Source organism: Ruegeria sp. CDSB113 (assembly GCF_059611045.1).
Genome location: NZ_JBXWOU010000011.1, coordinates 1 through 56,159, shown reverse-complemented (window position 1 = coordinate 56,159; position 56,159 = coordinate 1). Strand labels below are relative to the sequence as shown.

At 58.3% G+C, this 56,159-nt stretch carries 56 protein-coding genes; 30 read left to right on the top strand and 26 right to left on the bottom strand.

The features are described from left to right. The first annotated feature begins 40 nt into the window (after positions 1-40). The 4 genes from fabA to AC2FIS_RS17415 are packed head-to-tail and all read left to right on the top strand — an operon-like array spanning position 41 to position 2,856. Positions 41-550 carry a bifunctional 3-hydroxydecanoyl-ACP dehydratase/trans-2-decenoyl-ACP isomerase gene (gene fabA / locus AC2FIS_RS17430; RefSeq protein WP_282152633.1) on the top strand — a complete coding sequence of 170 codons (510 nt, stop codon included), beginning with the start codon at positions 41-43 and terminating at the stop codon, positions 548-550. Positions 551-581: 31 nt separating this feature from the next. Next, the gene (fabB, locus tag AC2FIS_RS17425; RefSeq protein ID WP_109312551.1) at positions 582-1,811 is read left to right on the top strand and encodes a beta-ketoacyl-ACP synthase I; all 1,230 of its coding nucleotides are present in this window, start codon (positions 582-584) and stop codon (positions 1,809-1,811) included. Positions 1,812-1,816: 5 nt separating this feature from the next. Beyond that, positions 1,817-2,608 (top strand): enoyl-ACP reductase FabI, encoded by a 792-nt coding sequence (locus AC2FIS_RS17420; RefSeq protein ID WP_282120727.1) that lies wholly within the window; start codon positions 1,817-1,819, stop codon positions 2,606-2,608. A gap of 59 nt (positions 2,609-2,667) precedes the next feature. Beyond that, a complete protein-coding gene (locus AC2FIS_RS17415; protein ID WP_496774628.1) occupies positions 2,668-2,856 on the top strand; it encodes a hypothetical protein in 189 nt (62 codons plus the stop codon). A gap of 18 nt (positions 2,857-2,874) precedes the next feature. Here AC2FIS_RS17415 and AC2FIS_RS17410 read toward each other — a convergent pair whose 3' ends face one another. Beyond that, the gene (locus AC2FIS_RS17410) at positions 2,875-3,303 is read right to left on the bottom strand and encodes an FKBP-type peptidyl-prolyl cis-trans isomerase (protein WP_058273150.1); all 429 of its coding nucleotides are present in this window, start codon (positions 3,301-3,303) and stop codon (positions 2,875-2,877) included. Between the two features lie 128 nt (positions 3,304-3,431). On the opposite strand from AC2FIS_RS17410, the gene AC2FIS_RS17405 reads away from it, so the two are divergent. The 9 genes from AC2FIS_RS17405 (at position 3,432) to AC2FIS_RS17365 (ending at position 11,605) form a co-directional block, all read left to right on the top strand. After that, complete coding sequence (locus tag AC2FIS_RS17405) at positions 3,432-4,118, top strand: haloacid dehalogenase type II (RefSeq protein WP_496774626.1); 687 nt, start codon at positions 3,432-3,434, stop codon at positions 4,116-4,118. Next, positions 4,118-4,945: an alpha/beta fold hydrolase gene (locus AC2FIS_RS17400; protein ID WP_496774624.1), complete on the top strand. Its 828-nt coding sequence runs from the start codon at positions 4,118-4,120 to the stop codon at positions 4,943-4,945. Before AC2FIS_RS17405 ends, AC2FIS_RS17400 begins: the two co-directional genes overlap by 1 nt. Beyond that, a complete protein-coding gene (locus tag AC2FIS_RS17395; protein WP_496774622.1) occupies positions 4,942-5,916 on the top strand; it encodes a threonine ammonia-lyase in 975 nt (324 codons plus the stop codon). The genes AC2FIS_RS17400 and AC2FIS_RS17395 overlap by 4 nt, the downstream gene beginning before the upstream one ends. 59 nt (positions 5,917-5,975) lie before the next feature. Continuing rightward, on the top strand, positions 5,976-6,764 hold the full coding sequence (pcaD, locus tag AC2FIS_RS17390) for a 3-oxoadipate enol-lactonase (protein WP_496774621.1): 789 nt from the start codon (positions 5,976-5,978) through the stop codon (positions 6,762-6,764). A 12-nt stretch (positions 6,765-6,776) separates the two neighbouring features. Next, a complete protein-coding gene (locus AC2FIS_RS17385) occupies positions 6,777-7,505 on the top strand; it encodes an alpha/beta fold hydrolase (RefSeq protein ID WP_496774619.1) in 729 nt (242 codons plus the stop codon). A gap of 67 nt (positions 7,506-7,572) precedes the next feature. Beyond that, positions 7,573-8,772: a TCR/Tet family MFS transporter gene (locus AC2FIS_RS17380; RefSeq protein WP_058273145.1), complete on the top strand. Its 1,200-nt coding sequence runs from the start codon at positions 7,573-7,575 to the stop codon at positions 8,770-8,772. Positions 8,773-8,853: 81 nt separating this feature from the next. Then, positions 8,854-9,948: a Zn-dependent alcohol dehydrogenase gene (locus tag AC2FIS_RS17375; RefSeq protein ID WP_496774617.1), complete on the top strand. Its 1,095-nt coding sequence runs from the start codon at positions 8,854-8,856 to the stop codon at positions 9,946-9,948. 24 nt (positions 9,949-9,972) lie between these two features. After that, positions 9,973-11,205 (top strand): mandelate racemase/muconate lactonizing enzyme family protein, encoded by a 1,233-nt coding sequence (locus tag AC2FIS_RS17370; RefSeq protein ID WP_496774616.1) that lies wholly within the window; start codon positions 9,973-9,975, stop codon positions 11,203-11,205. A gap of 109 nt (positions 11,206-11,314) precedes the next feature. Then, a complete protein-coding gene (locus AC2FIS_RS17365) occupies positions 11,315-11,605 on the top strand; it encodes an ArsR/SmtB family transcription factor (protein WP_496774736.1) in 291 nt (96 codons plus the stop codon). 3 nt (positions 11,606-11,608) lie between these two features. Here AC2FIS_RS17365 and AC2FIS_RS17360 read toward each other — a convergent pair whose 3' ends face one another. Beyond that, positions 11,609-14,605 carry a cyclic nucleotide-binding domain-containing protein gene (locus tag AC2FIS_RS17360; protein WP_496774734.1) on the bottom strand — a complete coding sequence of 999 codons (2,997 nt, stop codon included), beginning with the start codon at positions 14,603-14,605 and terminating at the stop codon, positions 11,609-11,611. 243 nt (positions 14,606-14,848) lie between these two features. Between AC2FIS_RS17360 and AC2FIS_RS17355 the strand changes: the two genes are divergently transcribed. Beyond that, complete coding sequence (locus tag AC2FIS_RS17355; protein ID WP_369935462.1) at positions 14,849-15,208, top strand: DUF3307 domain-containing protein; 360 nt, start codon at positions 14,849-14,851, stop codon at positions 15,206-15,208. Positions 15,209-15,220: 12 nt separating this feature from the next. Here the strand turns inward: AC2FIS_RS17355 and AC2FIS_RS17350 are convergent, their stop codons facing one another. The 7 genes from AC2FIS_RS17350 to AC2FIS_RS17320 form a co-directional block, all read right to left on the bottom strand. Next, positions 15,221-15,952: a hypothetical protein gene (locus AC2FIS_RS17350; protein WP_496774614.1), complete on the bottom strand. Its 732-nt coding sequence runs from the start codon at positions 15,950-15,952 to the stop codon at positions 15,221-15,223. Between the two features lie 56 nt (positions 15,953-16,008). Next, positions 16,009-17,313, bottom strand: a complete 1,305-nt coding sequence (locus AC2FIS_RS17345) for an NAD(P)/FAD-dependent oxidoreductase (RefSeq protein WP_496774613.1) — start codon at positions 17,311-17,313, stop codon at positions 16,009-16,011. Then, positions 17,310-17,984 carry a TetR/AcrR family transcriptional regulator gene (locus AC2FIS_RS17340; RefSeq protein ID WP_496774612.1) on the bottom strand — a complete coding sequence of 225 codons (675 nt, stop codon included), beginning with the start codon at positions 17,982-17,984 and terminating at the stop codon, positions 17,310-17,312. The genes AC2FIS_RS17345 and AC2FIS_RS17340 overlap by 4 nt, the downstream gene beginning before the upstream one ends. Next, positions 17,985-19,535, bottom strand: a complete 1,551-nt coding sequence (locus tag AC2FIS_RS17335; RefSeq protein WP_496774732.1) for a trimethylamine methyltransferase family protein — start codon at positions 19,533-19,535, stop codon at positions 17,985-17,987. It lies immediately after the preceding gene. A gap of 2 nt (positions 19,536-19,537) precedes the next feature. Then, positions 19,538-21,940, bottom strand: coding sequence for a GcvT family protein (locus tag AC2FIS_RS17330; protein WP_496774610.1), 2,403 nt, complete (start codon positions 21,938-21,940; stop codon positions 19,538-19,540). 111 nt (positions 21,941-22,051) lie between these two features. Beyond that, a complete protein-coding gene (locus tag AC2FIS_RS17325) occupies positions 22,052-22,681 on the bottom strand; it encodes a glutathione S-transferase family protein (RefSeq protein WP_496774608.1) in 630 nt (209 codons plus the stop codon). 17 nt (positions 22,682-22,698) lie between these two features. Continuing rightward, a complete protein-coding gene (locus AC2FIS_RS17320; protein WP_082649262.1) occupies positions 22,699-23,196 on the bottom strand; it encodes a class I SAM-dependent methyltransferase in 498 nt (165 codons plus the stop codon). A gap of 233 nt (positions 23,197-23,429) precedes the next feature. On the opposite strand from AC2FIS_RS17320, the gene AC2FIS_RS17315 reads away from it, so the two are divergent. Genes AC2FIS_RS17315 through AC2FIS_RS17295 form a run of 5 tightly spaced genes read left to right on the top strand, consistent with a single transcriptional unit; the run spans position 23,430 to position 30,651 of the window. After that, complete coding sequence (locus AC2FIS_RS17315) at positions 23,430-25,202, top strand: ABC transporter ATP-binding protein (RefSeq protein ID WP_496774606.1); 1,773 nt, start codon at positions 23,430-23,432, stop codon at positions 25,200-25,202. Next, on the top strand, positions 25,195-27,105 hold the full coding sequence (locus tag AC2FIS_RS17310) for an ABC transporter substrate-binding protein (protein WP_496774605.1): 1,911 nt from the start codon (positions 25,195-25,197) through the stop codon (positions 27,103-27,105). Before AC2FIS_RS17315 ends, AC2FIS_RS17310 begins: the two co-directional genes overlap by 8 nt. A 14-nt stretch (positions 27,106-27,119) precedes the next feature. Further along, positions 27,120-28,148 (top strand): ABC transporter permease, encoded by a 1,029-nt coding sequence (locus tag AC2FIS_RS17305; protein ID WP_496774604.1) that lies wholly within the window; start codon positions 27,120-27,122, stop codon positions 28,146-28,148. Next, positions 28,145-29,299 carry an ABC transporter permease gene (locus tag AC2FIS_RS17300; protein ID WP_058279438.1) on the top strand — a complete coding sequence of 385 codons (1,155 nt, stop codon included), beginning with the start codon at positions 28,145-28,147 and terminating at the stop codon, positions 29,297-29,299. The genes AC2FIS_RS17305 and AC2FIS_RS17300 overlap by 4 nt, the downstream gene beginning before the upstream one ends. Further along, complete coding sequence (locus AC2FIS_RS17295; RefSeq protein WP_496774602.1) at positions 29,296-30,651, top strand: CoA transferase; 1,356 nt, start codon at positions 29,296-29,298, stop codon at positions 30,649-30,651. The genes AC2FIS_RS17300 and AC2FIS_RS17295 overlap by 4 nt, the downstream gene beginning before the upstream one ends. A gap of 88 nt (positions 30,652-30,739) precedes the next feature. Here AC2FIS_RS17295 and AC2FIS_RS17290 read toward each other — a convergent pair whose 3' ends face one another. Continuing rightward, the gene (locus AC2FIS_RS17290; RefSeq protein ID WP_496774601.1) at positions 30,740-33,115 is read right to left on the bottom strand and encodes a mechanosensitive ion channel domain-containing protein; all 2,376 of its coding nucleotides are present in this window, start codon (positions 33,113-33,115) and stop codon (positions 30,740-30,742) included. 357 nt (positions 33,116-33,472) lie between these two features. Here AC2FIS_RS17290 and AC2FIS_RS17285 point away from each other — a divergent pair, with 357 nt between their 5' ends. From AC2FIS_RS17285 to AC2FIS_RS17255, 7 genes are read left to right on the top strand one after another with little or no spacing between them, the layout of a single operon-like run. Beyond that, positions 33,473-34,687: a glycosyltransferase family protein gene (locus AC2FIS_RS17285; RefSeq protein WP_496774600.1), complete on the top strand. Its 1,215-nt coding sequence runs from the start codon at positions 33,473-33,475 to the stop codon at positions 34,685-34,687. Further along, positions 34,684-35,931 (top strand): glycosyltransferase family 4 protein, encoded by a 1,248-nt coding sequence (locus AC2FIS_RS17280; protein WP_496774599.1) that lies wholly within the window; start codon positions 34,684-34,686, stop codon positions 35,929-35,931. Before AC2FIS_RS17285 ends, AC2FIS_RS17280 begins: the two co-directional genes overlap by 4 nt. Next, entirely contained in the window at positions 35,931-37,007 is a 1,077-nt protein-coding gene (locus AC2FIS_RS17275) for a glycosyltransferase family 4 protein (RefSeq protein ID WP_496774597.1), read from the top strand. The genes AC2FIS_RS17280 and AC2FIS_RS17275 overlap by 1 nt, the downstream gene beginning before the upstream one ends. After that, on the top strand, positions 37,004-37,588 hold the full coding sequence (locus AC2FIS_RS17270) for a histidine phosphatase family protein (protein ID WP_496774595.1): 585 nt from the start codon (positions 37,004-37,006) through the stop codon (positions 37,586-37,588). Before AC2FIS_RS17275 ends, AC2FIS_RS17270 begins: the two co-directional genes overlap by 4 nt. Continuing rightward, positions 37,585-38,727, top strand: coding sequence for a glycosyltransferase family protein (locus AC2FIS_RS17265; RefSeq protein ID WP_496774592.1), 1,143 nt, complete (start codon positions 37,585-37,587; stop codon positions 38,725-38,727). Before AC2FIS_RS17270 ends, AC2FIS_RS17265 begins: the two co-directional genes overlap by 4 nt. Beyond that, positions 38,724-39,479, top strand: coding sequence for a polysaccharide deacetylase family protein (locus AC2FIS_RS17260; RefSeq protein WP_496774589.1), 756 nt, complete (start codon positions 38,724-38,726; stop codon positions 39,477-39,479). The genes AC2FIS_RS17265 and AC2FIS_RS17260 overlap by 4 nt, the downstream gene beginning before the upstream one ends. 14 nt (positions 39,480-39,493) lie before the next feature. Beyond that, a complete protein-coding gene (locus AC2FIS_RS17255; RefSeq protein ID WP_496774587.1) occupies positions 39,494-39,970 on the top strand; it encodes a class I SAM-dependent methyltransferase in 477 nt (158 codons plus the stop codon). Here AC2FIS_RS17255 and AC2FIS_RS17250 read toward each other — a convergent pair whose 3' ends face one another. After that, the gene (locus AC2FIS_RS17250) at positions 39,971-41,110 is read right to left on the bottom strand and encodes an alpha-D-ribose 1-methylphosphonate 5-triphosphate diphosphatase (protein WP_496774585.1); all 1,140 of its coding nucleotides are present in this window, start codon (positions 41,108-41,110) and stop codon (positions 39,971-39,973) included. It abuts the gene before it with no gap. Between the two features lie 52 nt (positions 41,111-41,162). Between AC2FIS_RS17250 and AC2FIS_RS17245 the strand changes: the two genes are divergently transcribed. After that, positions 41,163-41,846, top strand: coding sequence for a DUF1045 domain-containing protein (locus AC2FIS_RS17245; protein ID WP_496774583.1), 684 nt, complete (start codon positions 41,163-41,165; stop codon positions 41,844-41,846). Here the strand turns inward: AC2FIS_RS17245 and AC2FIS_RS17240 are convergent. From AC2FIS_RS17240 to phnG, 8 genes are all read right to left on the bottom strand, one after another. Beyond that, positions 41,828-42,376: a ribose 1,5-bisphosphate phosphokinase PhnN gene (locus AC2FIS_RS17240; RefSeq protein WP_496774581.1), complete on the bottom strand. Its 549-nt coding sequence runs from the start codon at positions 42,374-42,376 to the stop codon at positions 41,828-41,830. The two genes, AC2FIS_RS17245 and AC2FIS_RS17240, sit on opposite strands and share 19 nt — an antisense overlap. Next, positions 42,373-43,056 (bottom strand): phosphonate C-P lyase system protein PhnL, encoded by a 684-nt coding sequence (gene phnL / locus AC2FIS_RS17235; protein WP_496774579.1) that lies wholly within the window; start codon positions 43,054-43,056, stop codon positions 42,373-42,375. The genes AC2FIS_RS17240 and phnL overlap by 4 nt, the downstream gene beginning before the upstream one ends. A gap of 24 nt (positions 43,057-43,080) precedes the next feature. Further along, a complete protein-coding gene (gene phnK / locus AC2FIS_RS17230) occupies positions 43,081-43,851 on the bottom strand; it encodes a phosphonate C-P lyase system protein PhnK (protein WP_496774578.1) in 771 nt (256 codons plus the stop codon). Beyond that, a complete protein-coding gene (locus AC2FIS_RS17225; protein ID WP_496774577.1) occupies positions 43,848-44,708 on the bottom strand; it encodes an alpha-D-ribose 1-methylphosphonate 5-phosphate C-P-lyase PhnJ in 861 nt (286 codons plus the stop codon). The genes phnK and AC2FIS_RS17225 overlap by 4 nt, the downstream gene beginning before the upstream one ends. Before the next feature lie 265 nt (positions 44,709-44,973). Next, positions 44,974-45,147 carry a hypothetical protein gene (locus AC2FIS_RS17220; protein WP_496774576.1) on the bottom strand — a complete coding sequence of 58 codons (174 nt, stop codon included), beginning with the start codon at positions 45,145-45,147 and terminating at the stop codon, positions 44,974-44,976. Next, a complete protein-coding gene (locus AC2FIS_RS17215) occupies positions 45,144-46,235 on the bottom strand; it encodes a carbon-phosphorus lyase complex subunit (protein ID WP_496774573.1) in 1,092 nt (363 codons plus the stop codon). Before AC2FIS_RS17215 ends, AC2FIS_RS17220 begins: the two co-directional genes overlap by 4 nt. A 3-nt stretch (positions 46,236-46,238) precedes the next feature. Beyond that, a complete protein-coding gene (gene phnH, locus AC2FIS_RS17210; RefSeq protein ID WP_496774572.1) occupies positions 46,239-46,814 on the bottom strand; it encodes a phosphonate C-P lyase system protein PhnH in 576 nt (191 codons plus the stop codon). Further along, positions 46,811-47,272 carry a phosphonate C-P lyase system protein PhnG gene (gene phnG / locus AC2FIS_RS17205; protein WP_496774571.1) on the bottom strand — a complete coding sequence of 154 codons (462 nt, stop codon included), beginning with the start codon at positions 47,270-47,272 and terminating at the stop codon, positions 46,811-46,813. Before phnG ends, phnH begins: the two co-directional genes overlap by 4 nt. A gap of 103 nt (positions 47,273-47,375) precedes the next feature. Here phnG and phnF point away from each other — a divergent pair, with 103 nt between their 5' ends. Next, a complete protein-coding gene (gene phnF / locus AC2FIS_RS17200) occupies positions 47,376-48,086 on the top strand; it encodes a phosphonate metabolism transcriptional regulator PhnF (protein WP_496774567.1) in 711 nt (236 codons plus the stop codon). Between the two features lie 152 nt (positions 48,087-48,238). Here the strand turns inward: phnF and AC2FIS_RS17195 are convergent, their stop codons facing one another. The 5 genes from AC2FIS_RS17195 to phnC form a co-directional block, all read right to left on the bottom strand. Then, on the bottom strand, positions 48,239-48,859 hold the full coding sequence (locus AC2FIS_RS17195; protein ID WP_496774565.1) for an LbetaH domain-containing protein: 621 nt from the start codon (positions 48,857-48,859) through the stop codon (positions 48,239-48,241). 24 nt (positions 48,860-48,883) lie between these two features. Next, positions 48,884-50,251 carry a phosphonate ABC transporter, permease protein PhnE gene (gene phnE, locus AC2FIS_RS17190; RefSeq protein WP_496774560.1) on the bottom strand — a complete coding sequence of 456 codons (1,368 nt, stop codon included), beginning with the start codon at positions 50,249-50,251 and terminating at the stop codon, positions 48,884-48,886. Continuing rightward, complete coding sequence (phnE, locus tag AC2FIS_RS17185) at positions 50,248-51,129, bottom strand: phosphonate ABC transporter, permease protein PhnE (protein WP_496774559.1); 882 nt, start codon at positions 51,127-51,129, stop codon at positions 50,248-50,250. The genes phnE (AC2FIS_RS17190) and phnE (AC2FIS_RS17185) overlap by 4 nt, the downstream gene beginning before the upstream one ends. A gap of 67 nt (positions 51,130-51,196) precedes the next feature. Further along, positions 51,197-52,099: a phosphonate ABC transporter substrate-binding protein gene (gene phnD, locus AC2FIS_RS17180; protein ID WP_496774557.1), complete on the bottom strand. Its 903-nt coding sequence runs from the start codon at positions 52,097-52,099 to the stop codon at positions 51,197-51,199. A 65-nt stretch (positions 52,100-52,164) separates the two neighbouring features. Further along, the gene (gene phnC, locus AC2FIS_RS17175; RefSeq protein WP_496774556.1) at positions 52,165-52,986 is read right to left on the bottom strand and encodes a phosphonate ABC transporter ATP-binding protein; all 822 of its coding nucleotides are present in this window, start codon (positions 52,984-52,986) and stop codon (positions 52,165-52,167) included. A gap of 164 nt (positions 52,987-53,150) precedes the next feature. Here phnC and rpe point away from each other — a divergent pair, with 164 nt between their 5' ends. Then, positions 53,151-53,840 carry a ribulose-phosphate 3-epimerase gene (rpe, locus tag AC2FIS_RS17170; RefSeq protein WP_496699750.1) on the top strand — a complete coding sequence of 230 codons (690 nt, stop codon included), beginning with the start codon at positions 53,151-53,153 and terminating at the stop codon, positions 53,838-53,840. Positions 53,841-53,865: 25 nt separating this feature from the next. Here rpe and AC2FIS_RS17165 read toward each other — a convergent pair whose 3' ends face one another. Further along, positions 53,866-55,218: a tetratricopeptide repeat protein gene (locus AC2FIS_RS17165; RefSeq protein ID WP_496774555.1), complete on the bottom strand. Its 1,353-nt coding sequence runs from the start codon at positions 55,216-55,218 to the stop codon at positions 53,866-53,868. A 431-nt stretch (positions 55,219-55,649) separates the two neighbouring features. Between AC2FIS_RS17165 and AC2FIS_RS17160 the strand changes: the two genes are divergently transcribed. Then, the gene (locus AC2FIS_RS17160) at positions 55,650-55,991 is read left to right on the top strand and encodes a RidA family protein (RefSeq protein WP_282120772.1); all 342 of its coding nucleotides are present in this window, start codon (positions 55,650-55,652) and stop codon (positions 55,989-55,991) included. A gap of 91 nt (positions 55,992-56,082) precedes the next feature. On the opposite strand, the gene AC2FIS_RS17155 is transcribed toward AC2FIS_RS17160, so the two are convergent. Beyond that, positions 56,083-56,159: EF-Tu C-terminal domain-related protein (locus tag AC2FIS_RS17155; RefSeq protein WP_211198660.1), on the bottom strand; the 77-nt coding region annotated here is incomplete at its 5' end.

The following is a 56,159-nucleotide window of genomic DNA, read 5'->3' as shown; positions in this document are numbered from 1 at the left end:
CAGATATAACGAACGGACCCCTGGCAGGAGAGGCGGCAGAATGGCCCAATTCCCGAGCAGCTTTGACAAGGACGATCTGCTGAAATGCGCCCGTGGCGAATTATTCGGCCCCGGCAATGCGCAATTGCCTGCACCTCCGATGCTGATGATGGATCGGATCACCGACGTCTCGGCCGATGGTGGCGCGCATGGCAAAGGCCACATATTGGCCGAATTCGACATCACCCCTGACCTGTGGTTCTTTGATTGCCACTTCCCCGGCAACCCGATCATGCCCGGTTGTCTGGGACTGGATGGTCTGTGGCAGCTGACCGGTTTCAACCTGGGCTGGCGTGGCTGGCAGGGACGCGGCATGGCCGTCGGTGTCGGCGAGGTCAAGCTGACCGGCATGGTCCGCCCTGACCGCAAGATGCTGACCTACAAGATCGACTTCAAAAAAGCGATCCAGACCCGCCGTCTGACCATGGGTGTGGCGGATGGTATCGTCGAAGCGGACGGTGAAATGATTTACGATGTCAAAGACATGAAAGTCGTTCTGTCCGAAGCCTGAGCCTGACCGGCCCGAAATAAGGAGCACGCACATGCGTCGAGTAGTTGTCACCGGTTTGGGGGTCGTGTCCTCCATCGGGAACAATGCCCAGGAAGTAATGGCCTCTCTCAAGGCCGGAAAGTCCGGCATCGAGGCCAACGAGCAGATGGTCGAACACGGCTTTCGCAGCCAAATCGCCGGAACGCTCAAGATTGATCCGGCTGAGCATGTAGACAAGCGTACCCTTCGCTTCATGGGTCCTGGTGCAGCATACGCGCATATCGCCATGAACCAGGCAATCGCCGACGCGGGCCTGACAGAAGACCAGGTCGTGAACCCGCGCACCGGTTTGGTGGCCGGTTCCGGCGGTCCGTCGACCAGCGCAATGCTGACCGCGCATCAGACGGTTCTGAAAACTGGTGCGACTAAGCGTATCGGCCCGTTCGCCGTGCCAAAATGCATGTGTTCGACGATCTCGGCCAACCTTGCGACAGCATTCAAGATCAAGGGCATCAACTACTCGATCACCTCGGCCTGCTCGACCTCGCTGCATTGCATTGGTAACGCGGCCGAACAGATCATGCTGGGCAAGCAGGACGTCATGTTCGCTGGCGGCGGAGAAGAGCTGGACTGGACACTGTCCTGCCTGTTCGACGCAATGGGTGCGATGTCATCCAAATACAATGACACGCCGGACAAAGCCTCGCGTGCGTTTGACCAGGACCGTGATGGATTCGTCATCTCGGGCGGTGGCGGGATCGTCGTTCTAGAAGATCTGGAACACGCGCTGGCCCGCGGCGCAAAGATTTATGCCGAAGTGACCGGATATGCGGCCACATCGGATGGCCACGACATGGTGGCCCCGTCCGGTGAGGGTGGCGAGCGCGCGATGCGTCTGGCTCTGTCGACCATGCCCGAAGGGCGAAAAGTCGGCTATATCAACGCCCATGGCACCTCGACCCCGGTCGGAGACGTTGGCGAAGTTGAAGCCGTGCGCCGCATCTTTGGTGAAGGCAATGTGCCCCCGATCTCATCGACCAAGTCGATGACCGGACACGCACAGGGTGCGGCAGGCGCGCTTGAGACGATCTTCTGCCTGCTGATGCTGGACAATGATTTTATTACGCCGTCGATCAATGTCGACACGCTTGCCGAAGGCATCTTGCCCGGTGAAATTGCAACTCAAGTAGTTGAAAACGCAGGATTGGACAGTGTGATGACCAACAGCTTCGGCTTTGGCGGCACCAACGGGTCCATGATCCTGTCGAAGTATAACGGGTGAATGTAATGTCGGATCTTCTAAAAGGTAAACGCGGCCTGATCATGGGCGTGGCCAATGACCGCTCGATCGCGTGGGGCATTGCCAAAGCCATGCATGAGGCCGGTGCTGAACTGGCATTCACCTATCAGGGCGAAGCCTTCGGAAAGCGCCTTGAGCCGTTGGCCCAAAGCCTGGGCAGTGATTTCATGGTGGACGCGGACGTCACGGATGACGCCTCACTGGATCGCGCATTCGAAGAGCTTGGCGCGCGCTGGCCCACCATTGACTTCGTGGTTCATGCGATCGCCTATTCGGATAAATCCGAACTGACGGGACGTTTTCTGAACACAACGCGGGCCAACTTCAAACACTCGATGGATGTTTCCGCCTATTCCTTCATCGAGGTTGCGCGCCGCGCTTATCCGCTGATGCAAGAGAATGGCGGCACGCTGCTGACCCTGACGTATCAGGGATCGAACAAGGTTGTGCCGAACTATAACGTCATGGGTGTGGCCAAGGCCGCGCTGGAATCGGCGACCCGCTATCTGGCCAACGATCTGGGCCCGGAAGGCATTCGCGTCAATGCGATCTCGCCCGGCCCAATGAAGACGCTGGCAGGTGCCGCAATCGGCGGCGCCCGCAAGACTTACAAGTTCTGCGATCAGAACGCGCCCATGCGTTCGAACGCAACGCTCGAGGCTGTTGGCGGCACGGCCGTTTACCTCACTTCAGACGCGGGCGCATGCACCTCGGGCGAGATCATTCGCGTCGATGGCGGCTTCCACGTTTTGGGCATGCCGCAGCCAGATCACATGTGACTCGATCTTTCCCTGCCGGTGCCAAGATTTCACCATCTTTCACGGGCAGGGATATCGGCATGAGTAAAGCCGAACATATCCTTACCAGCAACACTCGCAGCATCCGGTCACGCCGCAGATCCGGGTTTCTGGGCACGCGCGGTCTCGTCGCGCTATTGGCCCTGACCAGCCTATTGTTGTTTGTGTTTTTCACACAGCCGCAAATGCAGGAAACCGTTAAAGCCTGGATCAGCCTCATATCAGGCTGATCCGACTCGTTTCATGGGTCAGTTGATCGAAACGACCTCGATATCAAATATCAGATCCTGACCAGCCAATGGATGGTTGGCATCCAGCGTGACGGTCGCTTCGTCGACCTCTACCACCGTTACCGGAACGGCCTGTCCGTCCGGTGTTTGCATCTGCAATTGGGTGCCGGGATCCAGCGGAATATCGTCCGGAATGCCTTCGCGCGGGATTTGCTGGCGCGCTGCGGGGTTAATCGGGCCATAGGCGTCAACGCAGGCGATCTCGACCCGCTTTTTGTCCCCAATGTTCAAACCCGGCATCGCCGAATCCAAACCCGGGATAATCTGGCCCGTACCAACGACGAATTCCAGCGGGTCACGTCCTTCGGAACTGTCAAAGACGTTTCCGTCCAACAGCGTTCCTGTGTAATGGATGCGAACCGTGTCGCCTTGTTTGATTTCGGTCATATTGGTCTCCGGCCTCTTTTGGGGTTTAACGGCCAAGCCTAGGAGGTAACACGACATTGTAAACCCCGCCCTCTTTCATGCCCGTTATTGTTGTGCAAACCTGCCCCGGACGATCAGGAGGGGACCGGATGCCAATCACAACCTGCATTTTCGATGCGTATGGAACGCTGTTCGACGTGGCCGCCGCCGCGCGGCAAGCAGCCGGGGAACCGGGCTTTGAGAAACTGCAGCAAAAGTGGCCCGAACTTGCCAATCATTGGCGCCTGAAACAGCTGCAATACACCTGGCTGCGCGCGGTCACGGATGCTCATGCGGACTTCTGGGATGTTACACAGGATGGCCTCGACTGGGCGCTTGAGGCGACCGGCCTGGACGGCGACGCAACACTGCGGCAACGGCTTCTGGATCTGTACTGGGAATTGCAGGCCTATCCCGAAGTTCCAGAAATGCTGCGCGCACTAAAAGCGGGTGAGTTGCAAACAGCGATCTTGTCAAATGGCTCGCCACCGATGCTTGATGGCGCGGTTCAGTCAGCGGGTATCGGGGACGTTTTGGACGACGTGTTGTCCGTGGAAAGCGTCGGAGTCTTCAAGCCGGATTCGCGGGTCTATGACCTTGTGCAGGAACGGTTCTGCTGTGCCCGAAACGAGGTTCTGTTCGTCAGCTCGAATGGCTGGGATGCGGCTGGGGCCAGCGGGTACGGCTTTGTCACCGCCTGGGTCAATCGCGCCGGGGAACCGATGGACCGCTTGCCATGGAAGCCTGCGCATGTACTGTCCGACCTAACGACGATTCCGCAACTGGTTGGACTTTAATGGCATTTTTCACTTCGTCTGATGACAGGCGTCTTTTTTTCGAGGACACCGGCTCTGGTGCGCCTGTGCTTTGCCTTGCCGGGTTGACCCGCAACAGCAAGGATTTTTCGTTCCTCGCGCCGCATCTGGGCGACATGCGGGTAATTGCGATGGATTACCGTGGTCGCGGACGCTCGGACCATGACCCGGACTTCATGAACTACAACGTCCTTCGCGAATCTCAAGACGCGATCGAGTTGCTGGACCATCTTGGTTTGGACCGTGTGAATGTCATAGGCACCTCGCGTGGGGGACTGATTGCCATGGCGCTAGCCGCCAGCCATCCCGAACGGTTGTTGAGCGTTGTTCTGAACGACGTCGGTCCGGTGCTGGAACCATCGGGTATCGCCAAGATCATGGAATTTGTCGGCAAGCAGCCCGTTTCCAAAACATATGATTTGGCGGCTCGGGCGTTGCAGCACGTCATGGGGCCCCAATTTCCCGGCGTGCCACTAGCGCGTTGGCGGCAGCAGGCCGAAGTCCAATTCGACGAAACGCCTGATGGCCTGACCCTCAGCTATGATCCTGCGCTGCGTACAGCGCTTCTGGAACAGGCTGCTGCAGGGCCCGCCCCTGACCTGTGGCCCCTGTTTGAAACACTGCAGGGCATTCCCACCGGCGTCATTCGCGGCGCAAATTCGGATATTTTGGGCAAAGACACGCTGACTGAAATGCACAATCGCCACGCCGATCTTATATCGGCAGAAATACCCGACCGTGGTCATCCCCCGTTTCTGGATGAACCACAGTCAGTAGAACTCATTCGCAAGGTACTGGTCACCGCATGAGCACACTTGAAATGATCGAGGCCGCCGCCGAACGCCTCAGGGGGCATGTTCGCGAGACACCGATTCTTTCATCGCCGTTTCTGGATGAAATCGCAGGCCGCCGCGTGCTGGTGAAACCCGAGTGTCTGCAACATACCGGCAGCTTCAAGTTTCGCGGGGCCTGGTCGGCGATATCGGCCCTTGGTGATGCGGACCGGCAGCGCGGTGTCATCGCCTATTCCTCGGGCAATCACGCGCAGGGCGTGGCCTATGCGGCCACACAGCATGGGATTTCATCGGTCATCGTCATGCCCTCTGACGCACCGCAGCTAAAGATCGACAACACCCGCGCGCTGGGGGGCGAAGTTGTTCTGTACGACCGCGCTAACGAAAGCCGCGAAGAGATTGGCGAGGCGTTGGCGTCCCAACGTGGCCTTACCCTGATCCGGCCTTACGACGAACCTTTGGTCATCGCAGGTCAGGGCACCGTCGGGCTGGAACTGGCGCGGCAGGCGGCCGAAATGGGCGTCGAAACGGCAGACGTTCTGGTGTGTTGCGGCGGTGGTGGGCTGACCTCGGGCATTGCGCTGGCATTGGAAGGTCATGCGCCTGGACTGCGGGCCCGCCCTTGCGAACCTCAGGGGTTCGATGACGTCAAACGGTCTTTGGCAACCGGGCATATTCAAAGCAACAACGCCGCATCGGGCAACATTTGCGATGCGATCCTGACGCCGGAACCGGGCCAGATCACCTTTCCGATCCTGAATAGGTTGTGCGGTCCGGGCTTGTCGGTGTCCGAGGAAGACGCGCTGCGCGCCATGGCGCAGGCGTTTTTGCGCCTCAAGATCGTGCTGGAACCAGGCGGGGCAGTATCGCTGGCCTCAGCCCTTTTCCGCGCCGAGGAAATCGAGGGCGACACTGTGATCGTGGTGGCATCGGGTGGCAACGCCGACCCCGAAGTCTTTGGAAAAGCGCTGGAATACCTGACCTGACAAGTCGTTTAGGCTGGGGCAACCTGACATTTGGGCGTATGACGCCAGGGGATTGAGTCGTGCAGATCGCAGACATTGGAAACGTTCAAATCCACTATCGGGTCGATGGTGATCCAGGCGGCGCGCCAATTGTGTTCGCCAATTCTCTGGGAACCGACCTGCGACTTTGGGACGATGTTTTGCTGCACCTGCCTGCAGGGCTGCGTGTGATCCGCTTTGACAAGCGCGGGCACGGTCTTTCGTCGCAACCCCCAGCCCCCTATTCGATGGGTGCGCTTGTGCGGGACGTGGAAGGATTGCTTGATTTTCTTGAAGTGCGCGATTGCGTGTTTGTCGGCCTTTCGATCGGCGGGCTGATCGGACAAGGGCTGGCTGTCAAACGGCTGGATCAGGTTCGCGCCTTGGTGCTGTCCAACACAGCAGCCAAGATCGGCATTCCTTCAATCTGGCTGGACCGCATGGACGCGGTACAAAAGGGCGGGATCGAGGCCCTGGCTGATGCAACCATGGAGCGCTGGTTTTCCAAGGCATTCCGCGCATCGCCCGAGCATCTGCTTTGGCGCAACATGATGGTGCGCCAGCCAGTGGATGGCTATCTGGGCTGCTGCGCGGCAATCTCTGGCACAGACTTCTACACCCCCACCAGCGGCCTGCGCCTGCCGACCCTCGGCATCGCCGGCAGCGAGGACGGATCGACCCCACCGGATCTTGTGCGGGAAACCGTTGACCTGATCCCCGGCTCTCGGTTCGAGCTGATGCGACGCGCTGGGCACTTGCCTTGTGTGGAACAACCGGCAGAATACGCGGCATTGCTGCACAGCTTTCTGACCGAAATCGGACATGTTTGAAGGAGCCTTGGTTTGGCCGATCTTCTATTAGTCCATGGGTCCTGCCACGGTGCCTGGTGTTGGCGCGACCTCATCCCGGCGTTGGAAGCGCTGGGGCACGAGGTCCGTGCCATTGACCTACCCAGCCACGGATCGGATCCGACGCCCGTTGCCGATGTGACGTTGGACAGTTGTCGCGACACAATTTTGGATGCGACCTCGCCCAATACAATCATTGTCGGTCATTCCTGGGGTGGCTACCCGATCAGTGCCGCGGCCGAAGCCGCGCCGGAGGCCATGCGCGCCCTTGTCTACCTTGCCGCCTACGTCCCGCAGGATGGTCTTTCGATGGTGGAAATGCGCAAACGATCGCCCCGGCAGACAATCCATGATGCGGTCGAAAAATCAACTGACGGCCTCTCTTATACGGTTGTACCAAGCAAGGTGCATGATCTGTTCTACCACGACTGCCCACCCGAAACACTGCCATTCGCGTTTGCGCGCTTGTGTCCGCAAGCCATCGCACCACAGGACGCCCCCTTGCCCTTGACCGGCAATTTCGACCGGGTTCCCAAGGCCTACATCCGGACAACCGATGACCGGACCATCCCGACCGAATACCAGGAACAGATGAGCCGCAGCGCCCCCGCGACGATGCGTCATACGATTGACACGTCGCATTCCCCGTTCTTTGCACAACCGCAAAAACTAGCTGAATTGTTGGACAAGATCGCAAGGGACCTGCCTGGATCACAAGTCTGAGCGTGTCCCTTCCAACCTTCATTTTCTGCGGATAAGGTCCGCCCAAATTCTCATCCTTGCGGTTAAAATGCGTCTTCCTTTTTTCTTCGTCCTTCTCACGGTCATGATCGACGCCATGGGCATCGGCCTTGTCCTGCCTATCATGCCGGAACTGATCGTCGAAGTTCAGGGCGGCACATTGGCGACAGCTGCGATCTGGGGTGGCATCCTCAGCACCGCGTTTGCCGCCATGCAATTTGTGTTCGGACCGGTTCTGGGTAACCTTTCGGATGCTTACGGGCGACGGGTGGTATTGCTGGTCTCGCTGTTCGTCATGTCACTGGACTATGTTGTCATGGCGCTTGCGGGCAGCATCTGGTTGCTGTTGGCCGGACGCATCGTCGGAGGCATTACGGCTGCCACGCATGCAACGGCGGCGGCCTTCATGGCGGATGTGTCGAAACCCCACGAAAAGGCTGCAAACTTTGGTCTATTGGGCGCAGCATTTGGCGTCGGGTTTGTCTTTGGCCCGGTACTAGGTGGGCTGCTGAGCGAATATGGCACACGTGCACCATTTTGGGCTGCGGCGGGCTTGTCTGCACTGGCCTTCGTCATCGGTGTATGTGTCATGCCCGAGACGGTCACCGACAAGACGCGCCGGGCCTTCAGCCTGAGGCGGGCAAACCCAGTGAACTCGTTGCGCGCGATTGCCGCGTTGCCCGGGATCCGGCCGATGCTGTGGGTCTATCTCCTGTACTCAATATCGATCTATGTCTACCCGGCAATTTGGGCGTATTTCACAACCGAACGGTTCGGCTGGTCACCACAAATGATCGGCCTGTCACTAGGCGTCTACGGGATCGGCATGGCGGCCGTTCAGGGCGGCCTGATCCGTCCCGCAACCAAGTATTTGGGGGAACGCGTCACAATCATCTACGGCATGGGGTTCGAGCTGTTTAGCTTTTTTCTTCTGGCCTTTCTGACCAATGGGATCATTGCCTTGATGCTGATCCCGATCACCGCCATCGGAGCAGTTGTGACCCCTGCCCTGCAGGCCCTGATGTCGCGCAAGACGCCCGACTCGCAACAGGGTGAACTGCAGGGTGTACTGACATCCTTGCACGCTTTGTCGATGGTCATCGCACCGTTGCTCATGACCAGCGTGTTCGCTCAGTTCATCAAGCCCGACGCGGCGATCTACTTGCCAGGCGCACCATTCCTCTTGGCATTCGTCATGATGGTGATCTGTCTTCTTGTGTTTTCCCGTTCACGTGGGGTCATGGCATAACTACGACATCCCTTTGACGGATTCCGCCTTGCAGCGTCCCCATAAGCGCGCCACCGTAGCGCAAAGCGAGAGAGGGACAGCATGCAAACCATCAAAGCCGCCGTTTGCCGGGCGTTCGGTGAACCTCTGGTCATCGAAGATATTCAGATCGCGCCGCCCAAGTCAGATGAGGTCGAGGTGACACTGGATGCGGTGGCAATTTGCCATTCGGACATTTCATTTGCCGGTGGTGCGTGGGGCGGGCATCTTCCTGCCGTCTACGGGCACGAAGCTGCGGGCATTATCACTGCGGTCGGCGACTCGGCAGGTGTGTTTCAGGTTGGGGACCCGGTTGTCGTTACCCTGATCCGGGCATGTGGCTCGTGCCCCTCTTGCGCGGGGGGGAAACCAACTGTCTGCGAAACGCCTTATGATAAGGTCAACGGGCCGTTGCGCACAGCAGATGGCGGACCACTGGAGCAGGCAATGGCCTGCGGAGCATTTGCAGAAAAGGTTGTGGTCAGCCACCGGCAAATTGTCAAAATACCACAGTCGATGCCCAAAGACGTCGCCAGCCTGCTGTCCTGCGGAGTGATCACGGGCGTCGGCGCCGCCGTCAACGCCGCCGGGTTGCGGCCCGGACAGGATGTGGTGGTGATCGGCGCCGGAGGTGTCGGGCTGAACGCAATTCAGGGCGCCCACATCGCCGGTGCACGCCGCATTGTGGCCGTGGACATGACCGAAGAGAAGCTAGCCATTGCCAAGGAATTCGGCGCGACTCACGGCGTTTTGGCCGATCAGAAAGCCCCCTGGAAGGCCGCCTACAAGGCGCTTGGGGGTCGCGGTGCAGATGCCGTTTTGATCACCGTCGGCGCGATTCCTGCCTACGATCAGGCCCCTCGTTATTTGGGTCCGGGTGGTAAGGCGGTAATGATCGGGATGCCGCACTCCGGGGATATGGCAAGCTACGAGCCGGTAGTTCTGGCCGCGCTGGGTCAGGGTTTGATCGGATCAAAAATGGGCGATGTTGTCATCCAGCGGGATATTCCGTGGATGATCGACCTTTATGATCAGGGACGCCTGAAACTGGATGAGCTGATTTCGGGCCGGTGGTCGCTGTCGCAGATCAACGAAGCGATCGAGGACACCAAAACCGGATCCGCCAAGCGTAACGTGATCGTTTTCGACAGGGATTAACCCGGCAGGGCAGGAGACCACCTGATGAAGCTGCAAGACCTCGATATCATTGTCACCGCCCCTCCTGCGCCCGGATGGGGCGGGCGATATTGGATACTGGTCAAAGTCACGACCGATACTGGGATCACGGGCTGGGGGGAATGCTATGCATCCTCGGTTGGCCCCGAGGCGATGCGCCATGTCATTCGGGACGTGTTCGAACGGCACATGCAGGGCGAGAACCCCGAAAACATCGAGCTGATGTTCCGCCGAGCATACTCCAGCGGGTTTACACAGCGCCCCGATCTGACCGTCATGGGCGCCTTTTCCGGACTGGAAATCGCGTGTTGGGACATTCTGGGTAAAGATCGCGATCGGCCGGTCTACGCCTTGCTGGGCGGATTGGTGAACGAACGCATAAGGGCCTACACCTATCTGTATCCCCTGCCCCAACATAATCTGAACGATTTCTGGACATCGCCTGAACAAGCTGGCGAATGTGCCGCCGAAATGGTCCGACGCGGGTTCACAGCCGTCAAGTTTGACCCCGCCGGCCCCTACACTGTTCGGGGTGGGCACATGCCTGCGATGTCCGATATCTCGATGTCTGTTGCGTTCTGCAAAGCGATCCGAGAAGCCGTAGGCGACAAAGCCGACCTGCTGTTCGGCACCCACGGCCAGTTCAACACCGCGGGCGCAATCCGATTGGGTCAGGCGCTTGAACCCTATTCACCGCTTTGGTTCGAAGAGCCCACACCTCCGGACATGATTGAAGATATGGCTCGTGTCGCGCGAAACGTTCGGATCCCGGTCGCGACCGGTGAACGCATGACCACCAAAGCCGAATTCGCGGCCGTTTTGCGGGCTGGGGCGGCAGAAATCCTGCAACCCGCGCTGGGTCGTGCCGGCGGGATTTGGGAGATGAAGAAAGTGGCCGCAATCGCCGAAGTCTTCAACGCCCAGATGGCCCCGCACCTATACGCCGGTCCGATTGAATGGGCCGCCAATATCCATCTGGCCGCATCCATCCCAAACCTGCTGCTGCTTGAGACCATAGACACGCCGTTTCACGATCAACTCATCAACAGCTCATTGCGGGTTGAGGCTGGATTTGTCCCCGCCCCAACCGCACCCGGCCTTGGCATCGAGGTGAACGAAGATCTTGCCCGCGCGCACCCTTTCAACGGTGACGGCCTGCATCTGCAAATGCAAGAAGAGCCCTGTGACTACGTGAACGGAAACGCCTTTCAGGGTGGTGCCCCTGCAACCGAGGGGTGACAACCCAATAGGTCTTGGGGCACATTGACCCAACCCATAGGTGTTAAACAGGCAACGCGTGACACTTGAAGACGACCAAACCGAACAAACCGAAGCTGCGCTATCTGAAATGAAAGAAAGCGCGGCTCGGGCCTCTGCGTTTCTGAAAACGCTCGCGCATGAGGGTCGGTTGATGATCTTGTGTCATCTGGCCGACGGCGAAAAATCCGTGGGTGAGTTGGAAGCCTTGTTGCGTATCCGTCAGGCTGCAGTCAGTCAGATGCTGGCGCGCCTGCGCGCTGAAAACATTGTTGCAACGCGCAGGGAAGGAAAGTCCATCTATTACTCGCTGAACAACGACGGTGCGGCGCAGGTGATCGCCGTTCTTTACGATCTGTTCTGCAGCCCCGAAAGCGAATAACCCTTAGTTCGATACGTAACCCGCGATTACCTGCAACAGTTTGAACGCAGTTGCGGCATCATTTTCGACCACGGCCAGGAATTCCTCTTCACCAATACGCAGGCACGACAATTCCGTCTCGGCGATCATGCTCAGCGCCCGAGGTTCCTTGCGGATCAAACCCAACTCTCCGACCAGGGCACCGGGGCCGACCGTGGCAATCAACTGATCCACTCCGTCGGTTTGCGGAAGGTACAACCCGGCTTCCCCGTCCAGCACCACATAGGCGCCGTCGGTTGGCTGATCGTCCTTAAGGAAAACAACCTCTCCTGCTTTGGCATCGAACCAGCGCGCACCAAAGGCCAGCAGGCGCAGCTGTCGGCGGTCCAGCCCGGAAAACAGCGGTGTCTGTTCCAGCGCGCGCAGCTTGCGCGAAAGGTCAGCCGAGGCGGCACTGTCTTCTTCCACGTCCGCAGGTCCTTCGTCCGAGACGACCCGACCTTGCCTGATTTCCACATACATGTCGAACACGCTCGGGTTTTCAAACTGGTCGTTCAGGTAGATCACCGTGGTATCCGGCAGCAGCGCCCGAAGGTTTTTGTACACGGCCACTTTCGAGGCCATATCATAACTGGCCAGCGCATCCTCAAGGATCAGGATATCCGGCTTCTTGATCGTCGCGCGCGTAAAGGACAGAGGTTCAGCAAAGACCGCTGGCAGGTTTTGGCCGCCAAGCGCCACCGGCACGTCATAGATCAGCTCGACCACCAGCGGGCGGGCACCGTTTTCGTTCAATACATCCGCAATCAGTTTGCGCGCTTCGTCCGAACGGGCGCCGCCGATCTGACTGACCTTTCCAAACAGGGCGTTCTCCAGAACTGTCAATCCGGGCGCAAATTTCGTTTTGTCCAAGGGCACAAATACATCGAGCAACCGCTCCAGCAGCTTTTCGGAATGGCTATGCCGCAGCTCAAGAATGCGGTCCTTGAGGTCGTCGGTGAAGGCTGGTCCGATCTGTTCCGCCGAAATCACAAACGGAACGGCCAGCAGGTTGGCCAGCTGTTCATCATTCAGCCCCGATACGCCCTCGTTCCGGGTCTTTTCGACAAGCTCGACCGCAGCCTCGTACGTTTGCGCCTCTAGTCCCAGTTTGCGAAACAGCGGGTGATCGGTGCCGTCCAGGCCGAAAATCTGGCGCAGCATCTCAATCACATCGCGTGTAAGGCTCACCAGTGTTTCGTCCAGACCAAATTCGCGCAACTGCTCAAGGAACACGGTCTGCTGCGCCAAAAGCTCTTGTGTGACGGGCACTTTGGGGGTGGCGAACAACAAGTTCTCCGCAACCGGCAAGGCAGGGTTATAGCGATCGCGGTCAAAGATCAGGGCCTGTTGCTCTAGCCCTGTTGCTTTCACCGCATCCTGAACCAAAGGTCGCAGTTCGACCAGTTTGTCGGCCAGCTCGGGATGCTCGGCGGCATCGAAGACCTGTTCGGCCCCGCGCAAAAACAGCGCCGCGCCGGAACCCATCCCGTCAATCAGTTTCAACCACCAGTCGCGCACCTCTTCAGCGCTGTCTAATCCCGCAGTCGTCGGGTCCAGCCAGTTTGCCTTGAAGGGGTCCGGGCTATTGCCGGCACGCAACGTCTCATCATATCCGGGGTCGTTTGTTTCGGTTGTCTGTGGCTTGAACCGCATCGGCATCATGACGTTGTCGCCCAGCGTACCCTGGAACATTACGGGTCGTGACGAAGCATACCCAATACGGGCGGCCACGACGCTTTGATGCAGCTCTAACAAACGGATATCACCGATCCGCACCCGGCCCGAGCTGGGCAGAATTTCCCGCGTCAGCAACTCTGCCATAGCGCGGCGATCTTCTTCGCTGGGGGCCGCGATCCCGATGATTTTCCCGCTGGGAAAGGACAGGTCCAAATCATCCAGAACCTGGTTACCGTCCATATCGCGGACCGAGACATGGTCGAGCACGATGTCACCGTTCAGCCTTGGCGTGGCCTCGGGTTCGCCATCGAACAATTTCTCGTCATGCATTCCGGAAGGTGCAAACCGTTCCGTCACCACGTCCCAGCGCAGCGACATGTCCTGTGTCTGGTTATAATAGGTCAGTAGTTCCTTCCACGGTGAGCTGAGATCCTTATACGCAGCCAGGGCCGCAACCAGCGCACCAAGCGAAACCGAACCCTGCAGGACCAGAAGACCGCCAACCAAATAGAACAGGAACGGCGTCATCTGCGAGATGAAGTTGTTTATGAATTTCATAAAGAACTTCTTCTGGTAGATCTCGAACCGGATACCAAACAGGCGCCCCAGCTGCTCGGACACCATCGCCCGGCGATACCGCCACCCGCCATTGGCACGCAAAGTGGACGCGCCCGCCGCGTTCTCGCCGATCTGGGCGGCCAGCAGGCGAACCTCCTGAATGCGTTTTTTGTTCAGAAGGTTGATCTGACGCTGCAGTTTCGGAATCAGCCAGGCTTGCAGAGGGATCAGCGCGACTGCCGCCAGCCCAAACCAGAAGCTTTGCAGAAACAGGAAGGACAGGATGGTGATCATCTGACCCGCCTGCAAAACCGGTTGGCTGATCGCGTCCCCCATGAGCCCGCCCATCGGCTCGCTTTCGGCGGTGACCATCGACACCAGCTCACCTTGGCTGACGCGTTCGAAATAGGGTTGAGGGAAACGCAACGCGCGGCTGATCAGCACGTACCGGAACCGGCGCAACATACGCTCGCTCAGCACGCCTTTCATTGTGTTGATGCGCATTTTCATCAGGCCATGCGCCAGCACCGCGATCAGAAACCCGATACACAGAATGATGAGGAATGTCGTCTGAGGCAGGCTATAACCCCAGACATCTACAACCGGGCTGGCCGCGCCAATCGCATCGTTGATGATGCGTTTGGGCAATTCGAGCGTCAGATAAAGTAGTGGAAACAACGTCGAGGTCACGGCCAGCAGAATCAACTGGTCGCGTTTCGAGTATTTCCAAATAAACTGGAAAATTGAACGTTCTATGGAACCTGCCCCTACTACGGATCACTGAAACGATCTTGACGAAAGTGCCGTAAACCCAACACTCTGAATTTACCTTAGTCCAGCCAAAAGAGGCAAATAGTTTCCAATTTGATCAGTTAATTGCCGAGTGTGAACAAGTTCATTTGCGCAACCACAGATTAGTGCCTAGACTCCGTTTGGGACGATTTCGGGAGGACTCATTTGACTGCCAGTATAGGCGCAGTGCTATTGATGCTCTGCTTGTTGCAGATCAAACATATGTTTGCGGATTTTTTTCTCCAGACTCCGAAAATGTTGGCAGGGCGCGGTGAGTATTTCCACCTGGGCCGCGCGCAGCATGCGGGCGTGCACGTCATCGGGTCAGTGATTGTCTTTTTGATTTTTGGCGCGCCGTGGTCGTTTATTTTGATCATTGCTGCACTGGAATGGATTGTTCACTTCAATATTGATTTCGCCAAAGCCAGCTATTCAGACAAAAAGAAACTGATGCCGACACAGGCTGCGTTTTGGCGGGCTGCAGGACTGGACCAGTGCCTGCACAACCTGACATACATCGCCATGGTCTGGGCCTGGGCTGAATTCGCGACCTGATCAGCGATTGCTTCAGGCGACGTTTTCCAGGGATTGCGGACAATACGCGTCCAGCCACATTCGATCCAAATGGTCAATTCTAGCGGCGTCAAAACGTTCCTCTTCCATCCAGTAGCGACCAGACGGAACAAAGTAATTAAGCTGTGCCTCCGCCTGCAGTGCCGCTTGCATACCCTTTGTCGAAGGCAGTGCGGCAGACATCAAGGTGTCAGTCGTCACCGAAGGGAAGACCAGCCGGCTTTCACCCTGCGACAGTCGAACCACGCGGCAGTTTTGCGCGGCACCGAACAAAGCCAGTCGGGCGGATTTTGCCTCGAGCGATCGCAGCGTCACATCAGCGCGCAAAGGGTCGGCTGCTCCGTTGCCGTAAAAATGGGTCTGGCCGGAATTCGGGTAAATCATGTCACAGCCAAAAAAGGCCAAGACGGCTGGCTGAAGCGCGGCCAAGGCCCAGTAACCAGCCGTAAACGCCATCGTGCCCCCGGCATAAACAAATCCGCCAAACTTGTTTTGATGCGGAACGTATTCATCCGCCTCGACGATGCTTTGACCGCGCGCCAGTACGTCTGGACGGTTGCGCACAGGGAAGTCCTCGGGATGGATGAGGAAATCCCAATCGTCGCGGATACGCCAGGCGTTGTTGATGGCAACAAAGCGGGTAAACGGCTCCCGCGACCACTCTCGTGCTGCAGCGGCGGCCGGCGCACTTCCAAGTATCAAAACGCGATGCGTCGGCTCGGCCATCCTGGGTCCTGCACTCTTTCAGTTCCCCCGAAGGATAGAGCGATTTTTTTCTTTAACTACCCGAGTACAGAAAAACTGCTTTCTTCGTTGATCGGGCGCTTGCGGGAATAGAACCCGACATCAATGCTCCGCCCGATATAGGGAAGTTCGTATTGCAGCGGCTGCGCATCGTGATCCGCGCCCCCTTCACAATACGCGATCAGGGCCGTCATCAACTTGCCTGCGATCGGCGCGTTCTTGTACTGGTTCCCACTGGTCCCGCAGGCCATGTAGAACCCCGGCAGGCTGGATTTGTCATAGATCGGAATCCAGTCTGTGGATGCGTCATACAGGTCCACAACTCCGCGCGTTTTGGACGGGATGCCAAGACTTGGGACGCGCTGCGCGTATCGCATGGCCTGCGTTGTCCACTGGTCGGTAAAGTCGTGGTTGTAATTCACATCATCCTCGCACCACTGATGCGGGTCACATTCCGGATCTTCCGAGCCAACCAGAATGTGGTTGCCGTGCTCGGGTCGGCAGTAGCAGGCAATATCGCTGTCCGAGACAATCGTTCCATCGTTTTCAAAATCAAACCCCTCGGGTGCCGGGACGTGCACAACCTCTTGCCGCAAAGGGCGGGTTTCGATCGTCATGTCATCCAGGACACCCGCCATCTTGTTGATGATCGCTGAGCCGGGGCCCGCGACATTCACGACGACATTTGCGTGGATTTCTTCGCCCGAGGCAAGTTTAACACCCGAAACCCGACCGTCGCTGGACAATATCTCGACCACTTCGGCACCAGTGCGCACTTCTGCGCCATGCAGCTTGGCAGCATCCATCAAGTTCTGCGCGGACAAAGCCGGGTCGGTGACGTATCCCGCCTGCGGCCAGAACACACCGCCTTGCATCTTGCGCCCGTTCGGGTGCCCGAATTCCGGATCATCCATACGGCGCGCCGGCGCGAAACTGTCCTGCGAGTAGATCGGCAGGCGCTCGGTAACTTTATCGGTTGACCATTCTTCGAACGGGCAATCCAGATCGGCACTGTTCTTCATGTGCTTTTCAAGCAAGCCATTGGCATCGGTCTTCATCACCAGACAGCCGGTCTCGCGAAATTGCGCCAGATTGGCATCCTCGGGCAGGCCGAGGTAGTCCGCCCAATCGCGCCAATAGTGGTAACCTTCCCACGCAAACGCCGTTCCATCGAAGGTCGAATAGTGCATCCGAATAATCGCACATGACCCCGCGGTCGAACCGTGGCCAACCTGACTGTTTCGGTCCAGCGACAGGGTTTTCCAGCCTGCTTTGGCCATTTCAAAGGCGATGGCCGCGCCGATCACACCTGTTCCGATGATGATTGCGTCAGGTTGACTCATGAGGCTTCTCCCTTCCAATAGCGCGTTGAATAGGCGCTGAATTCTTCGACTTCTTCGGGCTTGGGCTCAACCCCGGTGAAGACATAAAGGTAATGCGGAACCATTGCGATCCGCGTGGACATTGGCTCATTCAGCTGCGCCAGATCGTACCCGATTTGCATATAGTACAGAACGCGCGCACGCGTTTCGGCCTCGACCTCTGAATAGCCGTACCGCGCGAACATGTCGTGCAAAGCCTCAAGCCTGCGCGCATCTGACTGATCGAGCGCCCGGCGTACTTTCCCCGATTTGCGCGCCCAATCCCGGATGGCAAAGTCCAGCGCCGTATCGAACAGTTCAGTGTTCACCACGCAACGGTGCACGTTGCAGACGGCTGCGGTTATCGTATCCGCCGGGGCCTTGGCCTGCGCGACCAAAGCCGCTGTATTCGTCGCATGCCAGCGCGCAAGCAGGGCGTCCAAAAGCTCTTGCCGGGATTTGAAATACCAATAGAAGGACGACCGCGACACGGCCATTCGTTCAGCCAGGTTCAGGACCTTGATTTGGTCCACACCGTCCGAGATCAGGACATCCATAGCCACGTTCAGCCAGTCGTCACGCGTGACCTTGATATTGCCGACCAAGGGTTCAGCTTCGGGGTCGTCCCTGTGCAGGATGGGCTTGGTACTCATTCAACTCTCCGGCGGAGCGCCGCCCTCAGCGGTGCGGCGCGCAATGAACTCGTGCAAGGCACCCATGCGGTCGCTGTCACATGAAGGCGCTTTGAAGTCAGACAGAATACTCTTCCAAACCGCGGTCGCGCGATGATTGGCATCCATCGATCCGCGCTCTGTCCAAGTTCCGAAATTTGCATAATCGTGCAAATGTGGTTCATAGAATTCGGTGTTGTACCGCTCCATCGTCTGGCTAGAGGCAAAGAAGTGCCCGCTGGGTTCAACTTCACTCAGGGCGGTGTCGAAACCGATCTCGGCCGTACCTGCCTGCGCCCCTGCACAAAGCTCGGCCACCATGTTCAGAACCTCGGCATCGCAGATCATCTTCTCGAAGGACACGGTCAGGCCGCCTTCGAGCCAGCCAGCCGAGTGGATGATCACCGTCGCTCCGGCCATCAGGCAACCCCAAAGACCGAACTGGTTTTCGTTGGCCGCCTGAACATCGTTGATATTCGATGCCGATCCGGCAGCCGACCGCCATGGCAGTCCCAGATGCCGTGCCAATTGGCCTGCTGCAAGTGAGGCTTGAAAATGTGACGGCGTACCAAATGCAGGTGCGCCCGATTTCATGTCCACGTTGCTGGTGAACGTGCCATAGCAAACCGGCGCTCCTGGCCTTGCCAGCTGGGCCAGTGTCAGCGCCGCCAACGCCTCGGCATGTGAAAGTGTGATCGCGCCGGCCACGGTGATCGGAGCCATTGCGCCCATCAGCGTAAACGGCGTGATGATCGACATCTGGCCGTTGCGGGCGAAATCAATTAGCCCCTGCGCCATCGGAATATCCAGTGTGCGCGGACTGTTCGTGTTGATGATCGTGTAGCAATGTGCGCCCGCCTGAAACTCATCATCTGACAGGCCCCGTGCGATGGATAACATTTCAAAGCAATCCATCACCTGCGGCGTCCCACGCGAAAAGAAGAACGGGAACTTGTCCGTCAGCTCCATCTGCGCCTTCGTCGTGAAATAGTGGCGCAGATGCGTCGGCACGTCCTGAGGCTCGACCTGAGGAGAGATCATCTGGAACACATCGAAATGATGCGTAAGCTTCAGAAACTCCAGATAATCCTGCCCTGTGGCGGGACGGCGGCCGCGTTCAAGATCTGTCGCGTTCGGTGCCCCTGCCCCCGGTTGAAACACCAGGCTGCCCAGCTCAAGTGTGAAGTCCCTGTGCCGCGCGCCAGCATTGCACGCAATCGACTTTGGTGCTGATGCAACGGCGGCTTCAACAATGTCGCGGCCGATAAAGACCATTTCGGTGTCTTCATCCACCCGCGCGCCCGCCTTCGCAAAGAGACGCCGCGCCTCGGGTAGCAGACACTTAACCCCTAGCTCTTGCAGTGTCTGCAGGGCTGTCTCGTGCATATCCGCAATCTGATCTGCCGGGAAAACCTCCATCAAAGGAAATGGGTTCTTGAGTTGTCGGTAGTTCACATCGCGTGTTGGGCCAGTGGCGACATCGGCTCCACGTCCGCGCCTTCGTCGCCCGCGTTCAGGTGTTTGCGACATCATCATCAGCCCCTCATCGCTTTGCCTTGAGGATCGTAGGGCGAAGGTGCGATGACCCGTGCCGGGCGCTCAACGCCAACTACGTGCACCGACAATTCCGTCCCCGGCTCGGCCTTTTCGCGATTGACCAACGCCATTGCCAGCGACTTTCCAGTGTAGTGTCCATACCCACCCGAAGTGACGAAGCCCACACGCTCATCGCCCGCCCAAACGGGCTCGTAACCGCTTGCGTCCGCGTCTGCGGCGTCCACTTCCAGTGTTACCTGAATTTGCGCCGGTCCATTGCCGTCACGTTCTGCGACCGCGGCATCTTTCCCGACAAATTCCTTGTCCCAGTCGATCCAGCGATCCATTCCGGTCATGCCCGGCGTGTAGAGCTGCGTGAACTCGGCCGACCAGATGCCGAAGCTCTTTTCAAGGCGTGTCGACAGCATCGCGTTGAAGCCGCATTCGCGAATGCCCTCTTCGGCACCGGCCTCCAGCAACATACGGCGCAGCTTGATGTGGTCACCGTAGCGGCAATTGATCTCATACCCTTTTTCGCCGGTCACAGACATGCGGGCAACACGTGCGCGAACGAGCCCGATGTCGAAATCACCACAGCCCATGAATTTGAGGTCCGAGATGTCCTGTTCGGCCAGTTTTTCCACAACCGCTTGCGATTTGGGACCGACTACGGCGAAACCGCAATATTCCTCGCCCAGATCCCGGACAGTAACGCCGTCGATCATGTGATCGTCAAACCAGCGCATGTGCCAAGCCCGCAGGTAATAGCTGCCCATGATCCACCAGGTACCATCGCCCCAGTTCAGAACGGTCAGATCCCCCTTAAGCCGCCCATTTTCACCCAGCATAGGCGCCAGCTTTGCGCGACCCGGTGCAGGTAGTTTCGAGGCCATGACTTTGTCGAGCCACACTTTTGCATTTGGTCCCGAAACCTCGAACCGCGAAAAGCCCGAGATATCCATAAGGCCGACGCCTTCGCGGATCACCGTACATTCATCAGCTACGATTTCGTGTGCATTCGACCGCTTGAGCGTCGGTGTTTCCTCGAACCCTTTCGGCGCGAAATACAACGGCACTTCAAGATCCCAGCTAACACCCCATTTGCAGCCCGCATCCGTCATCGCGTCATGCGCTGGGGCCATCTTTAGTGGCCGCCCCGCGGGCAGTTGCTCGTTTGGGTAGGTCATTACAAAGCGGCGGGAATAAAACTGGCCCGTGGTTTCACGGATATACCGCTTGTTCTGCGCAAAATCGCCAAAGCGAGCCACGTCCATCGGCCAGGCATCCGCTTCGGGCTCGCCATGGATCATCCACTCGGCCAGTGTCTTGCCGACACCGCCGCCCTGCAGAAAGCCTGCCATGACAGCACAGGCCGACCAATAGCCGCGCTTGCCCGGCACCGGGCCGACCAGCGGGTTGCCATCGGGGGCAAAGGTGAAGGCACCGTTTACCCATGTCTTGATGCCCACGTCCTGGATCGACGGATAGCGTTCAAAGCCCAGTGTCAGTTCATTCTCGATCCGATCAAGCTGTTCCTGAAACAGTTCTTCACCATAGTTCCACGGCGCACCGTCCATCGCCCAGTGTTCGTGATCGACCTCATAAATGCCAACCAGAACGCCTTTCTGGTCCTGCCGCATATAGGTGAACCCTTCGAGATCGACGGTCATCGGCATCTCAAAATCTGCCTCGGCGACCTCGGGCACGGTATCAGTGATAAGATAGTGGTGCTTGAGCGGTGAAACCGGCAGCTCCACCCCCGCCATACGCCCGACCTGCTTGGCCCAAAGGCCAGCGGCGTTGACCACGTGTTCACAGGTGATCGTGCCCTTGTCGGTGACGACCTGCCAGCCATCATCGGTCTGGATCAGCTCTTCGACCTTGGTTTCTTCGTAATACTCCGCGCCCCTCTTTTTTGCTGCTGTCGCATAGGCCTGAACCGTGCCAGTCGTGTCGATATACCCCTCGCGGTCCGCCCACATGGCCCCCAAAACGCCGTCGGTGGACATGATGGGGCAACGTCTTTGCGCCTCTTCCGGGCTCAGCAATTCGCAGTCATCAATGCCGATAGACTGGAAAATGCGGTAATTCGCCTGCAACCATTCCCACCGTTCGGGCGTTCCGGCCAACGTCAGACCACCGGTCATGTGCAAGCCGATGTTCTGACCAGATTCCTTTTCGATCTCGCTGAGCAGATCAATTGTATAGGCTTGTAGGGATGCCATGTTCGGGTCGGCATTCAGCGCATGGATACCGCCGGCCGCGTGCCAGGACGAGCCAGACGCCAGCCGCCGCCGTTCCAGCATAACCACATCCGACCAGCCAAACTTGACCAGATGATACAGAACCGAGGCACCCACGACGCCGCCCCCGATAACCACAACGCGATACTGAGATTTCATCCTGCGCTCCCCTGCATGATTAAGGTAGGACGCTAGTGGCACTGTTCACTTCTGTCTAGACATTTCTGTACAGTTCTATGCGAGCGAAGAAACGGCCTCGGATCAGCAGTTTTACAGTTGTGCGCTGGGGCGGGCTGCGACCTTGTCAAACCATGCTAGTGTGGCGGTATTTTCTTGCGGAATTCGCTTCTTGATCACGCGGGCAAAGTCCACAAAGACAAAGGTGGAAATGTCCGCCAAGGTGAAGTCGTCGCCTGCGATAAACGCGCTTTCGCCCAGCCGCTGTTCGAGCAACGAAAAGAAATGATCAACCCGCGCGGACCCTCGCTGAGCCAGTTCCGGGATTTGCGGGTGGTTCACCGGCCCCGGAATTGCCCTGTCGGCAAAGGCAGGATGAGTATTGCGCAACGCTTCGGCTACAGGCGCGCCGCCCTGTTGCTCAACGATGCTGTTCCACATCAGAACCTGCCCCTTCTCATCGGGTGTGCGCCCCATCAGCGGTGGCTCGGGAAACCGCGCCTCAAGGTAAGCAGCTATCCCAAGATTCTCGGTCAACGCGATGCCCTCATCCGTCACCAACACGGGTATAGTTGCGTTCGGGTTCACCGCGCGAAATTCATCGCTGAGTTGCTCACCTTTGCCGATCGAGATTTCTCGGGTTTCGATGTCCAAACCCTTTTCGGCAATGAACATGCGCGCGCGCCGTGGGTTGGGGGCCGTGGAACAATCATAAAAAAGCATCGGACTCTCCTGCCCTGTCAGCGGCGATAAATGAAACAGCGGCCCTCGACGGCCCCTTCAGGAAGGGAAACTTCGGTCAAGGTATCGAAATACATCCGGTCGCTGGACACCATCAAACCACCCTCGGCCAATAGCGGCTCGATCAGCGGTGAGACAAACCTGGCGAAGTCGTCGTTCTTTTTGCGGTTGTGACCGCCCAAGTCCGCGTGGATCAGACTGGCCGTGGCTCCGAACCGATCCACCGAGGCCGGTAGTGTTTCGCGCACATCCCCCAAAATCACCCGATCTGCGGGCGGCGTGGAATCCGGATGCGACGCCACGGCGCGCTCGAATACATAAACAGGTCGACCTGAAATATACTGCACCATGTGATGATAGGTGCGCCCATTGCCCAACCCCAGTTCGAACACTGGCCCAGGCATTCCTTTGGTTTCAGAGATGGCAAAATCCAGACAGGCCCGTTGGGACACCATACGGTCGATGAACAGATCCAGGCGGCTTTGGTTGTCGGGCACGGGGAAATCTCTCCTTGATATCAGTCAGCTCATGATTTGGGGCCGACACCGCATGTGATGACAAATCCTCAAGGATTTGTGTAGGTAAATTGGCCTAAGTTTCACATTTTCGCGACAATTCGGCCCAAGAACGGGTTTGACTACACAGGCACAACCGCGCGAGACTAAGTCAAAAAACACAGGGAGTTGAATACGCCGATGTCGAACCACGGACGAACGGGTGGAAAACCCGCATGACTGCGTTGTTGTCCGTCAGAGACCTCAGCATCGGTTTTGGTGCGGGCGACTCAGTTGTCAAAGGAGTCAATTTTGATGTCGAGGCCGGGCAGACATTGGCTCTGGTTGGCGAATCCGGGTCAGGAAAAACCATCTCGTGCCGGGCAGCCTTGCGTATTCTGCCACGTGCCGCGCAAATCCGCAGTGGCACTATTACCCTGAACGATTCGAAAGGCTTCGAGGATCTGACCAAGATCAGCGAGCGACAGATGCGTGACATTCGCGGCAATCGGATTTCGATGATTTTTCAGGAACCGATGCGATCACTGTCCCCGTTGCACAAGATCGGCAATCAGGTCAGCGAGGTCTTGTGGCTGCATCGGAGCGCGTCCGAGGCGCAAGCCCGCAAAGAGGTCCTGACCCAATTCGAACGCGTAGGCTTTCCTGATCCGCAGCGCGCCTATGATTCTTACCCGTTCGAGTTGTCGGGCGGCATGCGCCAGCGCGCCATGATTGCGATGGCCATGGTTTCCAAGCCGGAACTGCTGATCGCGGATGAGCCGACGACCGCGCTGGACGTAACGACACAAGCGCAGGTCCTGGGTCTGATCAAGGAGTTGCAGCGCGAAACGGGCATGGCCCTGATCCTTGTGACGCACGATCTTGGTGTGGTTGCCAATATGGCGGAACAGGTCGTTGTCATGCACAAGGGTCGCGTGATGGAGGCAGGGGCAGCCGCCCCGATCCTAAGCGCCCCGGCGCACCCCTACACACAACAATTGTTCAACGCGGCCCCTGCGATTCCCGACGAAGATTCGGTCGGGCTGCCGATGCCGAATGATGACCTCATTCTACAGATGAAGGGGGTGTCCAAGACCTACACTATGCGGTCCAGCAGGGGCTGGCAGGGGGACAAGCTGATCCATGCCTGCCGAGGTGTGGATCTGAATTTGGCCCGCGGCAAAACACTGGCAATCGTCGGTGAAAGTGGCTCGGGCAAAACAACGGCTGCGCGGATCGCCCTTGGCGCGGAACTACCCGATCCGGGTGGCGAGGTTCTGTTTCGCACCGCTCCGGGCGAAGACCCGATCACTGTGCACCACATGAACCGCTCTCAGCGCACGGCCTTTCAACGCAAGGCGCAGATGGTGTTTCAGGACCCGTACAGCTCTCTCAGTCCGCGGATGCGCATTCAAGACGCGCTGACCGAGCCTTTGGAAATCCACTCCATTGGTTCGACCGCTGAACAGCGGGACAAAGCGGTCGAGATGCTTCAGCGTGTGGGGTTGAATGGTGATATGCTCAAACGCTATCCCCATGCCTTTTCCGGCGGACAGCGGCAACGCCTGTCGATTGCGCGGGCGATGATGCTGGACCCTCAGTTGATTGTCTGTGACGAGCCGACATCGGCATTGGATGTATCGGTTCAGGAACAGATCCTGACCTTGCTGGAAAACCTGCAGGACCGGTTGAACCTGTCCTACCTGTTCATCTCTCACGACCTTGCGGTTGTGGCGCGCATTGCCGACGAAGTGGCCGTGATGCGCCGGGGTCTTGTCGTCGAACAAGCCCCGCCCGAGACACTGTTTTATAACCCCCGACACCCTTACACCAAGGCGCTGATTGCCGCCCAACCAGAACCCGACATCAACCGGCCCATCGACCTTAAACTGGTTGCGTTGGGCGCTGGTTCACCAGACAGTTGGGATGACACCTTCCGATTTACGGACTCCGTGATACCCTCACTGGTAGAGATGGAGCCCGGCCATAAGGTACGATGCCATGTTTAAAACCACTCGCCCGCTCATTCTGGCTGCCACGTTGGTCGCCACTTTGGTCCTGCCCGCCACTGCAGGAACACCGACCCCTCAGGAAAGCGAATTCTGGCAAGCCGAGGTCAGCGCCGGGAACCTGCCGCCGGTCGCAGAGCGCCTGCCAGCCGAACCTCTGATCGTGGATCTGGCCGCCAAAGGCCGCGAGTTTGGTGCCCCCGGTGGTACCCTGCGCACTATGGTGACCCGGTCAAAAGACATCCGTCAGATGGTCGTCTATGGTTATGCGCGACTGGTTGGGTTTGACGAAAACTACGACATCGTCCCCGATCTGCTTGAATCCTATGAAAATGACGGCAACCGGACGTTCACCCTGCATCTGCGGGACGGGCACAAGTGGTCAGATGGATCACCGTTCACATCCGAAGACTTTCGTTATTGGTGGGAAGATGTCGCTAACAACGAGTTGCTCAGCCCATCTGGCCCACCTGATTTCCTGATTGTTGAAGGCAAAACGCCAACCGTGACCTTCCCGGATGAGACAACTGTTGTCTTTGAGTGGGAAGACCCCAATCCTGATTTTCTGCAATCGCTGGCCCAAGCGCGCCCGCCGTTCATCTACCGGCCGTCTGAATTCCTCAAACAGTATCACGAGAAATTCGCAGATGCTGAAGACCTCGCCTTTCAGGTCGAAGACGCACGGGTCAAAAGCTGGGCGGCGCTGCACAACAAGCTGGACAACCTCTACAAGTTCGACAATCACGAATTGCCGACGCTGCAGCCTTGGCTGAATGCAAGTTCGGGCAAGAAGATCCGCCACAATTTCGTTCGCAACCCATATTACCACCGCATCGATTCCAACGGCGTTCAGTTGCCTTATATCGACGTCGTCGAGATGGAAATCGTCGCTGCTGGCTTGGTCGCGGCCAAGACCAATGCCGGCGAGACTGATCTGCAGGGGCGCGGTCTGGCGTTTCGCGATGCATCTATCCTGAAAAAGGGCGAAGCAGGCGGAGACTACAAAACCCTGTTGTGGAAGACTGGCGTCGCATCGCAAATCGCGATCTACCCGAACCTGAACTACTCGGATGAGGTTTGGCGCGACGTTCTGCGCGATGTTCGTGTTCGGCGAGCGCTGTCCTTGGCTATCGACCGCAAAACCATCAATCAAGCGCTCTATTTCAAGCTGGCCCATCCCGGTGCGATGTCCGTTTTACCCGCGTCTCCGTTCTATGACGAGGAAAACGCAAAAGCCTGGGCGCAGTATGACGTCGAGATGGCCAACGCCCTACTGGACGAAGCTGGCCTGGCCGAGCGCGATAAAAACGGCATTCGCCTGCTGCCGGATGGCCGCCCGATGGAATTGATCATCGAAACTGCAGGAGAACGGCAAGAGGTTGAGAACGCGCTTCAGATCGTCACGGATACGTGGCGCGAAATCGGTGTGGACCTGATCATGCGCCCGTTGGACCGGGACATTCTGCGCAACCGCGTATTTTCAGGCAACACCATGGCCTCGGTATGGTTCGGTTGGGATGACGGTATCCCGCAGGCGCACACATCCCCCGCATATTTGGCCCCTACGGATCAGGTGTTTCTGGCCTGGCCCAAATGGGGACAATTTTACCAGACCAGCGGCGATGTTGGTGAAGCGCCTGACATGCCCGAAGCCGAGCGTCTGATGCAACTGGCCCATGATTGGGAGGTTGCCACCACCGACGAAGAGCGCAAGGCAGTCTGGACCGAGATGTTGAAAATCCACGCTGACCAGCTTTTCGCCATCGGAATTCTGAACGGCGCACCGCAGCCCATCGTAGTGTCCAACCGTCTGCGCAACGTGCCCGAACAAGGTATGTGGGCATGGGAGCCCGGCGCACATTTTGGCATTCACCGCCCCGACGAATTCTTTTTCGCCGACTAATCAGGAGCAGCTAAATGGTAATGCTGCGCTATGCGGTGTATCGCTTTTTCACGATGCTGCTGACTTTGCTGGTGGTGTCGGTTCTGATCTTCGTGATCATCAACCTGCCCCCCGGCGATTATCTGAGCAATCAGATCGCGGAATTGCAGGCCTCGGGCCAATCCGCAGGTGTTGCCAAGGCTGAATTCCTGCGCGCGGAATACGCCCTGGATCGCCCTGTATGGGAACAATACCTGGTCTGGATGGGATTCTGGCCCGGACCGCACGGGTTTGAGGGTCTTCTGCAGGGCAATTACGGCTGGTCTTTTGAATTCGACCGCCCCGTGGCCGAGATCGTTGGCGATACCCTATGGCTAACCGTTGTCGTCAACCTGGCCGCTATCCTGTTCGTCTATGCCGTTGCCCTACCGCTGGGCGTACTCGCCGCAGCAAAATCGCGAACCTGGATCGACTATACGTCGGCCTTTGTTGGTTATCTTGGTCTGGCGACGCCCAACTTCCTGCTAGCGTTGATCCTGTTCTATTACGGACACCGCTACTTCAACCTGCCCATCGGCGGCCTGATGGACCCATCCTTCGAAGGTCAACCAATGAGCTGGGAAAAGTTGAAGTCCATTCTTGTCCACCTGATCGTGCCGACTTTCGTCATTGGCACATCTGGCGCATCAGCCATGATGCAGCGCCTGCGTGCGAACATGCTGGATGAACTGGGCAAACCTTATGTGGAAACGGCCATTGCCAAGGGTATGGCGCCATCGCGAATGCTGACAAAGTACCCGCTGCGCGTGGCGTTCAACCCCTTTGTTGCGGATATCGGGAACTTGCTGCCGTCGATGGTATCCGGGTCGGTACTGGTGTCGGTCGTGCTTGGCCTGCAAACCATCGGCCCGACCTTGCTGACCGCACTCAAAACCCAGGACCAATTTCTGTCTGCCTTCATTCTGATGTTCGTGGCCTTGCTGACACTGATCGGCACCATGATCTCTGATATCTTGCTGGTCATGTTGGACCCGCGTATTCGGTACGAGGGGCGTGAAGCGTGACCAAACACACCGACGGTCGCTTTGTCGACGATGCACCTTTCGACGCGGATGCCGCCCTGCAACAGTTAGAGCGCGCCGATCTGGACGCGCCCAACTGGGTTCTGGTCTGGCGCAAGTTCAAAACCCATAAACTGGGTTTGATTTCAGGCGTTTTCCTACTGTTCTGTTACCTGATGCTGCCCTTCGCTGGATTCATCGCCCCCTATGGCCCGAATGAACGAAACGGCGAACACCTTTACGCCCCACCACAAAGCATCAATTGGTTCCACGATGGCTCCTTCATTGGCCCGTATGTCTATCCGATCGTGGCCGAAGCTGATCTTGAGACCTTTCAGTGGAAATTCGTGCCCGACACGGAAGACCCTCGCCCGATACGCTTTTTCTGCGAGGGGACCGAGTACAGGCTTGCAGGTCTTGTGAAATCAGACACCCACCTGTTCTGCGCGCCAGAGGGCGCAACGCTGTTCCTATGGGGATCCGATCGTTTGGGCCGCGATGTGTTCAGCCGCATTCTATATGGCGCGCAGCTGTCGCTGACGGTCGGACTGATCGGCATTTCGGTATCGTTCACCCTTGGCATCTTTTTTGGATCAATCGCCGGGTATTTCGGCGGCAAGATCGATTGGGTCATCAACCGCGTGATCGAGGTCTTGCGCTCGCTACCTGAACTGCCGCTCTGGCTTGCCCTATCGGCGGCGGTGCCCTCAAACTGGAGCCCGGTTGCAGTTTTCTTCATCATCTCGATCATCCTCGGGATTCTCGATTGGCCTGGCCTCGCCCGTTCGGTACGCGCGAAATTCCTGTCCCTCAGGGAAGAGGAATACGTCCGCGCCGCCGAGATGATGGGTGCAAGCTCTGGCCGTGTCATCCGCAAGCACCTGCTGCCGAACTTCATGTCTCACCTGATCGCCTCGGCCACGTTGTCGATACCGGCCATGATCCTCGGGGAAACCGCACTCAGCTTCCTGGGGCTTGGCTTGCGGGCCCCGGCCGTCAGCTGGGGTGTAATGCTGAACGACGCGCAGAACCTGGCCTCGATCGAGATCTACCCCTGGACGGCAATCCCGATGTTACCGATCATTGTTATCGTGCTGGCCTTCAATTTCCTGGGTGACGGGCTGCGTGACAGTCTGGATCCATACCAGCAATGAGCTTGATTTCAGCCCTTCCCGCAACCGACGGATACCGCAAAACGGGCACCGGGGCTTGGTCCAGCGTCTACGCGGTATCTGAACTGGCGACGGCAACCTTTGGCGCGGTGGGTCAGGAACTGGCTCGTCTGATGACGGCGCTGAACCTGTCGCCCAGTGCGCCGGATGTGTCTGTGGATCACCGGCTGGCCTCGCTTTGGTATCAATATTCCTTCAAGCCCAATGGTTGGGAGATGCCTAGTCTCTGGGATGCGGTCGCGGGCGACTACCAGACTGCGGATGGTTGGATCAGGCTGCACACCAACCTGCCCTGCCACCGGGCGGCGGCACTAAATGTTCTTGAAGTCAAAGCAGATCGGGACGCGGTCTCTCAAGCGGTGCGGCGATGGTCCGCCAGCGAGCTGGAATCGGCAATCGTGGCCCAAGGTGGCGTTTCCGCAGCCATGCGCAGCCGGGCAGTGTGGTTAGAGCATCCGCAAGGTCGGGCCGTGTCCCGCGATCCGCTGATCGGTTGGCACAGCCCGCGACAGATCAAACTGCGAGATCGATCCGAGGCCACGGCTGAGCGCCCTTTGGCAGGGTTGCGCGTCCTCGACCTGACGCGCGTGCTGGCTGGGCCGGTTTCAACGCGAACCCTCGCCGGTTTTGGTGCTGACGTTCTGCGTATCGACCCGCCCGGTTGGGACGAGCCCGGTGTCATACCCGACATCTCATTGGGTAAATCCTGCACTTACCTCGATCTGAAATCACCCTCAGGTTTGGAAATGCTGCGAGAGTTGTTGTCTCAGGCCGATGTGTTCGTCCACGGGTATCGCCCCGGTGCTTTGGATGCGCTCGGCCTGACCAGGGCCAAGCGCGATGAATTAGCCCCAAACCGGGTCGAAGTCACATTAGACGCTTATGGCTGGCAAGGCCCATGGGCCGCGCGGCGCGGGTTCGACAGCCTCGTTCAGATGAGCGCGGGTATAGCGGATGCGGGCCGTGACTGGGCAAATGCGGATAAACCAACACCATTGCCGGTTCAGGCGCTGGATCATGCAACCGGCTATCTGATGGCCGCCGCCGTGCTGTCCGCCTTGGCCGAGGCCGCCTCGGGCAACGCGATCATGCTGGGCCAGCTCTCTCTCGCACGCACGGCCGAGTTGTTGGCCATTCTCGGCAAGTCCGACACGAAAGAGGTTATTACCGGTGCCAGCCCGTCAGACTACAGCCAAGCTCTCGAAGAATCAGGCTGGGGCTCCGGTCACCGCCTGAAACCCGCTCTGACGGTGGGCGCCGCCAAGATGTTCTGGGACAAGCCTGCACCTAAACTAGGCACGTCGGCTCCGGTCTGGGCCACGGCCATCACCTGAGCCAACCGCCGCGCGGTACGCGCGGCCCGGCCCAACGCTTTGGGTCACGTCTCGCCAGAGACGTCACCCAAAGGGGCGGGAGACCCCGTCAGCGATCGTCCCCACCCGGACCGATATCGTCCAGATAATCCTCGTCAATCGCCGCCTGCACCGCACCCGTCACAGCTTCGCGCTGCTTGGGTGTCAGATCCTCGGGGTCCTTGCCTTCGGCCAGGCGCACGGTGACCTCACGGTGTGCGAACTTGATGCCTTCGCGGGCGAACAATTCCCGGATATCCTGATAGACTTTCTTGCGCACCAGCCATTGATCGCCCGGCTTGGTCATGAACTTGACCCGAATGATCATCGCAGAGTCCTGCATTTCGATCACGCCCTGCGACTTCAGCGGTTGGATAAAGTTGTCGCCAATCACCGGGTCGCTCAACAACTCTTGACCCAACTTCTTGATCAGCTTGCGCACCTTCTCGACATCGGTGTCATACGTTACCCGTAACGGCAGTTTCATGATCACCCAGTCGCGGGAATAGTTGGTCAGAACCTTGATTTCACCAAAGGGGATGGTGTTCAGCGCGCCCAGATGGTGACGCAGCTGGAACGACCGGACCGAGATCTTTTCGACCGTTCCTTTCACGTCGCCGATGTCGATGTACTCACCCTTGCGGAACGCGTCATCCATCAGGAAGAACGCCCCCGAAAAGATATCGCGGACCAATGTCTGCGACCCAAAGCCCACGGCCAGGCCCACAACGCCAGCACCCGCGAATAGCGGACTGACATTGATACCCAATTCCATCAGGGCAATCAGCGCTATGGTCACAACAACTACGGCCAGAATGGCCCCGCGGAACAAGGGCAACAATGTTGCAAGGCGGCTTTGCCCACCTTCTCCGCCTTCATCGCCCAGCTCAGCCTCACCACCGCCGTCGTCAATCTCCTGCGCGATCTTCGAGTCGATCCCGATGCGGAAAAAATGGAACAGGATATAGCCCATGAAGAGGATCACCATCACATCCAGCGCCCGCTCGATCGGCAGGTCCTCGCTCCAGCTGGCATCCGGATTCCAGATGACCACCAGCGCATATAGACCGACAACAAAAGCCAGAATACCGGCAACCCGCCGCGCCAGATCTTCGTAGGTCAGGATAGAGTGCTTGCGCATCTCGGCCTGCGGCGTTTCGATCGCTTCAACCTCGGCATCCGCCTCATCAGCATCGGCATTCATCGCGTCCAGCTGGCTGTTGCGATTGAAATACCGTTCCAGAAGATAGTTCATGGCCCCATAGGCAACCACGACCGACATGAAGATGGCATAGCTGCTGGCCACGATCGGGATCGAGTTTTGATTTTCCAGCACAAGGTCGACGGCCAGTTTGAACCAACTAAACACCATGTAAAGGATCAGCACCGGCGCCCATGCAAACGAGATTAGACGCAGAATCCACGACACCTGATCCGGTGAGCGCCCGCCGCGAATAGCGTTCGAAATGGCGCGGGCATTGAACAGGATCATCAGGACATTGCCGATCGCACCAAACATGGTCAGGCCGCCATAGACCAAGGCGTAGACGTTATAGTTCAGCCCAAAATCAGCTACCCAAGTGGCAAAAAGCACCACGGTAATGTCGTAGGTCGCCAGCGCCGAAGCCCAGATATACAGGCGTTTGGCGTCTCGGTCCGAGAACGGCGGCAAGCGATATTGGCTCAGATATGGCGATAGAACCATGCGCCACAGATCAGACACCGTACGCGACAGGAAGAAGGCGGTAAAAATTGCTGTGACCGTGAACTGGATCGAGATGTCCTCAGCCTCGCCGAAAAACACGAAACCGACGATAAGCGCCATCACCATGGCAAAAATCGTGGCGCCTATCCCCATCAGGAATCGGAACACCAAAAACGGCATCTTCTCGCGATAGCCTTGTGGATCTTCCTTGGATCGCGCGACGACGATTCGCTTTGCGATACGCTTGCCGTAGATTTCAATCGACAACCATCGTCCGATCAAAAGGAAGAGAACGTTCCAGAACAGGACCTCGACATAGGTCTGTATTCGGCCATCCGGACTGGTCTGACGCAGGATGTATTGCACCTCGAAGATCGAATAAGGCAGCGCCTGAAGCCGTGAATTCATCGAGTCGCGAAATCTCGAAAACCGCTCCTGCGCTTTCATAAGCTGCGAACCGTCGCCCATCGGATCCCCGGGTGCAGCCTCGGGGGTGACACTGTTTTGCTGGCCGGAAGACACGATTTGCCCGGCGCTGTCGATGACGATCACACTGGCCCCGGCTTCGGTCGCGGAGCGGATCGCCGTAGCCAGATCGCTGTCGCTGGCTGTGTCCGAGCTGCTGCCCCCGGCTGAGGGATACCCCGGTATCAGAGAGGTCTGCGCAACTGCACCGGTGACCAGCACCAGAGTAAGGGACCAGATTACAAACGTTAATCCAGCCAGCAATGTTCGTGTCATCGGATAATTTTCCAGTTCGCCATTCGTAACACAGGATATCGAAGCCCGGTGGCGGGTTCAAATATTCAACCCCCGCAGCCTCAACATCGTATCAAGCCGTGTTCCCCGCACCATGCTATGAACAGAAGTGTTTGCAACCCGGAAAAAACTGAATATGACCAACCAGACGCTGTCATCATGACGGATGGGCAGGAAATTTGATGTAGAACAGGGCGCAGATGCGAAACCCACGGCTAAAATCGATACAAGCCGGTAACGACTGGTGGGATCAGTGATTTTGCACGCGGCTGAAAAAAATATATACGATACGGGTGCAAGCGCGCGGAGTTGCACCAGAACACTGAATTGGGCAAAGGCATGAGCCTAGGAAGACAAAACGATACAACCGGCCGTGCGCCGCGCATCTTGTTCTACAGCCACGATACGTTCGGGTTGGGTCATCTGCGCCGATCCCGTGCACTGGCTGGTGCGATGACGCAGGCTGACCCGTCGGCATCGGCGCTGATCCTGACCGGGTCACCCGTGGCCGGGCGGTTCACCTTTCCGCGTCGCGTCGACCACGTGCGTTTGCCAGGTGTGACCAAACGCGCCGACGGGTCTTATGCATCCCAAACAATTGGCATGGGCATCGAGGAAGTGACCGAACTGCGGGCGGGTCTTATCCAGACAGCGGTTCAGCAATTCGATCCCGACGTTCTGATCGTTGACAAAGAACCAACCGGTTTCCGCAGCGAGCTGTTGCCCACCCTGGAAAATTTGCTGCGGTCCCGCCGCACGAAAATGGTCCTGGGCCTGCGTGACGTTTTGGATGAACCCGAAGTGCTGGCCGCCGAGTGGGAGCGGAAAGAAGCCATTGCAGCAACCGAAAGGTTCTACGACGAAATCTGGGTGTACGGGCTGCGCTCGATCTATGATCCGACCGAGGGCCTGCCGCTCAGCGCTGCCGCGCAGTCGCGTATCCATTGGACTGGTTATTTGCGCCGCGACCTTGGCCCGATAGGCGATCCGCCGGAACAGCCCTACATCCTGATTACGCCGGGAGGCGGCGGCGACGGCAAAGCCATGGTGAACCAGGTTTTGTGCGCCTATGAAAAAGACCCCAACCTGTCACCGCGCGCTGTCCTTGTCTACGGCCCCTTTCTGTCGGGCGAGCTGCGGGACGATTTCGAAACCCGCGTTGCAGCGCTGAATGGTCGGGTCACGGCTGTTGGCTTTGAATCGCAGATCGAAACGCTGTTTGCCGGCGCTGCAGGTGTGGTCTGCATGGGCGGCTACAATACGTTCTGCGAGGTGCTCTCGTTCGACAAACGCGCCGTCATCGTTCCGCGCACAACACCGCGGCTGGAACAGTGGATCCGCGCCTCACGCGCCGAGGGTCTGGGTCTTGTCAGAATGCTGGACGAAAACCGTGACGGGTTAACAGCGGACGCGATGATTGAGGCTATTCGCAATCTGCCCGATCAGCCACTGCCTTCTCAGGCAATCCGCGACGGCCTGCTGGATGGTCTGGACTATGTCACAAGCCGCGTAGATGCGCTGCTTGGTGGGGAACGGGAACGAGCCACCGGATGACTTCAGGAAAACCCAAGCTCGCGGTGCTGGTCAAAGGATGGCCGCGCCTTTCCGAGACGTTTATCGCACAGGAACTGGTCGCCTTGCAGGACGCGGGCCACAGCTTTGACATCTGGTCCCTGCGCCACCCGACCGACATCAAACGCCATCCACTGCATGATCGGTTCAAGGGACAGGTCTACTACCTGCCCGAGTACCTATACGAAGAACCTGATCGCGTCTGGGCCGCGCGCCACCTCGCGCAGACCCTGCCCGGTTATACCGAGGCTTATAAGGTCTGGCGCTCTGACCTGCGGCGCGACCCGACACAGAACCGCATCCGGCGTTTCGGGCAGGCCTGCGTTCTGGCCGCCGAGTTGCCCGAGGAAACGCAGGTGATGTATGCGCATTTCATGCACACACCGTCGTCAGTCGCACGCTATGCCGCCATCATGCGCGGCCTGCCCTGGAGCTTTTCGGCACACGCCAAGGACATCTGGACGTCACCCGACTGGGAGAAAGCCGAAAAACTGCAGGCCAGCACGCATGGGGCCGCTTTTGGTGCAACCTGTACCGCAATCGGGGCCGAACACTTGCGCAGTCTGGCCGATGATCCGGCGCGGGTCGATCTGATCTATCATGGCTTGGACCTGAACCGTTTTCCCGACCCGCCGACCCGCGCAGCTCGGGCACCGGATGGGCCGTTTCACATGCTCTCAGTCGGTCGTCTGGTCGAAAAAAAGGGCTTTGATCGCCTGATCGATGCGTTCGCCATGCTACCCAATTCGCTGGACTGGCACTGGACACATATTGGCGGCGGTGCGCTTGGTGATGCGCTGCGCGAACGGGCTGAGGCCCAAGGTATCGCAGACCGGATCACCTGGAAGGGGGCCTGTGACCAGCCCGAAGTGATCGAGGCGATGCGCGGCTCTGATCTGTTCGTGCTGCCCAGCCGGATCGCGGCTGACGGAGATCGCGACGGGTTGCCAAATGTTCTGATGGAGGCTGCGTCTCAGCTGTTGCCGATCCTGTCGACACCGGTTTCCGCCATTCCGGAATTCATCGAAACTGCGACGCATGGCGTTTTGTCCGACGACAACCCGGCCGCACTTGCCAGCGCGATCACCGAAATGGCCGCCACTCCTGAGCGTACTGCATCTTTGGCCAACGCTGCCTATTCCCGCCTGATTGCCGAATTCCGCATGGACCCCGGCATTGCCCTGTTGTCCAAACGGCTCAGCGCATTGGGCGCGGGCAAAGACTGATGGCCCGCGTCGCCTTTTTCTCACCGATGAAATCTCCGGACAGCCCGGTGCCATCGGGTGACAGGGAAATGGCGCGTAATCTGATCAGGGCGATCGGGGCGCAGGGCGATGAGGTCGATCTCGTATCGGACTTGCGCATTTACGACAAAACGGGCGATCCGGCGGTTCAACAACGTCTCTGCTCTGACGCCGATGCCGAAGCCCGGCGACTGATCGCGGACATGACCCACGACACGGATTTGTGGGTGACGTATCACAACTACTACAAGGCCCCTGATCTGCTGGGTCCCAAGGTGTGCGCCGCTCGGGGCATCCCCTATGTGCAATTGGAAAGCACCCGTGCGACCAGCAGGTTACGCGGCCCATGGTCCGGCTTTGCGCAAGCCGCACATGATGCCTGCGACGCAGCAGACGTCATTTTTTACCACACGGCCAACGATCTAATCACGCTGGAACGTGAAAAGTTCAAGGATCAGCGCCTGGTCGAATTGCCGCCCTTTTTGCCAATCTCGAACCTGCCGCCCGCTTCCTCATGTGACGGGCCGATGCTGACGGTGGGAATGATGCGGCATGGCGACAAACTGGCGTCGTACCAGTTGCTGGCGCAGGCCCTGTCGCATTTGAACGGGGATTGGGCTTTGGATGTTGCAGGGGATGGACCAGCGCGGGCTGAGATCGAGGACCGTATGACACCGTTTGGCTCGAAGGTCCGGTTTCTTGGGCAACTGGATCGTGACGCCTTGCAAAACTTATACGCAAATGCGTCCATCTTAGTGTGGCCCGGCGTGAATGAGGCATATGGCATGATTTATCTTGAAGCGCAGGCCAGCGGAGTTCCGGTTGTTGCGCAGAACAGGCCCGGTGTCCGCGATGTTCTGGCGCCGGCCAACTACCCCGAGGTCGAAGCAGGACCCGAAACGCTTGCCACCAGGCTACAGACGCTGATTGGCGACCCTGCCCTGCGCCGTTCGCTTGGCGCGACGGCCCAAAAGTATGTGTCAAACCGCCACCTGATGCCCGCAGCAACCGAACGGTTCTGGCAGGCTGCGCGGCCTTTGATCGGAGGCACTGCATGAGCCAACTTGCTCTTTTGCGCCACGGCCACACCCATTGGAACCGCGCTGGCCGTATTCAGGGCCGCAGTGACATTCCGCTGGACGATGACGCGCGCACCGAACTGGCCGGATATGAATTGCCCGAGTCGTGGAACAAGGCAGCTCTCTGGTCCAGCCCCCTGCAGCGCGCCAGCGAAACCGCCGCATTGGTTGCAAGGCGAGAGCCTATGGTGTCCGAAGCCCTGACCGAGATGAACTGGGGCGATTGGGAAGGCAAGCGCGGCGTTGACCTGATTGCAGACGCAGACAGCGGATATCGCCATATCGAGGATTGGGGCTGGGACTATTGCCCGCCGAACGGCGAAAGTCCGGCGGAAGTGAAGGCGCGATTGCAACCCTGGCTGGACGGATTGCAGGGCAACACCGTCGCCGTGTGTCACATCGGGATCATGCGCGTCATTCTGGCCTCGGCCTGGGGATGGAACTTTGACGGAACCGCCCCGTTCAAGATCAAGCGCAACCGACTTTATGTCATTGATCTGGATGGTTTTCAGCCGCAACCCGAACCGGTTCGACTGCTGCGACAAGGCCCTCGCGAATGAAGGTCATGATTGTTGTCACCCACCTGTTGGGCACCGGGCACCTGAGCCGTGCGTTAACGCTGGGCAGGGCCTTTGTCGCGGATGGGCATGATACCTTCGTGGTCTCTGGTGGGATGCCTGCTCCTCAATTGGACACGACTGGAATGACGTTGTTGGGACTGCCCCCTTTGCGCTCGGATGGGACTGATTTCACCCGTCTTTTGACACAAGCCGGAACGGTGGCGGATGAGGGGTACTTCGCGGCGCGCAAGACTGCTCTGGTTGAAGCAATTCGCAGCTTTGCACCGGATGTTCTGATCACCGAGCTTTATCCGTTTGGCCGCCGATCCCTGACAGGTGAATTTTCAGCTGCGCTAGAGGCGGCCCGTGATATGCCCCCGCGCCCAGTAATTCTGGGATCGATCCGGGACATTCTGGCACCGCCCTCGAAACCCTCAAAGGCAGAGCGGGCGGAGCAGATTATCGCAGAGCGTTACGACGGCATCCTTGTCCATTCGGATCAGAGCGTTGTGCCATTGAACGTCAGTTGGCCTGTGTCTGAGCAGCTGGAAGGCCGCCTGTTTTACACGGGTTTCGTGGCGCCACTGGCCCCAACACCGCACAAGGATGCAATCGGCAAAGGCGAAGTGCTTGTCAGCGCAGGCGGCGGTTCGGTTGGGCAACCGATCTTCCGCGCGGCCATCGAGGCCGCCCGAAAGATGTCCAACAGGCACTGGCGCCTGTTGGTCGGCGGACAGGATGCAAAGGCACGCATTACCGAATTGCGGAAGCAAGTGGCGGATGCCCCTGTCACTTTGGAACCGGTGCGGCCCGATTTTCGCCAGATGCTGCCCCACGCGGCGGCTTCGGTCAGCATGTGCGGCTACAATACAGCATTGGATATTCTGCAAGCAGGAACCCCTGCCGTGTTCATTCCATTTGATGATGGCAATGAGGTCGAGCAGAGCCTCCGCGCCCGCACCCTTGCGGAAATGCCCGCCATTGATGTCATCCCAAGCAAAGACTTGAACGGAGATCTGTTGGCCGAGGCCGTGGGCCGTGTGATTTCATCGGAACCTCGTCCGGTCTCAGATCAGGGGTTCGATGGCGCAGCGCAATCGGTAAGCATCGCCAAGGGACTTTTGGAGCGCCGCAGATGAGTGTTGACTGGCGCAGCTTGACGGATGAACTGGATATCTGGCGTCAACAAGGACTGGCGCTGCCTTTGTGGTGGCGTGACGATGACGCGGTTTCCACAACGCCGCAACTCGACCGGTTGTCCACGATGTCAGACCTCCTTGGTGTGCCCGTTCATCTGGCCATCATCCCCCGTGATGTCCAAGACGTGCTGATCGAATATGTAACTGCCCATCCAATCCTAATCCCGGTCGTGCACGGATGGGCCCATCAGAACCACGCACCACCGGATGAAAAGAAATCCGAATTCCGCCTGCACCGGCCCATGGACGATATCACTCAGGACGCCCGCATGGGGATATCGCGGTTGCGCGCCCTGTTTGCGGACCAATTGTGCCCGATGTTCGTGCCGCCCTGGAACCGCATCGCGCCAGAGGTAGTTCAGGAATTGCCCGCCGCGGGGTATCGCATCTTATCGACCGCCACGCCACGGTCCAGCCCGCAGGCGGCGCCCGGATTGGCCCAGGTCAACACGCATCTGGATCCAATCGACTGGCGCGGATCACGCGGACTGGCCGACCCGGACACGTTGATCGCCAAGACCACTCAGCTGCTGCAAGATCGCCGCGAGGGTCCCGCAGACAACACCGAGCCCTTTGGCATCTTGACCCACCATCTGGTTCATGATGAGGACATCTGGGCCTTTACCCACGACCTGCTACACCGGCTGCTGAACGGGCCGGGCTTTGTCTGGTCAGCCCCCCAAGCCGATTGAAAACGGAGATCTGAATGAGCCGATTGGATTCCATGCTGCGCCGCCTGACCGCACAACGCGACGGTTTGAATTGGGCGGTCGACCAAGTCTCGGACATGGCGGGCGACGTACTGGATATGGGTCTTGGAAACGGGCGCACTTATGATCACCTGCGGGAAATTCTGCCGGATCGGAGAATTTGGGTCATGGACCGGGTGCTGCAGTGCCATCCGTCCAGCACACCGCCAGCAGAGGATTTTTTGCAGGGTGAGGCCGAGCCGATGCTGCAGAAGCTGGCAGAAGGTGGACCCAGTATCGCTTTCGGTCACTACGATTTCGGGCGCGGCGTTAAGGAAGAGGACGTGGCCGAAGCGGCGCGTCTCAGCCCCTTTATCGCGCAGGTGATGTTGCCCGGCGGACTGTTGATCTCGGGCCAACCGCTTGTCGGCTTTCAGCAGATCAGCGGACCGGACACCATCGCGCCGGACCGTTACTTGTTCTACAGGGCCTGATCAGGCCACGCGCCGCCCACGCGACCAAACGCCATTCAACGCAGGGGTGCCTTCGCGCATCCGGAACCGGATGACGTCCGCCCGGGTGCCCGCCCGCAGCTCACCACGATCATCCAGCCCAACGACCTCTGCCGGTGTCTTTGTCACGGCTTTCAGACCGCGGGCAAAATCACCCCACATCTCGCCCAGGTTCACAGCAGACAGCAACAATGCGGATGGCACATAGTCCGAGGACAGTATGTCGAGATGGCCCAGCTGCGCCAATTCATACGCAGCGACATTGCCGGAATGCGACCCGCCCCGGATCACGTTGGGTGCGCCCATCATCACCTTGATACCGTGGTCTTGGCAGGATCGCGCGGCCTCGACAGTGGTCGGGAACTCGGCAAGGGTGATCCCGTGACCGGCCGATACGCGCACCTGCTCGTCCGTCGTGTCATCATGGCTGGCCAGCATTGCACCAAACCGTTTGGCCGCTTTTACCGTCTCAACCTCGTGCAGATCACCATAGCGGTCGCGCATCGCCTTAAGGTCGGCCACGTGTTGCAGAAATCCATCGCCCTCCAGCCCCAGTTTGCCTTTCAGATACGCTTCAAGTTTCGACATATCGCGGAACTGCCGTTGTCCGGGCGTGTGATCCATGAGGGAGACCAGACCAACACGGTCTTCGGGCCCAAATTCGTTTAATTCTTCGGCCAGGGTTTCCGAGCAGACCTCAGCCCGCAAATGCAGAAAATGGCTGATCTTCAGCGCATCCTGTTCCCGCAACTGCCACAGCTCACGCGACAGACCGCGCGCGTATTTGACATAGCGTTGCCCGGACGGGATCGAGCCTATCCGCATCGCGTCGAACACGGTCGTGATCCCGGTACTGGCCAGTTCGGCATCATGGGCCAGAATAGCGGCGGCATGAGGCCAGTCGACCTTTGGCCGCGGCTGGATGTGACGCTCAAGGTTGTCGGTGTGAAGTTCGACCAGACCAGGGCAGACATAATCCCCTTCGCAGTCAATTGCGCCAGCGGGAACAGCCGGGCCGGTCGCGACTTCAGCAATCGTATCCCCTACAATCCGAATGCTACCCGTAATCGTCTCATCGGGAAGAACAAGCGTGGCATTGGCAAGTATCATTTCTTCTGTCATCTGAACTTCACAAGGTTTGAGCTATTGGGAAGGCCACGCATAGGAGGCCAATGTGACATTCACGCGATACGCAATCTATTTTGCGCCACCGGCTCAGGCCGAATGGACAAGCTTTGCGACCCAATGGTTGGGCTGGGACATGGAAGCCGGAACTGAAGTTGCGCATCCTGTCATTGACGGCGTGGACGTCGGAGCCGCGACCGATGTTCCGCGCAAATACGGTCTTCACGCGACGTTGAAGCCGCCGTTTCGCCTGAACAAGGGGCAATCTCTGATCGACTTGCAAGATGCCTGCAAACGGTTGGCCGGAACGCAACTGCCCGTCACGCTGGACGGGTTCGAGATCGCCCGGCTGGGTCGTTTTCTGGCCCTGCGGCCGGTAGGTAATTCCGACGCGCTGAACGCGCTTGCAGCGGCTTGCGTCCGCGAACTTGACAGCTTCCGCGCCCCCGCATCCGCCGCGGAACTGGACCGCCGACGTGCCTCGGGCCTGACGCCGGAACAGGACGCCAACCTGCTGCGTTGGGGTTATCCTTATGTGATGGACACGTTCCGCTTTCACATCACCCTCAGCGGAAAACTGGACAAACCCACGCTGAAAACCGTTCAGGCCGCATTGGAGGACCATCTGGTCCCCCTGCTGCCCGCCCCCTGTCAGATCAAGGATCTGGCGCTTATGGGCGAAGCCGAGGATGGGAGATTTCATCTGATCCATCGCTACGCCCTTTCCGGTTGAAGCCCGGCAAGGATCGCATCAATCGTGACCTCCAGCGGCCCGGAATTATCAACTTCAATCACGCGATTCAGCCCGTCGGGCAAGGGCATACCAGCCCGTCCCAGACGACGCGCCTGATCAGAGGTGCTTTCCCGTCCACGCGCAAAGAGGCGCTGCGCCAGCACCTCAGGGTCCGCTGTCAGCGAAATCACGATCAGGTCGCCAAAAACCGCCTGCGCGTTCAACACAACCGAACGGGACAGATTGACCAACAGCGCATTCACCGTTTGCCGTTGGTCTGCGATTTCAATCGGGATGCCGTAGTGCAGCCCATGCGCGTTCCAGTGCAACGCAAAGGCTCCGTCCAGCACCATCTGCTCGAAGATTTCAATCGACACGCGATCAAAATCTTCGCCTTCTTCGCCTTCGGGGCGGGTTATCACCCGGCGAACCCGCAGGATACCTGGCGACGCCGCGACCAACGCTTCCATGACGCTGTCTTTGCCGACACCTGACGGACCAACAACGGCTATGACCGGCGCAAGGCTCACGCGACCATCCCCGGGGTGAATTCAGACACGTTAATCTCGCGATCACAGACCCGGCTGCGCGCTTCGATATCGTGGAAAATGCCAACAATCGCCGCGCCGCGTTCTTTGGCCTCTTCGATCAAAGACAGCACCGTTTCGCGATTTTGCGCATCCAGTGAGGCAGTCGGTTCGTCCAACAGCATCGCAGGGTAATCATGCGCAAATCCACGTGCGATGTTCACCCGCTGCTGCTCACCGCCCGAAAAAGTGGTCGGGCTCAGGCTCCACAGTCTTTCGGGAATGTTCAACCGCCGCAACAAACCCGCCGCCTTGTCCAGCGCCGCTTGCTTGTCGCAGCCAACGGCCAACAGCGGCTCGGCCACCACCTCAAGCGTCGGCACTCTGGGGACCACGCGCAGGAACTGACTGACATGGCCGAGCGTCTCGCGCCGCAAAGCCAGAATTTCACGCGGTTCGGCCTTGGCAACGTCCAGATCACCGACAAGAACCCGACCTGATGCAGCCAGATAATTCCCATAGATCACCCGCATCAGCGTTGATTTCCCTGCGCCCGAGGCCCCGGTCAGGGCGACGCATTCACCTGCGGCGACTTTCAGCGATGCACCCTGCATCACCGGAATTACGGCACTACCCTGATTGTGCAGAGTAAAGCTCTTGCTGACATTGATAAGCTCAATCATAGCACTTCATCTTTTTCCAAAAACTCAAACCTGCAGAACGCTGGACACGAGCAACTGCGTGTAGGCATGTTGCGGATCGTCCAGAACCTGATCGGTTAACCCGGCCTCGACCACATGACCGCTTTTCATCACCATCAGTCGATCCGCCAGCAGGCGTACGACGGCAAGGTCATGGGTGACGATGATCGCGCTCAACCCCATCTCACGCACCAACCCGCGCAGCAGATCCAGCAGACGCGCCTGAACGGAAACATCCAGCCCGCCCGTTGGTTCATCCATGAACACCAGGCGCGGCCCTGTGACCAGATTGCGGGCGATCTGCAACCTTTGCTGCATCCCGCCAGAAAAGGCCGACGGACGGTCATCCACACGAGATTCCTCAATCTCGACCCGCCCCAACCAGTCGATCGCACGGTCCCGGATGGCGCCATAGTGACGATCTCCTACCGCCATCAGACGCTCACCAATATTGCCGCCAGCACTGACCGACATCCGCAGGCCATCGCGGGCATGCTGATGTACAAAGGCCCAATCCGTGCGGCTAAGCATCCGGCGTTCCGGTTCGGACATGGTGACTGTATCCACCGGACCATCAGTACGTGTGTCAAAAATCACCTGCCCCGCATCGGGTTCCAGATGACCGGCCATGCAATTCAACAGCGTCGACTTGCCCGATCCGCTTTCACCCACGATCCCCATTACTTCTCCAGGGAAGAGATCAAAACTCACATCCGAGCAACCGATCCGCGCGCCATAGCGCTTTTCGATGCCTTTGACCTGCAACAAGGGGGTCATGCCGCATTCTCCTCGGCAAGTCGGCCAACATGGCCCGCCTCGCGGCGAGACCGGCAATAATCGGTGTCGGAACAGACGAACATCCGGTTGCCCGCATCATCCATGATCACTTCGTCGAGATAGCTATCCTCTGCCCCACAAAGATCGCATGGGTGATCGGCCTTGGTGGCCTCAAACGGGTAATCCTCGAAATCCAGACTGACGACCTTGGTATGCGGCGGAACTGCGTAAATTCGCTGTTCCCGTCCCGCACCAAACAGCTGGATCGCGTCCATCTCAAGCTTTGGGTTGTCGAATTTCGGGATCGGCGACGGGTCCATCACATAGCGGTCCGACACTTTCACCGGATAGGCATATGCGGTCGAAATCGCCCCGTGCTGGCTGATGTCCTCGTACAGCTTCACATGCATCAGCCCATATTCTTCAAGGCTGTGCATCTTGCGTGTCTCGGTCTCACGCGGTTCCAGAAAGCGCAGAGGTTCCGGGATCGGCACCTGATAAACGATGATCTGGTCCTGGCGCAGCTTCGCCTCGGGGATGCGGTGGCGGGTCTGGATGACCGTGGCCTTTTCGGTTTCCTCGGTCGTTTTCACGCCTGCCGTGTTCTCAAAAAACTTGCGGATCGACACGGCGTTGGTGGTGTCATCGGCACCCTGATCGATCACTTTAAACGTGTCCTCGGGCGTCAATGTAGCGGCTGAAACCTGCACTCCACCGGTGCCCCAGCCATATGGCATCGGCATTTCACGGCTGGCAAAAGGGACCTGATAACCGGGCACAGCCAGACCTTTCAGAATGGCCCGACGGATCATTCGCTTGGTTTGTTCGTCCAAATATGCGAAGTTATACTCATTCATTTTGATGTATCACTTTGTTTTTGGTGTTTTTGTGGACGTATTTCTGTTGGGCGCATTGTTATTGGCGCTATTGGTGTATCTTTTCTTTCACTCTCGTCATGCGAAGCGACGACGTCGTGCGCAAAAGCGGGATCCAAATGGCGAATGGAGTTCGGTCGGCGCGCGCACGGACTCGCCGCCCGGTAGAAACCTGCGACGCCCGTAAGGCAGGTTTGGCAATTCGTCAGCCTGGTTTGCCCAAGTGGGGATGCAGACGCAGTCCAGCTCATAAGCGACCCCTTGCACACAGCTCGGCCTCCAACACTTGAGGAGAGGTAGAGTGGACGCTGCTTTTGCGAACGGAGTGCGCGGCGTCTTCGAACGCCAGTTCCACGGCCCATGCCAAGTGACGCTGCCAGTCGAGCAGAACACCACCGATTTTGAACACGACGGCCTTCATTCTGCGGCCTCCTTTGGCGTGATCCGCTCTTCGGCCTCACGGCGCAGTTTGCGAACCAGCTCCAGTTCGGACTGAAAGTCGACGTAATGCGGCAGCTTGATATGTTCGAGGAACCCGGTCGCCTGAATGTTGTCCGCGTGGCTGAGGACGAATTCCTCATCCTGCGCGGGGGCACCCAGATTGTCTTCGCCCAACTCGTCCCAACGCAGGGCGCGATCCACCAGAGCCATCGCGATGGATTTCCGTTCAGACTGACCAAACACCAAACCATAGCCACGGGTGAATTGCGGCGGTTCGGTCTTGGACCCTTTGAACTGGTTCACTGTCTCGCATTCGGTCAATTCGATTTCGCCGATGTCGATGGCGAAACCCAGTTCCGGGATGTCCATTTCCACTGCGACCTTGCCGATCCGCAGCTCACCGACGAATGCGTGGTTACGGGCGTAACCGCGTTGCGTTGAATAGGCCATGCCCAGTACAAACCCCTCATCCCCGCGGGTCAGGGATTGCAGACGCAAGGGTCGGTTCGACGGAAACTCCATTGGTTCGCGGGTCAGATCACCGGGGGTGGCGTCACTGGCGGGTTCATCCTGAATGATGTCCTCGCCCTTCAGGAACTCAGTGATATGCGGCGTCGCCTCGGTGCGGGGTTGCGCCGTAGGCGCAGCCGGAACCTCACCTTCAGCGGCCAATTTGAAATCCAGCAGGCGGTGCGTGTAATCAAAGGTTGGCCCCAGCACCTGCCCGCCCGGCGCATCCTTGAACGTGGCCGAAATCCGGCGATCACACGCCATCTCATCAGTCTTAACCGGGTTTGAATAGCCAAATCGCGGCAATGTCGTCCGGTAGGCTCGGATCAGAAAGATCGCCTCGATCAGATCGCCGCGCGACTGCTTGATAGCCAGGGCCGCCAAATCGGGGTCGTACAAGGACCCCTCGGCCATCACCCGATTGACCGCCAGACCCAGCTGTTCCCGGATCTGGGCGATGCTCAGTTCGTCAATGTCGGTTGCGCCGCGTCTTTCTTCCGCCAACCAGGCATGTGCGTTCTCAATAGCCGTCTCGCCACCCTTGACTGCAACATACATTGTCTAGGTCTCCACACTGATCTGAGTACTGCGCGGCAGGGCCGCCACCCGGTCGCCGCAGGTAAAAAAGAAGTCACATCCAAGCGGGTACAAAGCCGCGTTGGCCTGCAATGCCGGGGCATCCGGCAAGGATAGCCGCGCAGTGTCTTTGATCCCCGGACCACTTAGAATGGCACCTGCTTGTTGCAGCGCGTCACATTCAACAATCAAAGTGGCCGAGCGATCCGGGTATTCTGCAGTACCGATACGAAATGATCCCAGTGGGTTGAGCTCGGCCCAACTCCCTACGGCGAAATCTGCGACGGCAGCCTGTGAAATGGGCGCACCTGTGTGAAAGGTCAGCCACTTGCGCACCCCATCGGTGTTGAACGCGCCCGCCAGATGCACCTTTGTCTCGGGGTCACACAAAGTCAGCAGCAAGGTTCCCGCTGCGATCGACAGGGGCTTTGGCGGTTGCGCACCCTTCAGGTCACGGATTTCTGCGGGCTGGGCCATCACGGTCATGGCGGCGCGGAATGCATGCGCGGCCTGGACCGGTGCATTCTGAAAACCCCCGGAAAATTGGGTCTGCGCCGTCATGTGTCCTCTCCCCTTACCATTGTGAAAAACTCAACCTTCGTCGCTGCGGCTTTGGAGGCGCGATCTTTTCTGGCAGACTGCATCTGACCCTTGAGCGGCGCGATCACTTGGTCATGAACTGCACCGGCAGCCGAGGTCTGCATCAAAGCATCAATCAACGCGGCCGCCTGGGCCTTGGGCTTGGACCGGCCCTGCACGTATCCATGCCCAACCGTTCCATCCTGCAACACCAGGGAACACCGCGTGACGGTCATTTCGCCAAGGTTGAACCGAGCACCAGTGCCGCCAGTACACCCGCGCACCATGACGCCACCCACTTCGGGGCTGCGCAGCCATTCAAAGTGCGGGCGTCCTTCGTACTTATCCCAAAGTGTCATCAGCGCGCTTTCAGGCGCACGCGCCAGCAGGCCCATCCAGCCCTGCCGCGCCGCCTTAGAATTACTTGTTTGATCTGTCATCAAAGCCTCTTGGCCGGGTTGTCTACGTGGTCTATACAACTAGACAAATACTACATCCCGATGCCTGGGCTGGCAATCCGCAACCTTGTGAAGATTTGATGACATGAGAAGAACACCTGTCTGGAAAAGCATCGCCCTGAACCTGACATCCGACATTGCGGAAGGTCGGTACAGCACCGGCGACCGCCTGCCGACCGAGGCACAACTGGCGGCAAAACACGGGGTCAACCGCCATACGGTACGGCGCGCGTTGTCGGATCTGGCGGACCAAGGTCTGGTGCATGCCCGTCGCGGCGCCGGTGTCTTTGTCGCAGCCCGTCCGACCGATTATGCCATCGGCAAGCGCGTCCGATACCACAAGAGCATCTCGGCCAGCGGTAAGATTCCTGGCAAAAAGATACTTACGCTCACAACGCGCGCCGCAGATGAAACAGAAGCAGAGGCCCTGGAGATCGCTTCAGGCGACCAGGTGCACGTTTATGACGGACTGTCTCTGGCGGATGGGCAGCCAATCGGGCTGTTCCAAAGTGTCTTTCCCGCGAACCGCTTGCCCGGCATTCTTGAGGCACTGTCCGAGACAGAATCGGTAACGAAGGCTTTGCAGCACTGCGGTGTTAAGGATTACACCCGCATCTCAACGCGCCTGACTGCGCGCGCGGCGACGGCAACACAGGCCCTGCACCTGCGACTGACAGAAGGTGCGCCTGTTCTGTATTCCGTCGGCATAAACGCAGATCCCAATGGTATGCCGGTTGAATTCGGGCGAACAGTATTTGCCGGAGATCGGGTCACCCTGACCCTGAACGAGGACTAGGCTGCAACGACCCTCGCGCCCGTCTTCGACCTCCTGACGGTGGTCTCATCCCGTTGGGCATAGCGCCGCGTGAAACGCGGCGCTATGCCCAAGGCCGCCAGCCCGTATCGGCAAGGCCGATGCGGGTGCGGGAGGTTTCGGTTCTTGCCTATTCAAGTCGGTTCGTATCTTTCCAGGAAAGCCTCGGCGCTCAATGTTCGGAAATCCGGAAGGGCCGCACGCAGACGGGCATTGTCCCAATCCCACCAGGCCAGGTTCATCATGCGTTCGGCCACACCAACCGGATAACGGTTGCGGATCGGTTTGGCCGTAACACCGCCTACAATTGTATAAGGTGCGACATCCTTGGTGACGACAGACCCCGAGGCAACCACCGCGCCGTGCCCAATGGTCACTTCAGGTTTGATTATTGCTGCATGCCCAATCCACGTATCATTGCCGATCCGGGCGACGCGACTGGCGCGATGATTGAACCAATCCGCATCATCCTCGGCATCATCCCAGTAATCTGCCGAGCGATACAGGAAGTGATGCAATGACGCCTTCTCCATCGGATGATCTGTCGCGCCGATCCGAGTGAAACTGGCGATATTGGCGAACTTCCCGATCTCGGCATTCGCAATATCACAGGTCCGGTCGCAATACGAATAGTCGCCGAAAGCAGAGTTCACAACGCGGCTTCCCGCACCAATTTCGACAAATTCGCCGAAGGAACTACCCGAGATTTGGCAATCAGGATGGATAATCGGTTGGTCGGAACGCAGTCGCGCCATGGTTTTGTGGTCCTTAGTCATGAGTCACGGCAAAAAGAACGACTTCGCCTTTGTGTCCCTAGCTTTGCGTATCTTGCCTGTCTCTCCCTGGATAAGCCGTCGGCGCAGCCAGCCCGAGAACCAGTCCATCAACATCACCATCAAGATGATCAGAACGATGTAATAGGCGACTTCTTCCCAATCCTTCTGAGTGATGATCGCTTGCGTCAGCAATAGACCGATGCCACCGCCGGTGATCGCACCGATCACCGTGGCGCTACGGGTGTTGGATTCAAGGAAGTAGAGCAACTGGCTAAGCAGCACCGGCGTCACCTGTGGGATCACACCATAGCGATAGCGTTGCGGCGCATTCGCCCCGGTGGATTGCACACCTTCGATCTGCTTTTGGTCGACATTTTCCAACGCTTCCGAGAATATCTTGCCGAAGGTGCCGGTATCGGTCACCAGAATGGCCAGTGCTCCCGTCAGCGGGCCGGGTCCAAAAGCGCGGGCCAGAACAACCGTCCAGATCAGCGCGTCTACACCGCGCACAAAGTCAAACACACGCCGCGTCAGAAACCGGACGGATTTGAGCGGGTTGAAATTTCGCGTGGCGAGAAACGCCAAAGGCAATGCGATCATACCTGCGCCTAACGTGCCGAGAAATGCCATCAGGATGGTTTCAAAAATGGCCCAGACAACATCCTGATGCCGCCACATCTTGTTGGTCCAGAAGTCATTCAAGATCGCTCTGGCCTCGCCTTGCGCAGCAAGACCGGCCAATTCAGGGAACGACTTACCATAGTAAGGGCTATCAAGCGTGAACCAGAACAGCTCCCACCCATTGAAATAGCGGAAGACCTCGGACCGGTTGCGGGTCACGGTCAGGCGCCCCGCATCCGTTGTAATCGCCATGCGGTTTTTTGAGACGTTGATCCAATCCGGCACCTCGCCCGCGGGCAGTTCAGCCTGAACACCAGCAGAGCGGGTCGGTGTCGCGCGGACGATGCCATAGCCGGGGATATCGTATTCCACTGTCTCGGGGCCAAAGCGGACGATGTGGCCGTCTTCCAGATCAATGACCGTAGTTTCGCCTAAACTCACCCAGCCCGGAGCCTCACCGTCAGGGTAGCGGCCCTTGCGTTCACCTTCGATGGCGGTGGAAACCTCACCGGTGCGATTGTCACGCGAAACATGCGTTTTGTAGCTGTAGCTGTCTGCTATCAGCGTTTTGCCGTTCTCCCAGTTCGCACGCTCGGCCATTCCAGGCACGTCGAAAGCAAAGAACACGTAAATCAGATAGACAAAAACAAGCGCGGGCAATCCAAAGTTGGTCAGCCGTTTGCGGTTGAACAGACCGTCAGCTTCGGCTTTCAACTCGTTGATGGTCAGGTCGGTGGCAAAAGTGCTCATGCCCGTGCTCCTTTCTCGGAACCGTAGGTCAGACGCTCACGCAGCAGACCCGACATCTGATCGACAACAACAATCGTGACGAACAGCAGAAGGAAAATAGCAGCAGCTTCGTCATAACGCCCCTGCCCCCAGGACATCGCGTTGCGCAGCTCGTATCCCAGCCCGCCCGCACCAACAAAACCCAGAATGGCCGAGGCGCGAATGTTGATTTCGAACCGCAGCAGCGCATAGCTGACATAGTTCGGTCCAACCTGCGGGATCACGCCCAAATACATCCGCTGAGACCAGTTTGCGCCGACCGAATGAAGCCCCTCGACCGGCTTCAGCGAGGCATTTTCGTTCACTTCCGAGAACAGCTTGCCAAGCGCACCCGCCGTATGAATGGCAATGGCAATCATTGCGGGCACCGGACCACCGCCCAACACAAAGATCAAAACCAAAGCGATAACGATTTCAGGCACCGCGCGAAAGATATCAGCGATGCGACGAAACAGCGGGATAAGCGAGGGCCACAATGCCATGCCACGCGTGGACATCAGCGCCAGAAACGTCCCGGCGATGGCCCCTATCAGCGTCGAAGCCGCAGCGATGTTGAGTGTCTCAACCAGCGCCGGAAAGAACTCTACCAGATTGGCAGGCAACGCTCCGATCTTTTCCCAAGCCTCTGACAGCACCTCGGCGGGGTAATCAAAGATGCGGCGCCAGCCATCTGTAAAGCTGCCTGCGTTTCGGTTGTCGGCGGTGCGAAAGCCGGCGGCCATCATCGCCACGAATACGATCAGAAGGATACCACCATAGACCCGCTTTCGCCGTGTCATCTCGGAATAGTCGGTCCGGATCTGGTCCACGCTTAGGGACCCCGCGGTCAGGTCTGTCATGGAATACTCCTGAGTGGAAAAACGGGGTCCGGTTGTGCGCCGGACCCCGATCATTGTGCTTACGGGCTTAGTTGGACTTCAGCTTGCGCGCTTCGATGATGATTTCGTAGGCGTCGTGGGTGATCGGCATAAGGCCTTTGGATTCACCGCCCAGAACGTTGTACATGCAGTCCGGATCAATCGAGTTCATCGAGGCCAGCATACCGGTCATCTTGATTTTGACATCCTCGGGCAGTTCGGTGCGCAGAACAAACGGGCCTTCGGGGATCGGAGCGGATTTCCAAATCTCGACCAGATCGTTCATGTCGACCAGGCCGGCATCCACGGCACGGCGCAGCGCGCCGGACTGATAACCGTCTTCCCAGTCCCCAAGACCGTCGGCCCATGTCACCCCACCGTCAACATCACCGTTGTTTACGGCCACAATGGTCTGCTCATGACCACCGGTGAATTTGACTTCACCAAAATAGTCACCCGAGGTCATGGTTGCACCGGTGGCCTGCGGAATTTCGATCGACGGGATCAGGAAGCCTGAGGTCGAGTTGGGATCGCCGAAGCCAAAGGTCTTGTCCTTCATGTCTTCCAACGAGGCAATGCCGCTATCCTTGCGGGCAAATCCGATCGAATAGTAGCCATAGCTACCATCGGTGTTGACTTTGACCAGAACAGGCTCGACCGCCTCAGGATCGCTCAGGTAGGTTTTGGCGTACCCTGATGCACCCAGCCAGGCCATGTCGATAGTGCCGCCCAGCAACCCTTGAATGACACCGTTATAGTCCGCCGGTGCAAACAGTTTGGTTTCAACGCCCAGCAATTCCTGGGTCTGCTCGCGCAGGCATTCCTGCTTGCTCAGACGGTCCTGTGCGTTTTCTCCGCCCAGAATACCAATGCGGAATTCGGTAATCTCTTGCGCCATAGCTGGCGCGGCTATCGCAGTTGTGGCCACCAGGGCGGCAATCAGTTTTTTCATCTGTCTCTCTCCGGTTTGATATGCCGGCCTTTCATCGGCCGGTCGATGAAAGGGTTGGGTCTGGCTTAGATGGTCGCCTCGGCTTCCATCAGCGCATTTTGGGTCGCGTCCAGTGTTTCAATCTCGGTCGAAGTTGCCTCTTCCGAGAAGCTGGCGTCGGCACCGTAAATTTCGCGGGCCACGCCAGTTGTCAGTTGCTCGGGCAACCCGTCGAAAACGATACATCCGTCGCGCATACCGACGACGCGGTCACAATAGCGGCGGGCGGTATCCAATGTGTGCAGGTTGGCGATGACGGTACGGCCGTCTTCTTCATGGATGCGCCGCAGTGCCTGCATCACGACCTGAGCATTCATCGGGTCCAGCGAGGCGATGGGTTCGTCGGCCAGAATAATCTTTGGGTCCTGCATCAGGGCGCGCGCGATGGCGACGCGCTGTTGCTGACCACCCGACAGCGCTTCGGCGCGTTTGGGCGCGTGCGCGGCGATGCCGAGGCGATCCAGAATATCAATCGCACGGTGGATATCTTCCATCGGGAACAGGTTAAACATGGTCGCCAGTGTCGAGTGGCGGTTCAACGTGCCATGCAGCACGTTCGACACCACATCCATGCGCGGCACCAGATTGAACTGCTGAAAGATCATCGCGCAATCAGCCTGCCATGCGCGTTTGTCACGGCCCTTCAGCTTGGTGATATCACGACCTTGAAACAGGACCTCACCGTCGCTTGCATCCGTCAGACGATTGATCATCCGCAACAACGTCGACTTGCCCGCGCCGGACCGCCCGATGATGCCAATCATGCAAGGCTTGTCTACATCCAGCGTCGTTGCATCAACGGCCACGTTGTCGCCAAAGCGCTTGGTCAGTTTTTCTATCCGCAGCACGTGCCACCCCCAATTCGTGTTGGCGACCAGCTACAGGCGGGATTCAACGGCTTTGTGTCGGCACAGTGAAAGTTTTGTAAACACCCCTGCGCACCGAGGGCCTACCCATTGGCGCATATCGCCGCTATACGCTGTGCCAACACGCTATCCATATGAGGCCATTCATGAGCTTTGACCGCAGCATCAAGATCGCCCCGTCGATCCTGTCCGCAGATTTCGCCAATTTCGGTGCCGAGATTCAGGCCATCGAAGCCCAGGGGGCGGATTGGGTCCATATCGACGTCATGGACGGCCATTTCGTGCCCAACCTGACCTTTGGCCCGCCCGCCGTCAAAGCGTTCCGCCCTCATGTCAAAACGGTCATGGACGTGCATCTGATGATCGCGCCGGTTGATCCCTACATTCAGGCCTACGCGGATGCAGGGGCCGATATCCTGACCGCACATGTCGAGGCCGGGGCCCATACCCACCGTACTTTGCAGGCGATTCGCGCCGCTGGCATGAAGGCGGGCGTTGCGTTGAACCCCGGCACCCCGGCCGACGCGGTTGAACACTTGCTGGACCTGACCGATCTGGTTTGCGTCATGACAGTGAACCCCGGTTTTGGCGGCCAGAAATTCATCGACATGACCAACAAGATTCGCAAACTGCGGTCGATGATCGGAGACCGTCCGATCCATATCGAGATTGACGGTGGCGTCGACCCCAAGACGGCCCCGCTGGTGGCCGCAGCTGGTGCGGATGTGCTGGTCGCAGGTTCAGCCGTATTCAAGGGCGGTTCGGTCGATAACCCGGACGTCTACGGCGCAAACATCAAAGCGGTGCGTAGCGCGGCGGAATCGGCGACCTCGTAAACATCACTGCATCCAAAGTGACGCGCTAGTTGGAACGTTGCGCGTCACTTGTCGCATCCGGTTGGCGGTTCTTGTACCGAGCACGCATCTTGATCGCTTGCATGAACCGCCCCTCGGCCACCAAAGCGGCCAGAAAGTCGCCAAGATAGTCCTGGTGCAGGCCTGCGGCGGTGGCAGAATCGAACATGCTTTCTGCTGCATCGAACCTGTCCTCGGCCAACAGCACCAGCGCATTCGTATACTGCTCAAACTCTCCATCGGGGTAGAGACCAAGCGCCTGATCAATGGCATCACGGGCTTCATCCGTGTACCCCAGCCCTAACGCGATATCCGCATGCAGGCGGTGGTCAAAGCGGTCGGCACCCTCAAGCGCGACACTGCGTCGAATGTGGAAAAGAGCGGCTTCATACTCGAGGTCGTCCGCCAACAGGCTGGCCCGCCAATAAAGCAGATAACTACCCGGTCCCACCCGGCTTTCCGCCAGCTCCAACACCTCATGCGCCTGTGATCTTTGGCCTAAGTCTGACAGCGCCCGCGCCTTTCGCACGTAGCCGTCCGTGTCATCAGGTTCGGCCTCAATCACCGCTTCGGCATCTTTCAATGCCTGTTTGGGCCGATCCAGCATCAGCAGGATAAGGGACCGGCGCGATAATGCGGTCACGAAATCCGGCTTCAGTTCCAATGCCCGACTTACGTGGTCAAACGCAGCTTCCCAATCGTTCTGCTCGGACAACAGAAAGGCGACACCGTATTCCGCATATGGATCATATGGATCCAGTTCGCTGGCGGTTCTGAACAGGCTAAGCGCTTCGTCCTGCCGGTTATGATCCTCCAATATCCAGGCAAGCTCCCGCATCGCCCAAGTGTATTCAGGGTTCAGGGCCAGAGCGGTTTGCATCATTTCTTCGAATTCGGCAAAATCGATCTCTCCGGCCCGGCGCGCACTGGCGGCCAGACCGGCCATGTTGCTGGCATTCGGTTTGCGAGACACGGCCTGCCGAAACAACCCGGTCGCGGCTTCATACTCGTCATGATAATAATGAACCCACGCCCGCCCCTGCAGCCCAAGCTCGGCGTCGGGATTCAAGGCCAGAATTTCGGCAAACGCGTCATCGGCCTGATCCATATCGTCGAGATCATAATAGGCCCATGCCAGCTTATCCAACATCTCAATACGCTGCCGATCAGACGCTCCGACACCACCCAGCCCGTGCTGGCATATTTCGATGATACGCTCTGGCGTGCCACTCTGATCCAGACAGGCGGAAACATAGGTTTCCTGAGAGTTCGTAAGCAAAGGCTTGGCTTGCACTACGCTTGCAATCGCGATCACTGCGGTTAGGGAAAACCCGATGAATTTGGTTAACGATCTGATCATGTTACCGAAAATCTGAATGTCTGCCGCCAGAATACTGACAATTGTGAAAAGAAAAAGACCGCCCCAATTGAAGCGGCCAAATAATTCGCCTGTGTGCTGAAGGAAGCCCTATCGCAGCTCTTTCAGAGATTTTACGGAAGGGCTGTGGGGTTGGCAGTGGCTGTTTTGTTGTAGGTATCAACAGCTTCTACAATCCACGCCGAGGCCACTCAGCGCCGGGATGGAAAAGCCCGTTCGCGTTTGAACGGAAGGTAGCAAAAACAAGCAATCGAGGCGGCACGAATGCGTGATAGATCCACGCGCCTTCAGATCCCGTTTGTTTCCTGCGTATTAAATTTCTCTGAAACGCACTCAAACGGTTTCCGTTTGCCATACTGGTGGATTGTGACCATGAACGACCGTATCCGACACCAAAAAACGAGAATACCCCCATGATTGAACGCATCGACACCGGCGAACGGTCCTCCAAAATTGTGAAACACAACGGCGTGGCCTATCTGACCGGGCAAGTCGCCGAGGGCGAGACAATTCAGGAACAGGTCCGGATTTGCCTCGAGAAGATTGACGCCCTTCTCGAACAGGCAGGCTCATCGCGCGAAAAGATGCTGCGCGTGACGATCTGGCTGGCCGACATGAAGGATTTTGCAGGATTGAACGAGGTCTGGAATGCCTGGGTTCCAAAGGGCCATGCCCCAGCGCGGGCTTGCGGCGAAGCCAAATTGGCGCGCGCCGAGCTGAAAGTGGAATTCATCGTCGACGCGGCCTACGATTAATTCCTTTCCGTGCATCGCGTGCTGAACACAGCAGGAATGCAAAAAAGGGCGTCCCGAGGGACGCCCTTTTCGTTTGATATCGCGAGAGCGATTACTCGACGATTTTCGACACGACGCCGGCGCCGACGGTGCGGCCGCCTTCACGGATGGCGAAACGCAGGCCGTTTT

What these genes read in the sequence shown, in the direction of transcription:
- AC2FIS_RS17315 (WP_496774606.1), top strand. Translation starts at nt 23,430, where the DNA reads ATGACTGCGTTGTTGTCCGTCAGAGACCTCAGCATCGGTTTTGGTGCG.
- AC2FIS_RS17370 (WP_496774616.1), top strand. Translation starts at nt 9,973, where the DNA reads ATGAAGCTGCAAGACCTCGATATCATTGTCACCGCCCCTCCTGCGCCC.
- AC2FIS_RS17325 (WP_496774608.1), bottom strand. Translation starts at nt 22,681, where the DNA reads ATGCTTTTTTATGATTGTTCCACGGCCCCCAACCCACGGCGCGCGCGC.
- AC2FIS_RS17400 (WP_496774624.1), top strand. Translation starts at nt 4,118, where the DNA reads ATGGCATTTTTCACTTCGTCTGATGACAGGCGTCTTTTTTTCGAGGAC.
- AC2FIS_RS17275 (WP_496774597.1), top strand. Translation starts at nt 35,931, where the DNA reads ATGGCCCGCGTCGCCTTTTTCTCACCGATGAAATCTCCGGACAGCCCG.
- AC2FIS_RS17260 (WP_496774589.1), top strand. Translation starts at nt 38,724, where the DNA reads ATGAGTGTTGACTGGCGCAGCTTGACGGATGAACTGGATATCTGGCGT.
- fabB (WP_109312551.1), top strand. Translation starts at nt 582, where the DNA reads ATGCGTCGAGTAGTTGTCACCGGTTTGGGGGTCGTGTCCTCCATCGGG.
- AC2FIS_RS17350 (WP_496774614.1), bottom strand. Translation starts at nt 15,952, where the DNA reads ATGGCCGAGCCGACGCATCGCGTTTTGATACTTGGAAGTGCGCCGGCC.
- phnD (WP_496774557.1), bottom strand. Translation starts at nt 52,099, where the DNA reads ATGAAAAAACTGATTGCCGCCCTGGTGGCCACAACTGCGATAGCCGCG.
- AC2FIS_RS17280 (WP_496774599.1), top strand. Translation starts at nt 34,684, where the DNA reads ATGACTTCAGGAAAACCCAAGCTCGCGGTGCTGGTCAAAGGATGGCCG.
- AC2FIS_RS17250 (WP_496774585.1), bottom strand. Translation starts at nt 41,110, where the DNA reads ATGACAGAAGAAATGATACTTGCCAATGCCACGCTTGTTCTTCCCGAT.
- AC2FIS_RS17355 (WP_369935462.1), top strand. Translation starts at nt 14,849, where the DNA reads ATGCTCTGCTTGTTGCAGATCAAACATATGTTTGCGGATTTTTTTCTC.
- AC2FIS_RS17225 (WP_496774577.1), bottom strand. Translation starts at nt 44,708, where the DNA reads ATGAATGAGTATAACTTCGCATATTTGGACGAACAAACCAAGCGAATG.
- AC2FIS_RS17335 (WP_496774732.1), bottom strand. Translation starts at nt 19,535, where the DNA reads ATGATGTCGCAAACACCTGAACGCGGGCGACGAAGGCGCGGACGTGGA.
- AC2FIS_RS17380 (WP_058273145.1), top strand. Translation starts at nt 7,573, where the DNA reads ATGCGTCTTCCTTTTTTCTTCGTCCTTCTCACGGTCATGATCGACGCC.
- AC2FIS_RS17285 (WP_496774600.1), top strand. Translation starts at nt 33,473, where the DNA reads ATGAGCCTAGGAAGACAAAACGATACAACCGGCCGTGCGCCGCGCATC.
- AC2FIS_RS17395 (WP_496774622.1), top strand. Translation starts at nt 4,942, where the DNA reads ATGAGCACACTTGAAATGATCGAGGCCGCCGCCGAACGCCTCAGGGGG.
- AC2FIS_RS17265 (WP_496774592.1), top strand. Translation starts at nt 37,585, where the DNA reads ATGAAGGTCATGATTGTTGTCACCCACCTGTTGGGCACCGGGCACCTG.
- AC2FIS_RS17270 (WP_496774595.1), top strand. Translation starts at nt 37,004, where the DNA reads ATGAGCCAACTTGCTCTTTTGCGCCACGGCCACACCCATTGGAACCGC.
- AC2FIS_RS17330 (WP_496774610.1), bottom strand. Translation starts at nt 21,940, where the DNA reads ATGAAATCTCAGTATCGCGTTGTGGTTATCGGGGGCGGCGTCGTGGGT.
- AC2FIS_RS17415 (WP_496774628.1), top strand. Translation starts at nt 2,668, where the DNA reads ATGAGTAAAGCCGAACATATCCTTACCAGCAACACTCGCAGCATCCGG.
- AC2FIS_RS17365 (WP_496774736.1), top strand. Translation starts at nt 11,315, where the DNA reads ATGAAAGAAAGCGCGGCTCGGGCCTCTGCGTTTCTGAAAACGCTCGCG.
- phnF (WP_496774567.1), top strand. Translation starts at nt 47,376, where the DNA reads ATGAGAAGAACACCTGTCTGGAAAAGCATCGCCCTGAACCTGACATCC.
- AC2FIS_RS17305 (WP_496774604.1), top strand. Translation starts at nt 27,120, where the DNA reads ATGGTAATGCTGCGCTATGCGGTGTATCGCTTTTTCACGATGCTGCTG.
- phnH (WP_496774572.1), bottom strand. Translation starts at nt 46,814, where the DNA reads ATGACGGCGCAGACCCAATTTTCCGGGGGTTTTCAGAATGCACCGGTC.
- fabA (WP_282152633.1), top strand. Translation starts at nt 41, where the DNA reads ATGGCCCAATTCCCGAGCAGCTTTGACAAGGACGATCTGCTGAAATGC.
- AC2FIS_RS17215 (WP_496774573.1), bottom strand. Translation starts at nt 46,235, where the DNA reads ATGTATGTTGCAGTCAAGGGTGGCGAGACGGCTATTGAGAACGCACAT.
- phnL (WP_496774579.1), bottom strand. Translation starts at nt 43,056, where the DNA reads ATGATTGAGCTTATCAATGTCAGCAAGAGCTTTACTCTGCACAATCAG.
- phnG (WP_496774571.1), bottom strand. Translation starts at nt 47,272, where the DNA reads ATGACAGATCAAACAAGTAATTCTAAGGCGGCGCGGCAGGGCTGGATG.
- phnK (WP_496774578.1), bottom strand. Translation starts at nt 43,851, where the DNA reads ATGACCCCCTTGTTGCAGGTCAAAGGCATCGAAAAGCGCTATGGCGCG.
- AC2FIS_RS17310 (WP_496774605.1), top strand. Translation starts at nt 25,195, where the DNA reads ATGTTTAAAACCACTCGCCCGCTCATTCTGGCTGCCACGTTGGTCGCC.
- AC2FIS_RS17410 (WP_058273150.1), bottom strand. Translation starts at nt 3,303, where the DNA reads ATGACCGAAATCAAACAAGGCGACACGGTTCGCATCCATTACACAGGA.
- AC2FIS_RS17420 (WP_282120727.1), top strand. Translation starts at nt 1,817, where the DNA reads ATGTCGGATCTTCTAAAAGGTAAACGCGGCCTGATCATGGGCGTGGCC.
- AC2FIS_RS17405 (WP_496774626.1), top strand. Translation starts at nt 3,432, where the DNA reads ATGCCAATCACAACCTGCATTTTCGATGCGTATGGAACGCTGTTCGAC.
- AC2FIS_RS17195 (WP_496774565.1), bottom strand. Translation starts at nt 48,859, where the DNA reads ATGGCGCGACTGCGTTCCGACCAACCGATTATCCATCCTGATTGCCAA.
- rpe (WP_496699750.1), top strand. Translation starts at nt 53,151, where the DNA reads ATGAGCTTTGACCGCAGCATCAAGATCGCCCCGTCGATCCTGTCCGCA.
- AC2FIS_RS17165 (WP_496774555.1), bottom strand. Translation starts at nt 55,218, where the DNA reads ATGATCAGATCGTTAACCAAATTCATCGGGTTTTCCCTAACCGCAGTG.
- AC2FIS_RS17160 (WP_282120772.1), top strand. Translation starts at nt 55,650, where the DNA reads ATGATTGAACGCATCGACACCGGCGAACGGTCCTCCAAAATTGTGAAA.
- AC2FIS_RS17255 (WP_496774587.1), top strand. Translation starts at nt 39,494, where the DNA reads ATGAGCCGATTGGATTCCATGCTGCGCCGCCTGACCGCACAACGCGAC.
- phnE (WP_496774559.1), bottom strand. Translation starts at nt 51,129, where the DNA reads ATGACAGACCTGACCGCGGGGTCCCTAAGCGTGGACCAGATCCGGACC.
- phnE (WP_496774560.1), bottom strand. Translation starts at nt 50,251, where the DNA reads ATGAGCACTTTTGCCACCGACCTGACCATCAACGAGTTGAAAGCCGAA.
- AC2FIS_RS17295 (WP_496774602.1), top strand. Translation starts at nt 29,296, where the DNA reads ATGAGCTTGATTTCAGCCCTTCCCGCAACCGACGGATACCGCAAAACG.
- AC2FIS_RS17345 (WP_496774613.1), bottom strand. Translation starts at nt 17,313, where the DNA reads ATGAGTCAACCTGACGCAATCATCATCGGAACAGGTGTGATCGGCGCG.
- AC2FIS_RS17375 (WP_496774617.1), top strand. Translation starts at nt 8,854, where the DNA reads ATGCAAACCATCAAAGCCGCCGTTTGCCGGGCGTTCGGTGAACCTCTG.
- AC2FIS_RS17290 (WP_496774601.1), bottom strand. Translation starts at nt 33,115, where the DNA reads ATGACACGAACATTGCTGGCTGGATTAACGTTTGTAATCTGGTCCCTT.
- AC2FIS_RS17220 (WP_496774576.1), bottom strand. Translation starts at nt 45,147, where the DNA reads ATGAAGGCCGTCGTGTTCAAAATCGGTGGTGTTCTGCTCGACTGGCAG.
- AC2FIS_RS17340 (WP_496774612.1), bottom strand. Translation starts at nt 17,984, where the DNA reads ATGAGTACCAAGCCCATCCTGCACAGGGACGACCCCGAAGCTGAACCC.